Origin of the sequence: Acholeplasma granularum ATCC 19168, from assembly GCF_000526235.1 — a bacterium.
GTDB classification, from domain to species: Bacteria; Bacillota_I; Bacilli_A; order Acholeplasmatales; family Acholeplasmataceae; genus Acholeplasma; species Acholeplasma granularum.
In genome coordinates this window covers 57,672-115,342 of record NZ_JAFR01000009.1, presented here as the reverse complement: position 1 = coordinate 115,342, position 57,671 = coordinate 57,672, and the positions used below count along the sequence as shown (strand labels likewise).

Here is a 57,671-nt window from a genome sequence, read left to right as displayed (position 1 = left end):
TATGCTTTATAATATGTTTTTTCATAAGGTGTTGTTGATTCAAAGTCATTTATATCTTTATAACTACCTTTAAGTTTTTCAGTTTCATAAACGAGTTCTTGATTAGATAGTATATTTAAAGACTTACCACCAAAAATAATTTCATTTTTACTTATTAGGTCAACATCAGTTAAATTATAAATGGTTGTATGAACATTTAAGTTGCTATTTACATTACTTACAATTTGAAGAAGTCCTTGTTCAAATAAGAGGTAGGATTTGTTTGCCTTTGTTTGATCAAATGGTGAATTTAGGTCAAAATGAATCCATGTTTGATTAGAAAGTGTTAAACCAAATGTCATTTGATTTAAGTGAAGAAGTCCTTCTTCGTCTAATGATATTTCTTTATTAGAATTTGTTACCCCACTTAAGTAATATGGATTTATTGTTGGGTAATACCCTTTTTCGTAGATTGATTTAGGTCCAATATAAAGTGGCGTATAACCTAAGTTAAAATACCAACCTTTTTTATTTTCACCATTCATATATTCATGAGTTAATATGTTTTTACTAGATAGTGATACACCAAAAAAATGATTTTTCGATTGATATACATATTGATTCATTTGATTATAACTTCTTGTAAGGGATGTTTTTTTAAGTTCTTTGTTTAATAATATTATATCTTTTAAATCATCATCAATTTGAAACTCTTGATGTATGTTTTCTGAAATTAATCTTATGATAATATTTTTTCTTTTATTATCAAATAATAAAGATAGTCGAAGTATTGCATTAATTATGCGGCTTGCTGTAGAAAAATCAGTGTTATTTGATCTGGAGATACTTCTTCCTCTTAAAGTATCTAAAAAATATCCATTAAATATAAATGGTAAAAAGTGTTTTTTAATTAAAGTAAATATTTTATCTAATACTTTATTAATCTTTATGTTTGACTTTAAAAATGTAGTCATTAAGTAACTGATGTTTGTTAATAAAACTTCACCGTAAGCACCATTATATGCAACATAATCATGTTGTATAAATGAACCGTCTTTATAAAATCCATCACCTGTTTTTACATAGTCAAATACTTTAATAAGTAATTTAAAGTTGTTTTTTAATAGTTTGTAGTCTTCATGAAAAATATAACGCCAGTTGGTTATTTCAATTAAATCTGTAAGGTTTGCACCTGTTGATTTAAGTTGTTTTCTTTCATCCCATCTATAATGCATGATGTCAGCTTTAGGGCTAAATCTATAAATTATGTCTAGATAATATAGTATATTGTTAATTTCTAGATGATCATAAATTAGTACGAGTATACGCATAATTGCTTTAGGTATACCTATTTCATAATCCCACCAATTTTGTGGATAGTTTATATTGATGTTATAAGCTTTATTTATAAGTGTATCGATATTTAGAATATCTTCTATGAAGTCATTATTTGATTTTTTAATCTTGTTTTGAATGTTTTCCAAGACTAATCTAAAGGCATTCGTGATTTGTCTAGAATGTCTAAATTCTATATTTTTTATGTAGGTATTAATATCATCCGGTAAGTAGTTTATTATTGGTTTTTGAACTAAATATATATTTTTATAGTAATCAATAATCTTTAGATTTGAATCATCTTTTTCTAAATATTCAAATTGTGTAAATAATTGAGGTGTATGATGCTCAAGGTATATTTTTGTACTAAAAGGTATATATATTTGGTATGTGCCTTGATTTGATATATGTACATCATATGTATGGTTATTTGAATGTATTTTTAATATTGATGGGTTGATATCTTTAGATAAAACAAAACGAAAGAATACAAAGTTATCCTTCGTATCCTTTCGTATGTTTTTAATATTTTTGATGTCTTTTTCTATTAGTTTTCTCATTAATATTTATTGGTTGATGTGTTGTTGATAAATGTCGATGATTTTTTGTGCACCTGATTGATTCATTAAATTCACAAATTGATCCCAATCTGTTTGTGAAATACCTTTAGATGCTTGTTTATTAACAATCCATTGGTAGAGTTGTTGATTTAATTCGTTTGTTATTTGAGTACGTGCTGCGTTAACATCAGCATATTCTTGACGGCTTAATTTAATGTTTGGATAAATTAGTTTTGTGTATCCATAATCTAGGTAGCCATTGTCAACATATAATTCCATTGCAGCAACTGCTTCTGGGCTTAACCATGCAGCTTCATAAGCAAAGTTTTGTATACCAGGGCTTTGAAGTTGTGCACCATATTTATAAAGGTTTGCTGTAGCTGTTGCGTTATCATTTAGAATTTTATCAGTATATGTGAAGTTTTCTCCATCTTTAGTATATGTTTCATTTAATATACCAAAGTTTAGAAGTTCTTGACCAGCCTCAGAAAAATAATAATCCATCCACTTAATTAATTTGATTTGGTCAGCCTCAGTTGTGCCACTATAAATTGCACCAACTTTACCAATTTCTTTTCTAATTGTTGGTTCTAATTTTGTATCATCACTGCGTGTTGGTGGAGCGATTGCTACAACTTCAAATCCATCAACCATGATATCTGAATAAACATCATCATTAAATGAATATGTTGTACCTATCCAACCACGTGTAGCACCACCTACGTTTCTAGCAAAATATGTTTGTCTATCATCATTTTTTGAACCATCTAAAATGTTTGGATCAATTAAACCAAGTTCCATCCAGCGTGCAATATTTTCAACAGCTGTTTTAAATTCTGGTTGGATTGGACCAAATTCAACTTCGTTTTCACTACTTACATAAAACTCTCCTGTAGCATGCCATAAACTAGCTAATTCTGAAATCCAGAAATCTTCATCTTGATCAAAGAATGGGTAGATGTTTGCTTGAGTTGTTAGTAATTGACGATTATCTTTGAATGCTTTTAGTAAGTTTTCAAAGTCAAGTACGGTAAGAGTGTTTAAGTCCTCAGGTATGTTTGTTAATTTGTTCGCTGCTCTTAATGTGTCAACCCAGTCTTTTCTTACAAAGTAAGCTTTTGCTGTACTTCCATCTGTATAAAATGGAACACCATAGATTTTACCATCAGATGCAGTTGCCCATGCTTTTTGTTCAGGGTTTGCATCAAAAAATGATTTAATGTTTGGAGCGTGTGTATCAATTAAGTCAGTTAAGTCAATATATGTTCCATTAAATCCATAAGATTCAATGGTATCTTGATCATAAATTACTAAGTTAGAACGGAATCCACCTGTTGTAAATCTATTACGGTAGTCACTATCATAACGTTGTAGATAACCTCTTAAGTTGATACCTAACTGATCATTTACTGTTTTAAACACTGGCATGTCTTTGTTATAAACCACTTGTTCTTGGTATAAGAAGATTGTTAAATCTCCTTTTTTATTGCCACCACCACAAGCTACTAAAATGAAAGCTAAGATGATAACTGAGATTAAACTAAATATTTTTTTCATATATTTGACCTCTACTTAATCTTTTTTCTTTTTGTAATTAACACTACAGCTAAAGCTGAAATACCAATTAAACTTACAGATCCTAATGAAATATAAATCCAAAGGTTATTATTTGAAACTGTTACTTCTTCTGTATATTCTAAGTTGTTATCATAGAAGTTAACTCTTGAGATTGCGGATTCATAGTTGTCATTATTGCCGTTAAATACAATTTTTACATATCTTGCATTTACTTCACCTAATGAAAACATTTCATCACCGATGGCATTTGTACTATACCCTGCATAATATACTGGCTCTAAATTATCTAGACTATCACCTGCATAAATATCAAAGTAGTATGTATATATAATACCACTTGTAAAACGCATTGATATATTTGAAACGCGTTTTGTTTGTCCTAAATCAAAAATTACTTCGCTACGATCTATGTTTCTCCATATTGTTTGTCTATCATCATCAATTAAATAGTTAACATTTTCAGAATCACTTTGTGCGACAACATTTTCATGCCTGGTAAATGTATCGTATCCATCAACAAATATATCAACCATGAATCTATATTTATATGTTCTTGTTTGATTTGTTGATTTATCCTTTACATGTACGTATGATAATTGACCAAATGTTTTTGCATTGATAATTTCTACTTCATATAAATCTTTATCATATGCAACATTTAGTTTTGGTACAAATTGTTCTGTTTGACTTAATTTTACTAAGTAACTATATTGGTATGGAATAAATTCATATTTAAATTGATTACCGGTAACCCCATCAAAACTAATATCTTCTACTTGGATGTCATTTTCAAAGTTTGTATCGGTAATTGTCCAATCATTTAAGTTTGTAACTTCTTTATCTAATGAATTACTATCTAAATCATTCATTGATGGTATAAATGATACTGAAATTTGTCCCTGTGTAATGTTTTTACCATGAATGATGAGTTTGTTGATACCTTCATTATCTAAATTAAAGAATCTTGCAGAAGTACCAGGTAATGGTGTATTTGCAGACATTTTTTCAAATGTGCCTAAATCACTATTGATTTTTACATATACTTTTTTACCATTTAATGATAGTGCTGCTAATTTATCATTGATAATTTCAATGTTTGCTTTTGTATGTGCTGACCAGTAGAATTCAGATTCTTTACGTAATGTAAATTCATCTTGAATTGTCACTACTGAGCGGTTTTCATCAAGTTTTAGTCCGCGTTCATATGTTAATACGTTTTGTTTATAAACATCTGATAAATTTAATATTGCATAACCACCTGATGCTTCAGTAACAAATTTTGTAATTGGAGCATGTTCATATGGATCTTGTTGTAATACTGGATTATCTAGTGGGTTAAATATAACTGTATTGTGCCCTTGTGGTTGTTTTTTATAGTATGTCCAGCGGCCATAATCATAATCCCAGAAACCTGGTGGAACGGATACTTGATAGTCTTCATGACTAAAGTTTTCAATAAATTTTTCACCGTATGCAACCAGTTCAAAAGTTCCTGAGTCTAATGATTTATGTGTAAATAGATTAGATGTTGGATCAAATCCTTTAAGTGCTGCATAAATTCCAAAATTATCTCCAAAGCCATTTCTAAATGATGCAAATTCGTGTACTTCAAGTAGTGCATCTAAAGGTCTTACTTTAGATACATCTAAATTATCAAATGAACCTGGTTTATACCATAGAAGTCCTAAAATTGAGTTTGTACCTTGTTCAAAAATAATTTTGTTAATTAATGTATATGGAATGTATTTTTCATCCATACGCGCATACCATAATAATCCTGGTTGATTAATACTTGCTCCACCTTCATTATAGTAGAACATATCATTGTTTGGTGTTGATGCATATAATGTGTATTCAGGATATTTTAAAATACCGTCTAGGTTCGTTAATCCAAATGTATATAGTTCATCAAATGAATTACCACCATAAATATTTTTTAGGGTTGCTAATAAAGAAATAATATTACGGTGTGCATAATAACTATAACCAGGTCCTTCTGGGAAACCTCCACTTGGACTGTAGTGTACTAATGCTACTTGTAAAAGTTCATATGCATATGAAACTACTTCAGATGCCATTTCTTTAACATTAATTGTTTTTTCAATACCATCAACTTTAACATCAATTTCACCTTCATAGCTCATAACAGCTAATGCTGCAATCGCAAGGTTACCGTTGATTAGCATGTTGTGGTTATTACCATGAAGCAGTACATTCGGGTTTTGAATGGTTTCAAACCAGTAGAATCCTTCTTCATATAATGCACGAACAACTTGTAGTTTCTGTGCATCATCTAGTGTTTCATAAATTAAATTATAAGTAAATGCTACGGAATATGTAACCATGGCAGCATCTAAGAATCCATTACTTGCACCACCCCATGATGAACGTTTTGTACCATCACCACCACTAAAGGTGTTGTCTTTAGTAATTTCATTTAATTGATTCCATGCCATAGTCGCAAATTTAGGATCTTTAGTTGTTTGATATAAAACACCTAAATGTTCTAATCCTGAACGTGCATTTGCAGGTACACCTGTTGGATTGTATACTGCAAATTGGTCTTTATATTCATCAATCCAACGTGTAATATATGGATCATTATTTGTATAAGCTTGTCTTGTTTCTTCTAACCATTCATCATTACCTAATACATAAACACCACTAAAATCAGTTTCGTCAAATTTAAAATCAACTGCATCTGGTGCTACATAAACGGTTACTTTAAATATAGTTTTTTTAGTTCCATTAGTAATTTCAATATTAAAATAGTCATAACCAAAGAAATCAACTGCTGGTGTAAATTCATAGGTCACACCATAAATGAGTTTTGATAGTGCTGGGAAATATCTGTCTTGAATTGGTAGTGTTTTACCATCTTCAAGAATTTGAATTGTTCCACCATTTAAAGACTCACCAGTTAATGTTCCATTTTCTAGTTTAGTTGTTATTTTTTCATAAGCATTAGATTTTAAGGCTAATTTACCATCTTTATTTAAATCTGCCATTTTAACTTCTGGGATTTCGGTTTCAATATCTTTAGATATAATTTGAACATACCCATTACTTAATTTAGTGTTTTTCTGAGTACTTTGCCAGAATTCTACAACAGTTGCAGGATCATCTTTTGCTTCAACTAAAACTGATACATCAACAAATTTATAACCAACATTTTCTTCATATAATACAACTTTAAATGTATCATATGATGTGCCTTTTAAACTGTGAAGTTGTTCGGAATTAAAGTTTTTGTTTGGTGAATATACGATAGTATTATTATCTTTTATATAGTAATTACCAAATTCTGGATTTGTGTATTTATAAGCAACAACATTATTTGTATTACCTGTAATTGTTATTTCATGTACTTTAGTTTCATCTTCACCCATAACAATATCTATTGCAGGTGCTTGAAGTGGAGATTCTTCTCCTACAAGTACATAAACACTTTTTTCAATTCCTAATTCTTTGTCTCTTACAATTAACTTTGTTATACCATTAGAGATTGCTGTAACTTGACCAAAACGGTCAACTGTTGCAATTTCAGGATTAAGTGTTTCATAGTAGAATACAAAATCTATTTGTGATTCTGGATTCACAGAAGGTACAACATTAAAAGTATTACCTACAGTTAAGTTAATTAAATTTGTATTCAGTTCGTAACCAAAATAATCTTTTTTAACTGTTCTATAAATTGCAACATTATCATACCAAGTTTTACCAATATAGTTTGCACCATAAAGTTCGACTTGTAAGGTTTGACCTGTCACTTCAACAACATCTGATCTAAATGATTGCCAATCAAATGTTCCATTCATTCCAATTGTTTGAGTTGCTGTTGGTTGATTGACATTGAAACGCCCAAATACTCTTTGGTTTCTAATATCTTCACCCTTCATATCAAACTCTACATAATAATATCCTGGTCCAGGTAGTTCTACATGACTATAAATTGTACTATAAGCAATTTCTTTATGTTCAGCATGTACTGTTTTAGTTAATAAACCATCACGCATGACCTCATCAATTTTAACAATTTGGTTTTCTGTAACCGGTGCATTACCTGTATATAATCTCCAATCATTAATTGATTGGTTACTTGCAGTCCATTGTGAGTTTGAAGCGAAATGTTCAAAATCACCTTGTGGATATAAATTAACTTTTTTGACAACAATAGTGAATTCTGATGATAGTAAATTATCTGCTGATTTTACAGAAATAACTGCCTCACCTGCACTTAAAGCATATATTTTAAATGTTTCTTCAACAAAATATATTGCATCATTATCAATAACATTCCAAATCAGGTTTTCTTTATCTGAAACATAACCAAAAAACTTATCTTCAAGTATATAAGTATCTGCGACATCTAGTTCGATGGTTTGACCATCTATAACCAGGATAGGGGCAACTTCCGTTACCCCATATACTAGATTATTTCCAAATATCAAAAAACTTATAATAAATAGATTTAGAATTATTAAAATTTTACTTGATATTTTTATCATAATTTTTAAACAACTCTTTTCTTTTTAACGATTATAAACGCTGTAGCTCCTGCTAGTAGTATGACTGCACCGATTGAAGAAAGTATTACAATTAATGAATTATTTGAACTTGTTGATTCTTGTTCAACTACTACATCAACTGTTTGACTTAAAACACCACTTGTAATAATAATTTGTGCCTCACCACTTGAAATTGCAGTAACATTACCTGCTTCATCAACTGTTACAACAGATGGGTTTGATGATGTAAAACTTATTGTGCCTGATGCGTTTGTTGGATTTAATGTAGCATTAATTTTTCCTTTTCCATCAACTTTTAATGTAAGTGATTCCACATCAACAATGATGTCAGTTGCAAGTACTTGCTCTGCTGTAACTGTAACTTCTACTACTTTTTCAAAGTCACCAGCTTTTACTGTAAGTTCTGCAGTTCCTGGTGCTAGAAGTGTAATAACACCTGATGCTGATACTGTAAATACAGATTCATTAGATGATTGATAAGTAACTGTTTTATCTACTCTTGTTACAGGTGATACAACAGCTTGTAATGTGATTGATGATGTTTCCACACCATTTAGGGATGTAACTTCTTCACCATCTACACGTAATGTGATATTTGTAACAGGTACGTCTAATACTGTAACATCAATAACTTGTTCGATTGCTTTACCTTGAACTTTTACAGTTATTTTTGAACTACCTATTGATTTACCTGTAATTGTAAGTTGACCTTCAACAAATGTATATGAAATAACTGCATCATTTTCAACAATCACTTCAATAACATCTGTATAATCTGCTGGATTGATTGTTACATTTACAACTCCATTTTGACCAGCAATGATGTCTAATTCATTTTTATCAACAACAATTGAGTTTACAGGATTTTGTACAGTAATTGTTATAGTACTTGTTACTGTGTTTACAGTTGAAGAAATTTCTACTGTACCGTAACCTACAATTTTAACTAGTCCGTTTGCATCTACTGTTGCAACTTCTTCGTTTGATGTTTGATATAAAACATCTGATGTTGCTTTACTTGGAACATATTTAATACCAAATTGTAATTCATCATTTAAATTAGCTGTCATATCTGTTGCCAGTTCGTTATTGTAAACAAATTGTGAACTGATCATTTGAACTGTATCTTGTTCTACAAATCCAAAGTTAGCAAATGATACATTCGCTCCATCATTGCTATTCCAAGAAATAGCTTCTATTTGGAAACCAATTGCACCTGCTAATATGTCAGCATTAATTGGTGATGTTTCAAAGTATACCCATCTGTCTTGATTACCTGCATTGTTTGCAAGTTGGAAAGCTGTTGTATAAGGAAGTGCACTACCAAGTGCAGTATTACCTTCTTTTAGTACTAAGATTTTTACTTCACCACGGTGACTACCTAAGTTTGTACCTTCAACTTTTATATATCCTCTTAAGATATAATCTTTATCAGCAACAAATGGTGTTTCTTCATTAAATAATATTCTGTTAAATATTGTTGTTGCACCAGCATTTGCTGCTAGTCCTGCACCATTAATTCTAGGTACAACTCCAAATACTGGATCTAAATACATATCAACAAGGCCATAAGTTTTTGAACCTGAACCACGTGATGCCCATCCATCAATAAAGTTTGTTGGATTAGATTCTGGGTATGTTGTTGCAATATTAAAGTCATTTAATCCTTCAATAATTGCATTTTTTACTTCTATATTTACTGTGATTGTTTTAGTTGGATCTGCAACTGATGTAACAGTTAATTGTTTACTTCCTGCTGATACCCCAACAAGTTCATTTCCTTGAACACTAACAACATCATTTGATAAGTCAGTGATTGTATATGTTAATGTTTTATTTGTAGTTGTTTCAGGGCTTACACTAAATAATCCATTTAAATTTAGTCTTTCACCAACTACTAATTTTAAATCACCTAATAAATTTTCTTGATTTACAGATGTAGGTAAGATATCCTCAGTTGTTGGTTCAACTGTAACACTTACTGTTTTTGCAATTGCAGGTTCTTCATCTTTAGTAGATGTTAATGTAAATGTTACATTTGTTGAAGTTGCCTCTTCTACATTAAGTGCTAAGAATTTGTTTGATTGTGCATCATATGTAAGAATTGATTCATTTTCAATTTGAACATCATATTGATCAAATGTTACTCTATTATCTACATTTGGGCCAACAAGGTCTAATTCGTATTGAAACTCTTCTCCTGTTGTTACTGTTTTATTTGCTGCATTAATTTGTGTTGCACGGTTTAACTTTGTTGTATAAATATGTGCAAATTTGATTTGATTTGATTTTGCACCTGATGCTTGTTGAGTAATTGTTAAGTCTTCGATATTTTGATTAAAATCAACAGCTAAACCCACTTTAGTAAACATGTGTTTACCATCAACAAAATAATCAATTGAATCTTGTTCTTTAGCACCATTGTCATTTAATACGATGACTAATTTATACCATTTATTAATAGAGAAATCTTCCCATAATTTAAAGTTTGTATTTGGAAGGTTATAGTTTGTTGCATTTGCTGAATCGGCATTACCAAAATATAGATTTGTTCCTGGTCCACTAATCCAACGCATATGCATAATTTTACCTAATACATTTGTGTTTGCTCCACCAATTTTACCACCATTTCTAGCGAATAATTGGAACCAGCTTACTTCGTATGTTACATAATTAATATCTAAATGTAGTGCAGTTGAATTACCAGTTGAATTATCATCAGCTGCAACTACATTTGCTAATCTACCCATTTTCATCTCTGAAATTGCGTTGCCACTTGTTACACCACTTATATTGCTTGTATTTAAACTATAAACATTTTGATTAAGTTGTGTATCATTTTCGATTGTAAGATTTGCAAGTACTGCATTTGGTGATGAAGTTGTTTTTGTAATACTAGTTAATGCACTCTCACCTGTAAATGTAACAGGTGTCGTTGTAGTTAATTCTGCGTTATAAACAGTTTTAGCTTCTTTGGTGCCAAATTCATGGTTAACACCATTATATAAGTAAGTTTTTTCTAATGCGAATGATTGATTCGTTACTAGAACTAGTGCAAATAATGCTACTAACATGATTGATAGTAATTTTTTCATATTTTTTTATCCTTTTTTAGTGTGAACTTAAGTTTTATTTTAAATCCGTTGTTTTAATTGCATCCATATCATCATATGTTTGGTTTTCACCAACCATGCCCCAAATAAATGTATAGGATGCCGTTGCAAATCCTGAGTGAATACTCCATGATGGTGATACAACAGCTTGTTCATTTTTCATAACAATATGTCTAGTTTCTTCTGGTTTACCCATTAAATGGAATACGATACCGTCTTGTGGTAGATTGAAGTAGAAATAAACTTCCATTCTTCTATCATGTGTATGTGCAGGCATTGTGTTCCATGCATTACCATCTTCTAACTGTGTTAATCCCATTTGTAGTTGACATGTTTCAAGTACTGCTGGATTTAAGTATTTGTAAATAATTCTTTTGTTTAATGATTGATCATTACCCATTGGTGTAGGTACTGCATCTTTAAATGGAATATGAACATTTGGTAATTCTTTATGAGCTGGTGCTGAGTTAATCCAGTATTTAGCTGGATTTGATTTATCTAGTGAATGGAAGACTACATCTTTTGTTCCTTTTGATAAATATAATCCATCTTGTGTAACCATATCATAACGTTTACCATCAACTTCAATAAAACCGTCGCCACCTACATTAATAATTCCCATTTCACGGCGCTCTAGGAAGTAGTTAGTTCCTAAGTCTTTGGTTACAGGTAAGACAACCGGTCCATCAACAGGTAATACACCACCGAATATAAAACGGTCATGGTGAGAATAAGAAAAGCTTACCTCATCTTTAACAAATATTTGTTCAACTAAGAATCTATCTCTTAGCGTTTGAGTGTCATATTTTTTTACATCCTCTGGATGATTATTGTATAATACGTTTAATTTCATTTTTTTACCTCTTCTTTTATTATTTTTTATTATTTTACTGAACCTTCCATGATTCCTTTTTTAAAGTATTTTTGAATGAATGGGAAGACAATTAATACAGGAACTACTGCAATAACAATTAATGCATAAGCTGAGACCAATCCTTCAAATAGTGATGCGGAGTCTCCACCGGAGTTTAACATCTTTTTTACCAACACTTGGAGTGGATAAAGTGTATCATCTAAAAGTACTACCTCTGCCCAGAAATAACCATTCCAGCGTTCAATTGCATAGAATAATGCAACAGTTGTAATAGATGGTAATGCATTTGGTATGACTACATGCCATAGTTTTTGGAAATGATTTGCACCATCAATTTCTGCAGCTTCTAAGATATCTTGATGTATACCTTTAAAGCCCATAGTTAATAAGATGACATTAAATCCTGAGAAAGCAAATGGTAATATTAATCCCCAACGGCTGCCCATTAAACCAAGGTTATCTATATTAATGTATGTAGCAATCATACCCGGTCTAAACCAGATTGTAAGTGTTACGATTATACTTATTAATTTATTTCCTTTAAATTTAATGCTCATCACATAAGCTGCTAAGATTGATAAAACCATACTCAGTCCAACACCACCAAATGTATAGATAAATGTGTTACCGTAGGCTCTCCATATATCTGAATTTTGAAAATGCTCTACAATATAATCTAATGTAAATCCTTGTGGAATTAAAATTAATGGATTTTTAGTAGATGCAATATCAAATAATACAGGTTGACTAATAGAACTTATAATGATGTACCAAATTGGATAGATCACCAGTAATGCAAGTATAATTAGTAAAACTCCATTACCAATTTTAAAGATTTTTTCTGATAGATCTAATCTAGCAAATGAACTTTTATTTTTACGTTTTACCATAGTTTTGTACCTGACAATTTCTTAGCGATTTTATTAGATGCAAATATTAATGCTACTGCAATGACTGCATCAAATATACCTACTGCTGCCGCAACACCATAGTTTGGAAATCCAACTCGTGGTGCAAGGCCGATGTTATAGACATATGTACTAATAATTTCTGATACTGGCAAGTTACCATTGTTTTGTAGAAGTAAAACTTTTTCATAACCAAGCTGCATAATACGACCAATTTTTAGTAAAAGAGTGGTAATAATTAAAGGCATAATGCTTGGAATTGTAATATGAATAATTTGTTTAAATTTATTAGCACCATCAATTCTTGCAGCTTCATATAATGTTGAGTCGATCATAATTAATGCTGCATAATAAATTAACGTGTTATAACCTAATGTTTGCCATAAATCCATTAATGCATATATCAGTCTAAAATAATTTGGATTTGAAAGGTGCGCTTCCCTTGGAACTCCAAACACCTCTAAAATACTTGTAATTACACCAGTATCAGCTTTTAAAAACTCAACCACTATTCCTGAAACAACAACAGCAGAGATGAAAAACGGTAAGAATAGAGCTGTTTGTGTAATATTTCTAAGCCATTTAGATTCACTTTCATAAAGCATTATTGCAACAAAGATTGCTGCAGGAAACCCAATTAATAAGGTTAGGATATTAATGGATAGTGTATTAGAAAGTAATTTCCAAAAGTTACCTCCACTAAAGAATGTGGCATAATTGCTAAATCCTACAAATGTACTTCCAGTAATATTTAAGTCCGGTTGATAATCTTGTAGCGAAATAATGATATTTAAGAAGAATGGTTGTAGTACGAATATTCCAATCCAAATAAATACAGGAAGAATCATCAAATATATTTGCCAATTATTTTTAAAATTTCGTTTTATCTTTGACATGTTTCTATTTGTATTCAACTTATTTTTTAATGCTGAATACTTTTTCCTTTCTAAAGTTTAAACTAGATTATATTATCTTTATTTCCAGAAAGATTTTATATCTTGATGAAGCATTAGTAATAGTTCCATGAAAAAGTAATCGCCATAAACTAAATATTCATTAATGCCTAGATTTCCATGATAGTGATAGACGCCTGACTTAACTAATCCTTCTAAATCACTACCCATATAATGCTTAATTAATGCATGTGTAATACTAACTGCTGCATCTTTATATATTGGATCACTAGCATATTTAGATAATTCTAATAATCCAATCGCTGCAATTGCTGCTGCAGATGTATCTCTTTGACCATTATCTTCTAAGAAAATCAAGTCCCAGTTACATACTAAATCGTTAGGTAAACGATTTAGAAAGTAGTGTGCTGTTTGTTTTGATCTTTCTAAGAATATTTGCTCTTTGTTATATCCATAAGCTAATGCAAATCCTAAGATTCCCCAAGCCTGACCTCTTGCCCAAGATGAATCATCGCTATAACCTTGGAATGTGTTTCCATATTTAGGTTCTCCTGTTTCTGTATCAAAGAAGAATGTATGGTATGTACTTGCATCGCTTCTAACTAATGTTTTAGCTGCTTGATTTAAGTGGTTTGTTGCAGCATTTGCATATTTTGGATCATTTTTATGCTTGCTTGCAAAATATAGAAGTGGTGTGTTCATATTACAGTCAATAATGATTCTTCCACGTTGTAGCGGGTTATTCATATCACCCCAAGCTTGTAATATACCCGCTTTATCAACATAACGGTTCATTAATAATTCAGATGCTTGAAGCGTTGTTTCAAGTGCCTTAAGGGATCCTGTTAATTGATAATCAGCCTTTGTTGATAGTAAGTATAAGAATCCAATGTCATGATGATCTAGGTCTGATAATTTTCTGTGTCCATTATAGTAATTATCCATTCTTTCTTTAAATATTTCCGAATGTCTTTGACCAATTTTTTTGTATTTATTATCTTGAGTGTATTGATATGCTAACCAAATTTGCCCACTCCAGAAACCAGTTGTCCAGTTATCAGGATTTTTTTCTGCTGGGAAAAATAGGTTATCTATTGGTTTATATTTGTTATTTCTACTGTTTGCTGTTGGAAATAAATCTGATCCATAAGTTTCTAATCTATGATCAATTGATTTAATACTATAATCCAGTGCTTCTTTAATTAATTGTGAATCTAATTTTTGATTAAAACGTTCTTTGTTTTTAATTACTTCTAATGTGACTGCCATATGTCCTCCTAGTCAAATAACGATTGAGTTGTCTTTCTAATATTTTCTAATGATTTTTCTTCATTTAATAAACTACAACGTGTGATTAATACATCTGATATAAATAATTGTGAAATTTTTGAACTTAATACACCACCTTGTAGATTTTGTTCATAACCACTCGTGTATAATGTAACATCTGATAAATTTGAAATTGCAGATTTCTCATAGTTTGTAATACCTATAACTTTACATCCGGATTTTTTAGCAAGCTCAGAGGCTTTAACAATTTCTTTTGTTTCACCTGAGAAGGTGTAACTAATTACTACTGTATCTGGATTTAGAATTGATGTATACATATACAGTAAATGCGTATCATGTACGACGACTGCATCAATTCCAATGCGTATTAATCTTGAAAAAGTGTCTTGAGCACTAATATGTGATGCACCTTGGCCGATCACTAATACTTTTTTACTATTCAGTATAAGATGTGCCGCTTTATCAATTTCTTTTTCATTAATACGTGCCTTAGTTTCTTGAATGGTTGTTTCCATGTTTGAAGCAATTTGTTCTATATAAGGTTTATTAGTTATTTCTTTAGTTGCATCAAACTCTTTAAATAGTTCAAGTTTAAATGATGCATAACCATCAAACCCCATCTTCTTTACATAGCGTAAAATAGTTGCTTCTCCCACTTCAAGTAAGTTTGATAATTGACTGATTGCTGAGTAAATTACTTGTTCTGGATTTCCAACAACATAATTGTGAATAATTAGTTCTGTTTTTGACAATTTATCAATGTAAGGTTGATAACGTTTAAACAGTGCATTTCTACGTTCATCCATTTGCTTTTTCCACCTTTGGAGCATATTTTCAACATCTTGTTTAATTTTGGAGTTTTATTTCACCTAAAGTTTATCATATGTTGAAAACGATTACAAGCAAATTTATTATTTTTTATAGTTTTTTGGAGTTTTCCTTCAATTGTTGTAAAAATACGTAAAAAAATAGACACGAATAATCATCATGTCTATTGTCTGTATAATATTTATATTTTTATTTTACTTAATATTTCTCCAACATTACCTTGTAGAAAGTTTTTAAAATTCATAGGCATTCGATCAATTACTACAATATTTTCACCCTTGAAATATTGAATATAACTTGCTGCTGGATAAACCGTTAGAGAAGTTCCTGCAATAATTAAAAGATCTGCTTTATTAATTTCCATAATAGCATTTGAAACTACTTTAGTATCAAGCGGTTCTTCATATAATGTAACATCTGGTTTAATAATGTCACCATCAGTATCCTTAGGTATGCCCTCTGTTTTTATAATAATAGGGAGTCCATCAATTGGTTGATTCTTTTTAACAGTATAATACCGGTGAACTGATCCATGTAATTCAATTACATTTTTAGAGCCAGCCATTTGATGAAGTCCATCTATATTTTGTGTAATTACAGATTTTATTTTGCCCTTTAGTTCAGCTTTAGCTAACCAGTCATGTGCTTTATTAGGTTTGATATTGGGATTTAAAAAATGTGTTTTATAGTATTCATAAAAATCTTTTGTATGATTAAAGAAAAATGATTTAGATAAAATGTCTTCAGGTCTATAGTTTTTAAACTTCTCCTTATATAAACCATTTTCACCTCTAAAGTCTTTGATACCTGATTCAGTTGAAACTCCGGCACCACCAAAAAAGACAATATAGTTAGATGAATTATATAATTTTTGTAAGTCATCTATGGTAAACATTTTTTATCCTTTAAACATTATTTTTTTATAGGTTAATACTTATAACATTTTTCTAATTTTATTTTCTACATCTAATTTAAAACGGTCAATTGCTTCTAGTATAAATGTAACCATGTCAATGGAATCATCTAAAATTAATGGTGTTAAGTCCATTCCATTAACTACTTGATCTGATTGATCAACTGCATGCGCATTTGAGAATGTTGCATTAGCTAATCTTCTACCAATTGCTGCTAGATCATAGCGTTTAGCTCCGTCTATTTGTGAATCAAACACTTCAACTAAACTATTTGTTAAGTTTGGTCTACCGCCTACACTAAATGCAACCTTTTCTTCATCATTTAGCCAGTCAAGGTCACGCCACACTTCTACAGCATATAATTTTTTAGGACGCAGTTCCATTGGGATTTCACGAATTGCACGAATTGTTTTTGTTACAACACCGATATGTGTATCATGTTTATCCGCTAAGTTATGAGTATAGATAACTTCTGGATTTGCATCTAGAATCATTTGTTTGATTTCTTTAATGACTTCTTTATCATTTGGATCTTTTGTTTGGCTTGATGGGGAGTTAATAAATGCTTGAAGACCATATTCACCTAAATAAGCTGCCTTTTTTTGTTCAAGGTTACGAACTTTCATCATCTCTTCATTTGTATAGTGTGCATAATTACCACCACGAGATGAACCTGAACCATCAGTTACAACCACACCAAAAAACCATTTATCAGGTTTTTGAAATGTTTGTAAAACACCATCAATTGCACCAATTTCAATATCATCATGGTGAGCTAGTACTGCCATATGAGTTGTTCTTTTAATTGCTGTTTCAAAATCTACGTTATCTGGAATATAAAATTCAGTATTTTTATTATATTTATTCATTGTTTTATCCTCTTATAATTTTACTAAGCTTGCTGCTGCAACAGACTGTCCAACACGGCGCGCTTTTTCATCTGGTAATGAAATATTTATTTGTTTACTTAATGTTTTAAATTCTTTATCAAGTACTTCTTTTGCTACTTCAACAATTATTTGTCCACCAAGTCCTGATGTTACTCTACCTAATAGTAACACTTCTTCAATGAAGTAGAATTCTGAGTAATATGCAAGTGTGTATCCTAAGTATGTACCGATTGTCTTGTAAATGTTTTGGTAAGTTGAACTTTGTTCATCTAAATTTTGAACAACCTTTAATCTTTCAGCAAGTGGCATTTCATTATCGAATGTTATACCTGATTTCTCAGCTAAACGAATAACTGCATCTTGACTAAAATATTTATTACCTGTACCAAAATCTAAACTCCATTCATCTTGTGGTCCATTTTCTTGAAAATCAACCGGAACAAACGCTAACTCATTTAACCAACCAGTAACATTTCCATTTTTATTAATATAACCAACTGCTTCAGATGTACCCATAGCAATTCCAAGTAAGTTATTTTTCCCTAAACTCATTGACCCTGCAAGTGCAGTAACATCTCCATCGTTTGCAACCTCAAGAGGAACATTTAATTCTTTTGCTATATCAATATAAATATTTTTTACGTATTTATCAAAATCATCATCGTTAACTTCAATAAATAAGCTCGCTACTCTTGCTTCATTATGAATGTAGACACCTGCACTTGAAACACCTAATGCATCTACACTTGGAAGTTTATCGACAGCAAGTTGAATAACTTTTCTAATATGTTCTTTATGATACTCAGGATTACTATTTAGTTTTGGAAACCAAACAACTTCTGTACTAAATATTGGAGTCCCATCAACAACAGCTGATACTTTCATATCAGAACCCCCTGCATCAAACCCGATACGGTTCCCTTTTAAATGTTTACCGATTGCTTGATCTAAGGTTTTAATTTCAGGTAATGTTTGACTATGTAATACCTCAAAGTCTTTTCCATATATACGACTCATAAATTTTGAGTCGAATAATCTATCACCTTCAAGATATGTTTTTTTAACTGCTTTAAATATTTTTTCATTACCTACGATGGTTACTTTATATCCACCATAAATCCAAAGTAGTGCTTTGACTAATCGATTAACAAAAATTAAGTTTTCATTAAATTTGTCTTCACTTTTAAAAATGTTTGCACTATAACTTTCACTTAAACCGTCCATACGCTCTACAACAACCGTTAGAGGTTCATAGTTATTTGATGCTTTTACACTTTCCTTGAATCCATTGATGTAATGTATTGCTGGTTCATATGTTGGATCTAGTACTAATTTTTTATTTAATGTCATTTTTATTATTCTCCTATTTAGTTAACTTGCTAGCAGCTTCTTTATCTAAGAATACTAGTACATTTGAGTGTTTTTGTAAAATTGAAGCAGGTAGGGATTCATTTACTGGACCTTCAATCATTTTTAAAACTGCATCTGCTTTATTTAACCCTGTTGCAATTACAATAATTTGGTTTGCCATCATAATATCTTTAATACCCATTGTAATTGACTTTGTAGGAACTTCTTCAATAGAATCAAACATTCTTGAATTATCTTTAATTGTTGATTCAGCAAGTTGAGTGATTTGAGTTGTAGATTCAAATGAGGTACCTGGCTCATTAAATCCGATATGACCATTTGAACCAATCCCTAATAATTGAACATCTATTTGATGTTTACTTAATTGACTTTGGTATACTTTGATTGCTTCATTTGGTTCTAATATTCCACTTGGAATATGTGTGTTATTTAGATTTATATCGATATGATTGAATAATTGATGTCTCATGAAACTGTAATATGATTCTTTATGCGTTTGAGGTAGCCCAATATATTCATCTAAATTAAATGTCGTAATATCTTTAAAACTTACTCTTCCATTCTTATATGCTTGAATTAGATTTTTATATAATGGAATTGGTGTTGTTCCAGTTGCTAGTCCCAATATAGCGTTTGGTTTTTGATTGATATAGTTTATATAATATTCAGCAACTGTGCTGTATAATTCGTTTTTATCTTCAAATACTTGAATATTCATCTTATTTACCTCTTATAAGTCTTTCATATATATTTTTATTTCTATCTATTTTAATCGCATGAACACTTTTTTCATAAAATGGTTGAACACTTTCACCAACACTTCCAATGATTGCATAACCATAACCATCATGATACATCGCTTCTAATGTATGTATAATTAAGGACTTGCCAATATTCTTTCTTTGGTATAGTGGATCAACACCAATTGGTCCGAAATATCCTTTAGCTGTTGCATCATATAGAGAAAAACCAACAATTTTATTACCACTTATAGCAACAAAACACGTTGGCTGATTTTTATACACCGCAGCCTTAGCCTCAGATGCCCAGTTTTTAGTAAAATTAGTTTCTATAAATGAAATTAATTGATCACTATTTGGTGATAATAGACGTTTAATTTCAATGTTTTCTTCTAATTGTACTTTCTTATAATCTAGATTGTATAATGATACAAGCATGTCATTCATGATAATTTATACCTCCAAATAAGGTTCATACCTAAAATTTATATTACCACGACATTTGAAAAAATCCCAATTTTATTATAAAAACTTCTGATTTATATTAATTATGGGATATTTAACTTGTCTATACTACTATTATAACTTTTTTAGGTTTTTTTTCAATGGATACATATTTTTATAGTTTATTTTAGATTTTATCTATATGTTTAAGAACTTTATTAATTGAAAATGTATTAATTTTGTTTTTAACTGTATTTAGGTGCGTATCAACAATTACTCTAACACTTGAAGAAATTGAATTTGCACTTGAAATAATTGTTTCTGTTTTCTTTTGTATATCCAGAACTTGAGTTTCAATATGTTTTAATGAACGATCTAATATTTCAGATTTAAAATTTTCAAACTCTTCTAAAATTAAGAGTGATTCTTTAAACTCAATTCTTTGAGCTTCTTTTTCTGTAATAATATCTGCATATTTCATACCAATAGATTCAATAACGCCAAGGAGCGTGATGAAAAAGTGAGGTCTAACAACATACATTTTTTCATAACCATCTACAACATATATAGGTGCATCAGACTCTAAATTATATTCTAACTCACTTACTAATATGGCATATTCTAATCCTTTTTTCATACGGTCATCATTTAATTTTTTATAGTGATCACTATTTTTCTTTTTTGTTTCAGATTCAAGTGCTTCACTTTTCATTTCAACCATGGCGCTTGTTAATAAAATGTCATGTTTATTATTGTTAAATACTTTAAATATATAGTCCCCTTTGGTACCTTTTGTTTCACCATCATATCGAATAGATGTATTATCTTTTTCAAAAGTAGATGTTTTAAATCCATAAAGTGAAATTGATTTAAATTGTTCATTACACCAATTTTCTAAGTCTTCGCCTATTTGTTTAATATTTCTTAATGAACGTTCACGTTTTAAATTTTCTATTTCTTTTTGTTGGTTAAATATTTGTTCTTCATATTTTTGCTTTGTCTCAGATATTGATAATTGATGTTTTGTGAGATTAGATTCTAATTTTAGGCGTTGTTCTTGTATCATTAAATCTTTTTCATTTAGTTTATCTTTATATATTGATTCAAGATTTTGTCTTGTCATGAGTTCAATGTTTTTAACTTTTTGCTCATGTGTTTCCTTTAAACTATTTATCTCGTTTAATAATCTTTGTTTTTCAAGCTCAAAACTAGCATTTAGTTCTTTTCTCAAAAATTCATTGGCTTGATTATGTGTTTTATTTTGATTTTCTAATTGATTCTTTAGTTCTATTAATTTGTTATTTAGTAAGTTTTTTTCTTGTTCGAAAAGTTGTTTTTCTTTTGCTAATGAAAGTTCTATTGCAGTTTCATTTTCTTTTCTTACATTAGAAAGTAATTGCTTATAGACCTCATCCTTTTTTTGATTAATTGCATTAATTATAAACGTATCATCTACAGAATGAAGTGATTTAAGATCAATTGTATCCCCTATTTTTGCATTTTCTTCGAGTCTTAATGTATTTATGTCTTTAATTGTTACTTTAATATTTGACATATGAACCCCCTATTTTACTTATTTTCTAAAACTTTAATAATCTCTTCACTAATAAATAAATGTCCTGCAACATTTGGATGCATGCGATCTTTTGATAAAGTGTAAGAATTGGCATCTACTAGTAATTTATCAAAAGCTTTTTGCATATGTATAAATGGTATGTTGTGTTTAATAGAAAGTTCTTCCATAATTTTAGCATAACGGTTAATAATTATTTTAAGTGGATCTAAATCGTTTTTTTCTATCATAAAAGGACTTATAAGTATTTGATTGATATTGTTTGATTTTAATGTAACAATAAGTTCTTCAATATTATTTGAAAACATTTCATCAGTTATCCAAAACTTAGGATTTTGAGGAAAATCTACTTGGCGCCAAGCATCATTAGCACCAATCATTGTTATAACCCAGTTGGGATTAAAGGCTAGAAGATCATCATCAATTCGTTGAATTAAATCAGGCGTTTTATTTCCACTTATACCTTGATTTATTATTCTAATATTTAATTTCGGATGATGTATTAATAGATAAGCATTAATAAAACTGACAAAACCATTACCAATTGTTTCGTTTTTTGGTGCATCCTCTATTTTCGTTTTACCCTTAGCGGTAATTGAATCTCCAAAAAATATAACTGTATCGTTTTTTCTAAATAACATGACTAAAATAATCTCCTTATGAAGTTTAAAATATTTTATACGAATACGTATAATGTTATTTTACCATAAATGACATGTGCAGTTTATATTTCAAGGTAGATTAATAAAAAAAACACCCTATAGGCGTTTTTTTGTTAGTTTTGGTGCTCGGGAAGGGATTTGAACCCTCACAGGATTTCTCCCACTACCACCTCAAGGTAGCGTGTATACCGTTTCACCACCCGAGCATATCTATATAAAGACAGAAAAACTTGGAAGCCAATCTAAAAAAGATATAGCTTCCAAATCATTCTTATATTTAATTTTAGTATTAATTATTCTACTGCAATGATGTATGCGTAAATATCTTGTTTTCCTTCAATTGTTTCAACTTCGCAATCTTCATTAATAGATGCGATGAACTCAACAACTTGATCAACTTCATTTTCACTAACATCGTTACCTACGAACAGTGTTACTATTTCAGATTCTTCAGAAATCATAAATTCCAAGAGTTTGTTAACTGTATTTAATCGATCATTTGAAGATACAATAATTTTAGATTTTGAAATACCAATGTAGTCGCCATTTTTAACTTGGACACCATGCATTTCAGTATCTCTAACAGCATATGTAACCTCACCAGATTTCATATTATTTACAACATCTAGCATAGTTTCAGTATTCTCTTCAATTGTAGCAGTTGGATCAAATGAGATTAAAGCAGTATATCCTTGTGCAACAGTTTTTGTTTTTAAAACAGAAATTGTTTGGTTTTCAGTTAAACTAGCTGCTTGTTCTGCAGTTAATATAATATTAGAGTTATTTGGGAAGATAATTACATTATCAGCATTTACTGCTTCAATTGCTTTAATAAAATCTTCTGTTGGTGGATTCATTGTTTGACCACCATCAATAATATAATCAACACCTAATTCTTTAAACGCAGCTTTAATACCTTCACCTTGCCCTACAGCAATTAATCCATATTTAGATCTTGCTTTTTTGACCTTTGGTGAATGGGGTGTTTCATGTTTGTGGCCTTCATGTAGATTTTCTGTTCCCATAATAGTACCATGCTGTGTACGCATATTTTCTACTTTAATAGTTTTTAATTCACCAAATTTTTGAGCAAGTGTTAATGCAACACCTGGTTGATTTGTATGAACATGAACTTTAAGTAAATCTTCATCCGTAACAACAACTAAAGAATCACCCATTTGTTCAAGTGGTTCTCTAACACTGTTTTGGTCAAAATTTTCCCAATCAAATAGTTGAACAATAAATTCAGTACAGTAACCAAACTTAATATCAACCTCACCTAAATTATGAGCACCTACATATTCTGGGTTTCCACCTATAGTAACTGCTGCCGCATCTTGTTCAGTTAAGATTTGACCTTCAAGTGCCATTAGCATACCCTCAATAATCTTAATGAACCCTGCACCACCAGAGTCAACTACACCTGCTTCTTTTAATACAGGTAATAATTCTGGTGTTTTAATTAATGTTTCTTTTGCTTGTAACAAATATGCTTTTAATACCTCTTCGATTGTTGTAAATTTCTTTTGGTCTTTTAATACTCTTTCAGCAGATTCTCTAACCACAGTTAAAATAGTTCCTTCAACAGGATCCATAACAGCACGGTATGCCATTTGATAACCACCCACTAAAGCTTGAATGAATTCTTTAATAGTAAGTGATCCATTATTAATTTTAGAGATTTCAGAGTAAAGCCCTCTGAAGAATTGTGAAAGGATTACGCCAGAGTTACCTCTTGCGCCCATTAATAAACCTCTGGATAAAATCTTTGAAACATCTACAATCGAATTTGATTGATCAGCCGATACCTCTTTGATACCTGCCATCATTGTCATTTGCATATTTGTCCCCGTGTCACCATCTGGTACAGGAAACACGTTAAGGTGGTCCACTTCTTTGTGATTATTTTTTAAGTGGATAGCCCCATTAGTGACCATCTTTTTAAAGAGATCACCACTAATTTTTTTATTAGACATATTTTTCCTCCGATTCACCATTTTTATATAGTGAATGTTTGATTAAGTTAGTTTTATTTTTATTTTATGTTTGGTGTGGTTCCAGTTTCGAACGTTTATAAGTATATCATATTTTTTTAAAAATGCAATATGTGTTATATACATGATACGGCTACATTATACCACATATTTGAAAATGCAAGTTATCACATAAAATGGGGGTATTTTTACATTATTAATTCTTTCGAAAATTAATTAAAAATTTTATTGCAATTTAATTTATATTATGTTAAACTTAATAAGGCAATAAAGGAGTGATACTATGGCAAAATGCTACGTAACTGGTAAAACTACATCATTTGGTAATAAACGCAGTCATGCGTTAAACGCAAGCCGTCGTACATGGAAGGCAAACTTACAGACTGTCCGTATCAAAGATGAGAATGGAAATGTCAAGAAAGTTAAAATTTCAGCAAAGGCTCTAAAAAAATTAGAGTTAGAGCGCGTTTAATTAATCAAGTAGAGTAGATAAACTAAGGCACAATGTGCCTTTTTTTATTGGTCTTTTTTGGACTCAATTACAATAACTTCACCACTAAGTACTTCAATTACCCCAACCTCATCTATTAGTTCATTAGAAATACCAATTCTTGATATTGGTTGAAGTTTATAGTTTTTGAGTGGATACTTAAAACCTTTTAAATTAATTTTTGAAACCCTATTGGTAAAGATATTAATATAGCCTTTAAAATCAGTTATATGAACACCTTTACCAACTTTATATATTTTAGATTCATTTGTTATCAATGTAAGCTTTTCATATGCATCAACCAGTAGAAAATTTGCATAACTATGCTCAAATCTTAATCCACCTATACCCCCTAAAATATAGATATGGTCTGGATTTAAAGTTTTAGCGTGCATAATAGCATTTTCTGTATCAGTTTCATCTTTTACAGAATTTAGTTTAATAGTATTTAAATTGTTTAATAAATCTGTATTCATTAAAGAATCAAAATCACCAATTGCTAAATCCACTTTAATATTTTGACTTAATGCATCTTCTAAACCTCTATCAACTGCAATTACATAGTCATCTTCATTAATAAATTGATTTAAATTGTTTACTGTAGGATATACAACAATAAAAATATTCATCTTATTTTAAAGACTGAATTCTTTCTTCACGGTCTTGATAATTAAAAATATATGTACCTGCTACAACTATAGTAGCACCAGCATCTTTAACTTGCTTTGCTGTGGACTGGTTGATACCACCATCAACTTGAATTTCATAACGGTAGTTGTTTTCTTTTTTAAGCTCTGCTAATTCTCTAATTTTATCTAATTGACTTTGAATAAAAACTTGTCCGCCATAACCTGGTTCAACACCCATGACTAAAACTAGATCAAGTTGATCTAAATATGGTTTGATTACATCAACTGGCGTATTTGGTTTAATAGCAATCCCTGCTTTTTTTCCTAAATATAAAATTCTGCGAATACTTTCTTTGAAACGATTGCATTCGGCATGAATTGTAATAAATTCAGTTGTAGGAAAAATTACTTTATCAATCCAGTCTAGTGGAAATTCAACCATTAAATGAATATCCATTGGTAATGAGGTTAAATCACCTATTTGTGAGACGATTGCAGGACCAAAACTAATGTTTGGTACAAAGTGGCCATCCATGACATCCACATGAATATAATCTGATCCTTTTTCTACTGATTTTAATTCATCTTCTAGACGAATAAAATTTGCAGTTAATATAGACGGTGCGACTTTCATGTTTTACCTATCCTCCTAGTACTTTTCTTTTTTATTTTTTAATTGTTCTACGAAGTTTAAATAACTTTCATATCTTGAACTTAATATCTTACCATATTTTATTTGGTTTTTAACCATACAATCAGGTTCACTAATGTGTAAACAATTTTGACCAAATCGACACTGTTCACTAAATGATCTAAAATCTACAAAATAATCTTTTAAAATTTGATAATCATAAAACTCAAAATCTAGTTTACTAAAACCTGGTGTATCTGCAATATATCCCCCACCAAATTCAAACAACTCTAAATGTCGGGTCGTATGTTTACCTCTGCCTAATGCAAATGAGATTTCTTGAGTTTTAAGTTTTAAATCAGGTTTTAACGCATTTAGTAGTGTAGACTTGCCAACACCTGTTTGACCAGCTAAAACCGTTATTTTATCTAAAAATACGTTTTGTAGAGCGTCAAATCCAATACGGGCTTTACTGTTTACATAGTGTATGGTATAAAACGCTTCGTAAAATTTTAAATTTGCTTTTAATTGATCTAAACTATCATCTTCCATCAGATCAATTTTAGTAACAATAATAATTGGTTTGAGTTCATGATACTCTAAAATAACCAGAAATTTATCTAGTAAATTAAAACTAAAATCAGGTCTTGTTGCTGCAAATATTAACAAAACTTGATCGATATTTGCAACATCAGGTCTAATAAGTTCGTTTTTTCTTTCTAAAACTTCTGTAATCATATATTGATCAGATTCAAAACTATATTCAATAATATCGCCAACTTTGGGACTTAAAACGATATCTTTCGTATCTTTTTTTGTTTTTTGTGTGACGTTTTTATTGAAACTTGAGTCTTTATCAACTCTTATTTTTCTAAACTTACCCTTAGCATAACCTTCAAATGTTTCATGTGTTGATAAGTCTTTAAATGTGTATAGTCCACCGATTAATTTAATAACTAAAGCTTTATTCAAAAAATAACTCCTTATAAGTTTTGACTACGTAGTTGCCCACAAGCTGCATTAATATCATGACCTTGTTCTTTACGTAATACTGCGGTAATTTTATGTTCCTTTAACACTTTATAAAAGGCTTGTCTTCTTTCTAGACTTGAACGTTCATAAGGTGCTTCTTTAACTGTATTATAAGGTATTAAGTTTACATAAACATTCATACCTTTTAGTAGTTTAGCTAGTTCATGTGCGGTTTCAACACTATCGTTTAATTCTTGAATCATTATATATTCAATTGTTACTCTACGATTTGTTACATGAATATAATATTTGATTGCATCTACAACTTCTTCAACTTTGAAACGATCATTAATTTTCATTAATTTAGAACGAATTTCATTTGTTGGAGCATGTAGTGATACAGCTAAGTTTACCTGTACTCCTAGATGAGCAAACTCTTTAATTTTTGGTACAAGTCCAGAGGTTGAAACTGTAATATGTCTTGCTCCAATTGCTAATCCTTTAGGATGATTCACTATTTGAACAAATTTAACAAAGTTCTTATAGTTATCAAATGGTTCACCAATACCCATAATTACAATACTTGATACACGTACACCTGATTCTTTTTCCGCTTTAATAATTTGTGCAACAATTTCACCAGCAGTTAAGTCTCTTTTCTTTTTTAATACACCAGATGCACAAAAACTACAACCTATGTTACAACCAACTTGAGTTGTAACACAAGCACTCATACCGTAATTGTGGTTCATGAGTACTGTTTCAATTAAATTACTATCTTTTAAATCAAATAAAAATTTGATTGTACCATCTTGACTCGTGTTTTTTATGACAAGTTCTAATACATCAAATGTAAAAGAACTTGTTAGTAATTCAATCAAGTCATCTGGTAAATTCAGCATTTCTTTAAAACTATCTACTTTTTGTTTATAAACCCAATTCCAAATTTGCTCGGCTCTAAACTTTTTATAGCCGTGCTCTAAGATAAATTCTTCTAATTCATCATATGTAAAGTCATATATTAGCATATTTTTATTACTTCCTTCATAGTCATTATACTAGAAATGCTTAATTTTTGGTTACTTTTAGTTGTTTTGAAATTATGCTCTAAACACTGCCTTAAAGTTAAACTCCAAACGGTTTTGAACAGATTTTAATATCTTTTCAATATCTTGTTTTTCTAATGTCTTAACAGGGTCATTAAATGTCATTGATATAGCAACTGAGTGACTTCCAGTTTCAACATTTTCACCTTCATAAACATCAAAAACTTCAATATTTGTTAAATATTTTCTCGCTGTTTGCTTAATAATTGCTAGTATATCACTTACTGGATAAGTTTTTGATACGACAAAAGATATATCTCTTTGTAAAGAAGGATATTTAGAAATTTGTTCAAATGTTAATTCATTATAATTTTCATTTAAAAAATCTAAATTTATTTCTAATACATAGCAATCTTTAATATCAAATGTTTGATCTGTTAATGGATGTGTTTTACCAATTATACCTATAACTTGATTTCTTAAATAGATTGTTCCTTGGATACCCGGGTGTAAAGCAGCACTTTCGTTTGATTTTTTAACTTCAAACTCTAAATTAAAGATTGCACCTATTTTATCTAAAAGACCTTTTAGAACATAAAAGTCATTTTGAATGTCTTGTTTTAAGTAGCTTGAATCTAGTAATTTTGACTGTAGTAAGATTGCTAAATTGTTTTGCTCTATACCTTCTGCAAAAACATGCCCTGTTTCAAATATAGCTAAATCTGTAATTTGACGAGATAAGTGATAATTTAAGGTTTTTAATAATCCCGGTATAAGTGATTGTCTTAATATATGACGATCATCACTTAAAGGCATAAGTATTTCAACATTCTTGCCAATTTGTGGGAATCCTTTAATTTCTTTTTGAGAGACTAAACTGTAGTTTATTACTTCGTTTAATCCAAAACCTGAAAGCATATTTTTAAGTTTTCTAATGTTTTTTTGTTTAGTTGATAGTTCACCAATAGATGTTGGTTGAACTTTTTTATTTTCGATATGATGGTAACCATAAACACGTAATATTTCTTCAATAACATCAGCTTCAATTTCAATATCTTTACGATAATCTGGCGCTTGCACTTCTATGTTATTGTCATTTTTATTTACTTTATAGTTTAATCTTGTTAAGTAATTAATGATTTCTTGTAATGTTAACTCTGTACCAAGTAATCGATTAACATTTTTTGGATTTACCTCAATTGTCGGATTAACTGGTAATATCGTTTGATTAGATGTAATGTTTTTATAAACCATAGCATCAGCTAATTCTACAAGCATTTGAGTTGCTGCTTCAAGCCCCATTAAAACACGTGAAGACTCAACACCACGCTCAAATCTTAATGAAGAATCACTTCTTAAGTTTAATCTCTTAGATGTTTGAGCAATCGAATTTTTATTAAAAAGTGCTGCTTCTAACATTATTTTAGTTGTATTGTTATCAATTGAGGAGTTATTAAGACCCATCACACCACCTAGTGCAATCGGTTTTTCACCATTTGTAATGACGATATCTGTAGTTTGAAGATTTCTAGTAACTTCATCTAGGGTTTCAACTACTTCATTATCAAGTGCATTTCTTACAACAATTTTAGAACTATTTACTTTGTTAAAATCAAATGCATGAAGTGGAGTACCATAAGTAATTAGTATGTAGTTTGTGATGTCAACAACATTATTAATTGGACGAATATCACTTTGAATTAAAGCATTTTTTAACCAAATTGGTGATTCTTTAACTGTTACATCCATCACTCTTAAATTGTATAAGTGACAATCATTAGTATCAAGTACTACATCAATATTATTAACTTGATTAGATTCTTTAAAATTGGTTTTAGGTATTGTTACAGGAATATTTAACATGGATGCTAAATCGTATGCAAAACCTAGATGTGATAATAAATCGCCTCTATTTGGAGTTAAACCTAATAATAATTTATTTAAATGAAGTCCTAATGCTTCAAGACCATTCGTTCCTGGTGTAACTTCGTGATCAAAATAAAAGATACCATTCTTAAATTCTTCTTGTATATATTTTTCATCAAAGCCTAATTCAGTAAGAGAACAAATCATTCCAAGTGATTTTTCGCCACGAACAGTTGCTTCTTTTATTTCAAAGTTACCAGGAAGTACCGACCCTACTTGAGCAACAATTACATATTGACCTTTATCAACGTTTTTAGCACCACAAACAATGCTTAAAACTTCAGAACCGATATTAACTTTAGTTAGACTTAAATGGTCTGAATTCGGGTGTTTTACGCATTCTAAAACATGTCCAACAACAAGTTTTGTTGATGAATTTAGTGTCTCATATGCATCAACTTCTATAATTTGTTGATTCGTAACTTCATATAAATTACTTGGAACCTTTATAAAGTTTTTTAATATATTTTCTAGAATAAACATTATAATACTCCTTTAAATTGATTTAAAAAGCGTAAATCATTGGTATAAAATTGACGAATATCATCAATTTTATATTTTAATATAGCAATTCTTTCAATTCCTATACCAAAAGCAAATCCACTATATATTTTCGGATCATATCCACCCATTTGTAATACATTAGGATGAACCATTCCAGCACCTAATACTTCAATCCAACCTATATTTCCATCACTATCAACATATGAAACATCGACCTCAACAGATGGTTCTGTAAAAGGAAAATAAGATGGTCTTAATCTGATTGTTCTTTCTGGACCAAAAAGATGTTTAGCAAGACTTAATAACGTATCTTTTAAGTTTGCAAATGAAATGTTTTTATCAATCACTAAACCTTCACATTGCATAAATTGGTGGCTATGTGTACGGTCATCTGGATCTCTTCTATATGTTTTACCTGGTGCGATAATAGCAATCGGATCACCCTTGGATTTTTCCATATATCGTGCTTGGATTGGTGATGTATGTGTTCTTAATAATGTATTAGATGTCACATAAAATGAATCATGCATTTCACGTGCCGGATGATTTACTCCTAAATTCATCATTTCAAAGTTGTAATAATCAAGTTCTAATTCAGGACCTTCAGCAACTTTATAACCTTGTCCAACAAAGTAATCTTCTAAGTCGTTAGTTACTAATGTTAAAGGATGAAGTGAGCCTTTTTTAAAGTTCATACCTGGAAGTGAAACATCAATGCTTTCATTAGCTAGTTTTTCGTTCATTTGCTGTGTTAATAATACGTTTTTTTTGTGTGCTATTAATGATTCCATTTCTGCTTTTGCTTCATTAATCCATTTACCAAATTGTGGTTTTTCATCATTTGGTAAGGTTTTTATCAATGGCATTAACTCAGTTAATTTCCCGTTTTTACCTAAATATGAAACTCTTAAAGCTTCTAAATCGACTAAATTTAAGTCTTTTTCAAGTTCATTTTTGAGTTGTGAAACGATTGATTCTATTTTTTCTTTCATTATTTTTACCCTCTTTTTTTATTAAAATAAAAGTCCTTAAAGTATAAATATACTCTAAGGACGAAGTTAAATCGCGGTACCACCTTAGTTCTAAAAGTAATCACCTTTAGCACTTGATTTATCTTGTAACGTAAGAATGACGGAAAGTTTTTTAAGCCTTCACTCCATAACCGAATTCAAATACGTATTCATACATGGCTTTCACCTTTCCATGCATCGCTTTTGATGAATAACTCTTATTTTACTAGTGTTATATCTTCGTTTTAATTATTATTTCTACCCATAACTGTAACTGCTAATCTTAAGATATTATAGTATATCCATATTAATGTTACCATAAAACCTAAAGCAGCGGTCCATTCATAGTTTTTTGGTAATCCCATACGAACAATATTATCAGCTCTATCAAAGTCTAATGTAAGCATTAAAGCACCCATTACAATTAAAATTAAACTAATTCCAACTGTTACTTGGTAAGAGAAGAATCCTTCAATAAAACCTGGGTTTACTAATCCAATAATTGAGATTACAAGTGAACCAATAAGTACTGTTAATAATGTACCAAATACTACGGATCTCAATAGGTTAGAACCTCTTAATAAACCTGTTTGATATAAGGTAAACATTACAGCAAATACAATTCCTGTTCCAAGTAAGGCAATTGATGCAACGCCTGGATAATAAATTTCTAAAATCCAACTAACTAAGCCATATGTAAAACCTTGAAACACTGCATATAATATACTTGCAGGTGCTGCAATTTTAGGAATAAGCATTGCTAGTAATACACTTAAGAATGTAAAAATTCCTGAAGAAATTAATATACCAATGAGTAAACCTTCTGGCATTGCTTGTGCTATAAATACAGATGAAAATCCTGTGATCAATGTAATAACGACAAGTAATACCGTTTTTATACTGATGCCTGAAACAGTTGCGGCTACAGTATTAGATTGAAATGTTTGTTTTTCTAAATTAGAAAATACTGGGTTTGAACTACGCATATTCTTTTCACCTCTTGTTTCTTGTAGGTTTATTATACATTGTTTTTAAATATTATCTAAGTAAACTATCTAATATGTAAAAATTTATACAATTAATATTTATAGGCAAACAAGCCATGTTCAAGTTCTGAACTCACTTCATTTAAGTCATCAAATGAGCCAGCAATATCTAATTTTTCAAATACTGTTTTATTTAATTTACCACGTTTTCTAGCATCTTCTTTTGAGGTAAACGGCTTTTCATTTCTTGCTTCTACAATACCTATGGCCGCTTGCATACCTAAGCCATCAATGGATACAAAAGGCATTCTAAGACCATCTTTTTCCATTATAAATTCAGATGCTGCTGATTTTTTGATATGAACTGGAAGGAATTTAAATCCTCTTTTGGTCATTTCTAAAGCAATCATTAATGTAACTAAAACATCTTGGTCTTTGGCAGTTAAATTAGGTTCTTTTCTTAACTGATTAATTCTATTTCTTATAGCGTTATAACCCGCAGTCATAATATCATGTTCAAATTGAACCGCACGTTTAGAAAAATAACCTGAATAAAATAGTAATGGACTATAAACTTTAAACCAAGCAATTCGCATTGCCATAATCACATAGGCAGTGGCATGAGCTTTAGGAAACATATATTTAATTAATGAAGCACTCCAAATATACCAATCTGGAATTTTACTTGCTTTCATTTCGGCTTCATATTCAGCCCATTTTTTAGGATTTGAAGAAGGTCTACCTTTTCTAACAAACTCCATAATTTCAAATGCTTTACTCTCAGACATTCCTAAATCAGAAAGTCCTACCATAATATCATCGCGACAACCAATAATATCATCAAATGATATTTTACCAAACTGAGTATTGCCTAAAATCAGTTCTTGCGAGTTTTTTAACCAAACATCGGTTCCATGTGATAACCCAGAAATTTTAACTAATCCAGCAAAAGTATTTGGTCTAGTATCTTGTAACATTTGTCTTGTAAATGGTGTACCAAACTCAGGTATACCATAACTAGCAATATCTCCATATACCTCATCTGATTTGATGCCAATTACCTCTGGAGATTGGAATAATTTATATACTTTTGGATCATCTAGTGGTATATCTTGTGCTCTTTTAAATGGAAAGTCGTTTGGATGTTCTTTAACATAATCCATTAAAAATTTAATTAATGTGGGGTCATCGTGACCCAATATATCTAGTTTTAATAAGTTATCTTCAAATGCATGATAGTCAAAATGTGTTGTTTTCCATAGAGAATTTATATCGTCTGCAGGATATTGAATCGGTGTCACATCATAAATTGATTTTGTTTTTGGTACTACAATAATTCCACCGGGATGTTGTCCTGTTGATCTTTTTACACCTTCAATACCTTTAGCTAACTTTTCAATATAAGCACCACGAGCTTCTTTTCCTAAATACTCTAGGTAACCCTTTACATATCCATATGCATTTCGCTCTGCAACCGTTTGAATTGTTCCAGCTCTAAAAGTATAATCCTCACCTAATAATTCTCTAACATAATCATGCGCCTTTGCTTGATAATCACCACTAAAGTTTAAATCAATATCTGGTGTTTTATCCCCATCAATACCTAAGAAGGTTTCAAATGGAATATCATGACCATCTTTTAATAATTTCTTTTGACAATGCGGGCAATTCATATCAGGTAAATCATAGCCTGATTTAACATGTTTTAAATGTTCAATATATGGTTTATCAATTTCTTTAAATCCAATTTCATATATTTCTTCTTCTGTCATTTTAAAAACTGAATAATCACCCGATTCACAACGGTAATGTGGTCTTAATGGATTTACTTCTGTAATATCCATTAAAGTTGCCACTAAAGATGAACCAACAGATCCTCTAGAACCAACCAAATAACCATCTTCTAATGATTTTTTAACAAGTAGATGTGAAATATAGTAAATTGGTGCAAACTTATTATCTATAATTTTATCTAGTTCTTTATCCACTCTAGCTTTTACATATGGATGCATTGGATTACCATATAGTGCAGTGGCTTTTTCATTGACCATTAATTTTACATGATCAGCAATCGATTTAATACCTAAGGTATCTTTAAATGCATCATCAGGTATTGAAAATAATTCCTTTGGAAATGCAACTACATTTTCAAATTTTTCATTTAATTTTTGAGTGTTTGTTACAACTATTTCATATGCCAGCTTTTCATCTAAAAATGAAAATGATTCTAGCATTTCGTTTGTTGTTAGTAGATGTTGATCTGGGGAAACTTCATAGTTTGCTAGTGGATGTAATCCTCCACCAACAGATTTTGTTTGAATATATATTTCTCTATACTTTTTATCTTCTGGGTTTAAATAGTGGGCATTGGATGTTGCAATTACAATTTTGTTTAATTCTTTAGCAACTGTAATAATCTTTTTTATTGTTGCCTGAATGATTTCTCTACCTAGTTGTCCTAAATCTTTTTCTAAATGAAGATACGCATTTAATGGGTGCACTTCTATATAGTCATAAAATTCAATAGTTTTTCTTAAATCATCATCATTTCTATTTAAAGCCATTTCAAAGACTTCACCATTTTCAGAACCACTTCCAATTAATAGTCCTTGTCTATATTTTAAGAAAGTAGACTTTAATAATCTTGGGCCACCATCAAAGTGTGTCGTTAGTGCATCAGATACAACTTTAAATAAGTTTTTGTAACCTTCTTGGTTCATTGCAAGCACATTTGCATATTTTGGAATTGGATGACGCCAAGCCTCATCCGGATCAATTGCTGTTTGAAGTTCATAATATGAAAAAATATCTTCTTTGTAAAAATCTTGTAACATGTGAATGAATACTTCAGCAGTTGCATAAGCATCATAAATCGCTCTATGGTGTGCCTCTAAATTTACTTTAAAAAACTTTGTTACAGCTTTTAAATTAAATCTTTTTAAATCCGGAATATTTCCTGCATCATTCACATAATATCTTGCATGGTTTTTATCTTTATTGGTTGCATTATAAAAATATCTTGCAATATTTAATGTATCAATTACAGCAAATTCTTCATGTTTTATATTTAATTTTTTTGCATGTTCAAAAAGCATACCAGAATCAAATGATGCATTATGTGCAACAAGTACTGTATCTTTTATAAATTCAAAAAATTGAGGTAGTACTTCTTCAATTTTAGGTTGCCCATGAACCATGTCATCTGTGATGTTTGTAATTCTAATTGTTATATCACTTAATTTCTCTTCTGGATCAATTAACATCTCAAAACGATCAGAGATCATTCCTGACCGTATTTTATATGCCGCAATTTCTATAATTTTATCTCTAGTGTTAGATAATCCAGTTGTTTCAATATCTATAACTGTGTAGGTTGCTTCTTTAAGTAAAAAGTCAGTATGATAATCTGATGCTACAATAAAAGATTCATCATCAACAAAATCTAGTTGAACACCATAAATCGGTTTAATCTTTTTACCCTTAATTGCCTTATGCAAATCGGGGAAAGCATATAAACCGTTTCTATCTGTAATTGCAAAAGCTTTATGCCCCCACTTTTCAAGTGTTTCAACATAATCACCAATTGATGTAATAGCATCCATTGGTGAAGCTTTTGTATGCAAATGAAATTCAACGCGTTTTTCTTTTGCTTTATCAATTCTTTCTTGCTTTTTAGGTCGGTCTATTTGATATAAAGCACGTGCCATTAGTACAACTTCTTTTTGGAAGGTGTCATACTGAGCATTACCAGAAACTTGGATAATATCGCCAACTTTTACCTCTTTTGCAAGTGCAATATCTTTAGGCGTTTTAACAAATCTTTTAATGGTGATTGCATCTGTTTCATCAAAGATTGAAATTGTTAGTAAATTCGTATTTCTAAGTTCTCTAAACTCAGTTTTAAATACTTCGCCTTCAACCAAAAAGTTTACATCGCCTTTTTCGTTTTGATATTTGTCGAGTTCATAAGCGCTCATTGGAATTTCTTTGATATCTACAGCAGACGGGGATGATTTTCTTTGAAAAGTTGTCTTTTTATCTAGAATAATGGTATCTTGTGTTTTAACTAAACTTTCTAATATTTCTTGTTGTGATTCGATATTTTGCATCACTTGATCTGTAACAGATTCTAAATCTTCATTTAATTTAAGTTCAAATTCAACATCAATACCATGTTTTATAAAATATTTTTTTAATGCGGGTAAATATTTTTTAATAGTTTTACTATCTTTATCTACTAAAATAAAATATGTATTGTCTTTAAACTCAATACTATAGTTTTTAAATATTGCAAATGGTTGAAATATTTCTGAACCTCTATGCACTAATGCCTCAAAATGTTCTGTGCATGAAGAGGTTAACTCGCATGTTTTAAATTGAAATTGGTAATCAATTTCATTTACCACATTTGGTTTTTGAAAAAAAGTTTGCAGTTGTGTAATAAATAAACTCATTTGAGTTGATGACATTAAAGCGTCAAATGTAATATCAAACTTTAAAATTTTCTTTTTTTCTATTACTTTTACTTCATTTAGTTTTGCAGTAGAAAGCGGAAATGTATTTAGTTGTGCTTGTTGTAAAAATAAATCAAATTTGGTTGACATAATAACTCCTAAAGTAATGTTATTTTAGATAATGCTTTACGCATGTAAACCATTAACAAAATAATCCCTGCAAAAATAAAGATACCATTATTTGTAAATAATGCAAATAGTGATAATAAAACATAAATTGTAGATACATATACTGCCACTTTAAATTTTAATTTAAATGGTAGTGGATGTCTGCTAAATATGACTGTCAATAAAATAAAGAACAATAGCTCGATCATTGTTGATGTAATAATTACTAGTGATTGTACTGTTTGATTGACTTCTTTATTTATAATTAAAACTTTATCAATCGCACCAATAAATTTATCAATATTTGATGATGAGTAATCACTAAAATCATAATTAAGTAAGTTCATTGATTCATAGCTATAAAGTGTTGAATCAACTCCAGCTACTGAAAATCTAATTCCATCTTTTACAAAAATAATTCGAATCATATTATATTCTGGAGAATCTGGAGTATTAATAATACCAATCGTATAACTATCAATTTTTAAATATACTTCTTGACTCATCATGGATTGATCAATTATCAGATTTCCGTCTTCTATTTTATAATTACCACTAATATTTTCATTAAATGATTCTTTTATTAGCATCTTTTCTAAATCTGTTAGTCCATTGGTTGCAAAACGTACCATTAGAAATGGTAGACTTGCAAGAACTAACAATAAAAAAAAGTAAACCCAAACACAAGTCCATGAGTCTTTTATATATTGGAATAATTGAGTTGGAGCAAATAAACTTTGTTTAAATCTCTGGTACATTTAAGCACTTCCTTTAACTTTCATTATAACATATAGACCGCATTATGATAAAATATAAATTGGTGAAAGTATGAACTTAATAACAAGAGAAAAACATTATAATACATTAAATAATTATTATCGTAAAAATTATAATCAAAAGGTATTCAAGGTATCTTTAAATGGTGGCTTTACATGCCCAAATATTGATGGTACAGTAGCTTCAGGTGGCTGCACTTTTTGTTCATGGATGGGCTCAGGAGATTTTGCAGGAGATAAAAGAGATCCATTAAAGGTACAGTTTGAAAACATAAAAGCTCAAATGCATAAAAAATGGAAAGATGGTCTTTATATTGCTTATTTTCAAGCAAATACAAATACACATGCACCACTACCTAGATTAAAAGAACTTTATGAAGAAGCAATCTCATTAGATCCTAAAATAGTGATGTTATCTTTAGGTACAAGACCCGATTCTTTACCTGAAGATGTTTTAGATTATTTAGAAGAATTAAATCAAAGAATGCCCGTTCAAGTCGAACTTGGACTGCAAACAATTCATCAATCAACCAGTGATTTAATAAATCGTGCACATGACTTAAAAACCTTTGATGACGCCGTTTTAAGACTAAATTCCAGAGGTATTGAAGTTGTTGTTCATATAATTAATGGTCTACCTACAGAAACTAAAGAGATGATGCTAGATACTGTTAAACATCTAAATACACTGCCAATTCAAGGCATTAAAATACATATGTTACACTTAATGGAAAAAACAAAAATGGGATATGATTATTTAAAAAATCCATGGCCACTTCTAACCCTTGAAGAGTATGTGGATATTACAGTTGATCAACTTCTTTGGTTAAGAAAAGATATCATTGTACATAGAGTTACAGGTGATTCACCTGATGAGATGTTAATAGCTCCTTTATGGACAAAGAAAAAGTTTGTAGTAGCAAATGAAATAGATAAACGTTTACGTAAACTTAATTTATTTCAGGGTGATTATTATGAAAAAGACAAACATCATCACAATCGCACATAGTTTATTAGAAAAATTAATTAACGAAAATTCTGTAGTTATAGATGCTACTTGTGGTAATGGACATGACACTTTATTTTTAGCTAGTAAAGTTAAACATGTTCACGCATTTGATATTCAAGAAATCGCACTAAATAACACGAAATTATTAACTAAAGATTATAACAACATTACTTATCATTTATCTAGTTTTGAAAATATAACGAAAGTAATAAATTATTATGATGGTGTTGTATTTAATTTGGGTTATTTACCTAATGGTGATCAATCAATTACGACACAACATGAAAAAACCGTTCAAACATTGAAACAACTTTATAAAAATAGATTAGGGTTTGTCTTATTAGTTGCATATCCAGGTCATAAAGAAGGATTACTTGAACAAGTAGCCATCCAATCATTTTTAGATAAGACCAATATTAAATATGAAGTCATTCGATTACCTTACTTTACTAAAAATGAAGCACCTATTATTTATTATTGGCACAACAACTAAACTCTTAAAACAAAAATACAACTTTATAATCAAGTTGTATTTTTTTATTTAAGCGATAATATCAAATAAATATTTTGGCATCTCGCCATCATAATCAAATAAATGAGGATCTACTTCTAACCATTTAATAATTTGCTTTTTAAGATCTTTTGCATTCATCATTAAAACATCCGCATCACCAAACTTGTGTTTTGTAATAATTCCTAATTCAATTAATCTTTGTTCAGTTTTTTTATAGTGCATAGAAAGATGTGCTGTTGTAGATGAATAATGTTTATAGAAATCTTTTTTAATGATGCCTTCATCTGTTACAAGTTCAAATGTGATTGGTTCTTTAGTTAATCTATCGGGTATATTTAACACCTCTTCAATAGCATGTACATATGTATTTCTTGTCATGTCGCAACCAATAAGTAATATTTTCGCATCAATCGTATCTAAATTTCCCCATGTGCCTAAAGGACTTCCTGGCGTATTTGATTTTAAGTCTAAGTCTATAAATTCCTTTACATTTTTTCCATATCCGGCCATCGAGTGTGTTGGTTGTAGACTTCTTAATACACCTGGATAATTTCTAAATTTTTCTGTTAACAATCCCACACAAGATGGTTCTTTCTTAGGATTAAATCTATTGTTTTCTTTATTCATTTGAGCCCAAGTATGCGTAGGTAGTAAAACCATACCTTCATCAAAATAATTGATTAAAGTTTTAATTACTAGATCTGGATCTCTATTTATTTTCTTAACTGAACTGTGGATAAGTATATTATCATTTGGTTTTAAGTTCATTTGTATTAATTGTTTAATAAGTTCTTCCATATTCACCTTCCAAGTCATTTTAATCTATTATAACATTTAGAAGATGCTTTTAAAGGTTTAGATTTTTTAGTTACTTTTTTGTGTGAATATATGACCAAAATAAGCATTTTTTAGAATTTCTTTCATATCTTCTACAAGCGGTAATTTCGGATTCGCTGTTGAACATTGGTCTTCATATGCTAAGTATGCAAGGTTTTCTACATTTTTCATATAATCTACTTCATCCGTATTTTGTTTATTAAAACTCATTTCAATTCCTAAAGATTGTCCTAAATCGTAACATGCTTTTGCAAACATAGTAACACCTTCTTTAGCATTTTTTGGATCAAGTCCAATCGCACGTGCTAAATTCATATATTTTTCATCTGCTATGTAATGGTTATATTTTGGCCAAGTTGAAAGTTTTGAAGGTGTTGTGCCATTATATAAGATAACATGTGGTAAGAGTATCGCATTAATTCTACCGTGTGGAATATGGTATCTACCACCTACTTTGTGCGCCATAGAATGTGAAATTCCTAAGAAGGCATTTCCAAATGCCATACCTGCCATAGTTGATGCATTATGCATTTTTTCTCTAGCTTCAAAATCATTACCATTATCATATGCACGTTTTAAGTATTCAAATACCATTTTAACTGCTTGAATAGCTAGTGCATCCGTATAGTCATTTGCAAGTACTGAAACATATGCTTCAACTGCATGGGTTAGTACATCCATTCCAGTATCTGCTGTAACACCTTTAGGTTGAGTAAGTGTAAGTGCTGGGTCAATAATTGCAACAGTTGGAGTTAGTGAGTAATCAGCTAGTGGATATTTTTTACTTTCTTTTGTATCTGTAATGACAGCAAAAGGTGTAACCTCACTACCGGTTCCCGATGTCGTAGGTATACAAACAAGCTTTGTTTTTCTACCTAAATCTGGATATCTAAATGCGCGTTTTCTAATATCCATAAACTTTTGTTTTAAGTCATTAAAGTCCACATCTGGATTTTCATAAAATAACCACATTGCTTTTGCAGCATCCATTGGTGAACCACCACCGATTGCTATAATTGTATCTGGTTGGAATGATTTCATCAGTTTATAACCTTTAATTACGGTATCTAAGGATGGATCTGCTTCAACATCGGTAAATAATTGATAAACTACATGATTTCTTCTTAAACTTAATTGATCTGTTATTTTTTTAACATATCCTAAATCAACCATAACGCGATCTGTAACAATGACAACCTTATTTACATCACGCATTTGTCTTAGATACTCAATAGAATCTTTTTCAAAGTATATTTTTGAAGGCACTTTAAACCATTGCATATTATTCTTCCTTTCACCAATACGCTTAATATTAAGTAGATGTATTGCACTAACATTATCTGATATAGAGTTCTTACCATAAGATCCACAACCTAATGTTAAAGAAGGAATAAAGCGGTTATATATATTTCCTATGCCCCCAAATGTTGCAGGAGAGTTTACAATAATTCTTACAGTTTTTAGAGCTAGTCCAAATTCTTTTTTAATTTCATCAACATTTGTATGGATAACTGCAGAATGCCCAAGTCCGTCAAGTTCAACCATATTTGTAGCTAACTTAATACCGTCATTACTATCTTTTGATTTAATCATTGCAAGAACAGGTGATAGTTTTTCACGCGTTAATGGTTCATTAGCCCCTACATTTTTGCATTCAACTAATAAAATATTAGTATTATCAGGTACATTAAATCCAGATTTTAAAGCAATATGATGTGCACTTTTTCCAACAACATATGGGTTCAATTTATCCTTATTAGGAAACATGAATTGTTCTAATTTTTCTTTTTCTTCTTTACTACAAAGATGTACATGATACTTTTTAAATAAACATAATGCCTCATCATATATTTCTTTATCAATAATAACTGCTTGTTCAGAGGCACAAACCATACCATTATCAAATGCCTTAGACATTACAATATCATTAATAGCTTGTTTAAGGTTTGCAGACTTTTCAATATATGCCGGCACATTACCTGCGCCTACACCAAGTGCTGGTTTGCCACATGAATAAGCAGCCTTAACCATTGCATTACCGCCTGTTGCTAAAATGGTTGCAACACCTTCATGATTCATTAATTTATTCGTATTTTCAAGACTTGGATTTTCTATCCATGAAATACAATTTCTAGGTGCCCCAGCCTTTACTGCTGCATCACGAATAATTTTTGCTGCTTCTAAACTGCTTTTTTGTGCATTAGGATGAAATGCAAATATAATCGGATTTCTAGTTTTAAGTGCAATAAGTGATTTAAAAATTGTTGTTGATGTAGGGTTAGTTACTGGTGTGATTGCACACACAACACCAACCGGATCAGCTATTTCTGTTATACCTGTAACTTTATCTTCAGAGATTATGCCAACCGTCTTTAAGTGTCTCATATGATTAATAACATATTCAACAGCAAATAAGTTCTTAGTGGCTTTATCTTCAAAAATCCCTCTATTTGTTTCCTCTACTGCAAGTTTAGCTAGTAGGCCATGTGCATCAATTGCTTCAACTGATACTTTTGCTACAATCTCGTCAATTTTTTCTTGAGTGTAGCCCATATATTCATCTAATGCTCCTAAAGCATGCGTGACTAAAAAGTCTACCTCGTTAGAGATAAGTTTATCTTTTTCCATATTAATTTACTCCTATTTATTTTTTGAATTGTTTGGATAGTTTCATTTTACTAAATATTATTTTAAAATAAAGTAAAGTTATAATGAACACGTTTTCATACAATTTTCAAATAAAAATAAGCGATTAAATCGCTTATTTAGTGTAAATATTTAGTCTAGAAGTTTCTTTATTTGATTTATTATGAAAATATTTGGTGAAAGATTTTCATTAATAAAATCAATAATAAATCCAGCTGATTCTTTATTTTTTAAATATCCTTGCTTCATATTTGATAATATCTGAAAAATATTACTATGTCTAAATTCTATTCTTCTTTCATTTACATATAAATCTTTAAATCCTTCTTCTTTAGGAAAAATTGTATCAATAATTTCTAATATATTATTATAAGCATATGTTTGAATAAACGTAGTTGCAGATGATACCTCACCTCTTTTTAATCTCGTTAATCCTACATAAATATTGGTTAATGCCTCATTCATATTATAATCAATATAAACTGTTTTAGGTTTTGGTTCATTTTCTGTTTTCAACAAAATCGGATCATATCCTTCTTTTAGATAAAATATTTTACCTTTGTTGTAATGTGCCTTAGATATTTCTTCTTCCGAAAATACTGCAAACTCACCATATATTCCATCTTCATAAAAGAATTTATAGCCATCTGGAGTATTTTTAAAAAGGTAAGTTACAGGTATATTAGATAGCCAACTTAAGTCTTTAATAAATTTATCTTTACAACCATTTTTAACTATCAAGAAAAAATCAAGATCCGAGTAGTCATCAAGTCTATCTGTTTCATATAAACTGCCTAGACCTAAAAGACAAATAACATCTTCAAATTTATTTAACCCGTCTGCAATCAATTGCATCCTATCTAACAATTTACTCAATTTTATTTCCCCCGATTATATTAATATTTGATAAGGATATTTTACTACATTCTTTATTTATAAGTAAAAAATCAACCTCAATTTGAGGTTGATTTCATAACTTTTTTTACTTTACTACTATATTTACGATCTTATTAGGTATAACAATAACTTTAACCACATTTAAGCCTTCAATATGTTTGACCACATTTTCATGTTTTAAGGCTTCAGTTTTTACATCTACTTCAGGTAAATCTTTAAGCATTTTTAAACGTCCTCTTAATTTACCATTAACTTGAATAACAATTTCAACCTCAGTTTCAATTAAATGTATAGGATCATATGTTGGCCATTCAGAATATATTAATTCTTCATGATGATTTAATATTGTTTGATTAATCTCTTCTGTAATGTGTGGGACAATTGGATTTAATAACTTAATAAATGTTCTTGCTTGTTTTGATCCAATTGATTTAACTTTATACACTTCATTTACAAATATCATCATTTGAGCAATTGCAGTGTTAAATGCTAATTTTTCATAATCTTCTGTAACTTTTTTAATTGTTTGGTGAAGTATTGTATCAAGTGATGTAACATCATCTTTTGTAATTTCAAAATCAAACATACGCCATACACGGTCTAAGAATCTTTTAGCGCCATCTAATCCATCGTTACTCCATGGTTTCTCAGCTTCTAAAGGTCCCATAAACATTTCAAATAAACGTAATGCATCTGCACCATGTGTATCATAGAATTCATCAGGGGATACGCTATTTCCTTTAGATTTACTCATCTTAGAATGATCTTCACCTAATATCATACCTTGATTTACTAATTTCATAAATGGTTCTTTTGTACTTACAAAGCCTAAGTCATAGAAGAATTTATGCCAAAATCTAGTATAAAGTAAATGACCTACAGCGTGTTCTGTCCCACCTACATATAAATCAACTGGTAGAAATTGGTCTAAGATTGTTTTTGCTTCATTACTATCAAAAGGTATATACCCTAGATTATTTTTTAGAATATAAGCAATATAATACCAGCTTGATCCTGCAAGTTGTGGCATTGTATTGGTATCTCTTCTACCTTTTTTACCATTAAGGTCTACATATAACCAATCGTGTGCATTTGCAAGTGGTGATTCACCTGTACCACTTGGTTTAATGTATTCTAAGTAAGGTAGTTCTAAAGGTAATTCGTCATCAGGAACTAAATGAATGTTTCCTTCTTCATCATATATTACAGGAAATGGTTCGCCCCAATAACGTTGACGACTAAAAACCCAGTCTCTTAATTTATATGTGTGATGTGTATATCCAATATTTCTTTTTTCTAGATGTTCGTTTATCTTTTTTATTGCATCAAGATTGTATAAGCCATCTAAAATACCTGAATGATGATGTATACCATCACCTGTGAAAGCACCATCTGTTCCACCTTTTATAACTTCAATAATGTTTAGTCCATATTGCATAGCAAACTCATAGTCACGTTCATCATGTGCTGGTACTGCCATTACTGCACCTTTTCCATAATTTGGTAATACGTAATCACCAATCCATATAGGAATTAATTGGTTTGTCATTGGATGTCTTGCAAATGCACCAGTAAAGACACCAGTTTTAGATTTATCTGAAATTCTATCTAAATCTGATTTCATTTTAGTTTGCTCAATATATTTTAATACGTCTTTTCTTTCATCTTCATTGATTATTTCTTCAACTAATGGATGTTCTGGAGCTAATACCAAATAGGTTACACCATAAATTGTATCTGGTCTGGTTGTAAATACTTCAAAAGTATGATTAGTGCCTGATACTTCAAATGTAATAACTGTTCCACTGGATTTACCAATCCAGTTTCTTTGCATTTCTTTTAAGTTTTCCGGCCAGTCAACTAAATCTAAATCATCTAATAGGCGATCAGCATATTCTGTTATTTTTAAAACCCATTGACGCATTGGTTTTTTAATAACTGGATAATGCCCACGTTCAGATACCATTTGTCCATCAATAATTTCAATTTCATCATTTGCTAATACTGTACCTAATCCTTCACACCAGTTAACTTCAACATCTTTTAAAACAGCTAATCCTTTTTCATATAGGCGCTTAAAAATCCACTGAGTCCATTTAAAATACTCAGGGTCTGTTGTTGCTAGTTCTTTATCCCAGTCAACACCTTTTCCCATTTCAATGATTTGTCTTTTGAAATTTTTAATGTTTTGGTATGTAAATGATTTTGGATCTTTTCCGGTTGCAAGTGCATATTGTTCGCTAGGCAAACCAAAAGCATCCCAACCCATAGGATGTAGAACATTATAACCTTGCATACGTTTAAAACGAGAAACGATATCCGTTGCTGTATATCCTTCAATATGCCCAACATGTAAACCTGATGCTGATGGATATGGAAACATATCTAATACATAGTATTTGGGGTGAAAACGGTCATTTTTAGTTTTAAATAATTTCAAATTTAACCAATGCTCTTGCCATTTATCTTCAATTTCTCTAAAATCATAATTTTGCATAGGGTATTACCTCATTTCAATACATTCTATTATATAGAATTATAGACTACATTTCAATCAAAAAAAAATCTCCTAAACTAGAGGAGATGTTTTTACTATTGATTGTCTTTGATATATGATACCAAATCATTCACAGTTTTAATGTTTTGTAGAACTTCATCAGAAATTTCAATAGAAAATTCATCTTCTACAGTCATGATTAATTCCACAGCATCAATTGAATCTGCTCCTAAATCTTCTACTAATCTTGAGTCTAGATTTACTAAAGCTTCATCTACTGCTAACTCATCAACGATAAGTGCTTTGACTTTGTCAAAAATATCTGCCATTATAAAACCTCCTACAGTTTTCCTGTTATGTACAAATCATTATATCATAATTTTATTATTGTCTACAGTTTTAAATACAGAAAGTTTGTAGTTCAAAGTATTTTTTATTTTTTTACATTATTTAATGATATTCTTATGTTTATTGAAAGTCAGTAAAATGATATAATAGTAAAGAAAGTCGAGGAATTTATATGAAATACTTAGTTGGTACATATACTAAAAATACATCTGAAGGAATTTATTTAGTCGATGAAGAAAAAGTTTCGTTACATATGAGGCTATTTAATCCCACTTATTTTACGATTGAAGATGGTCATTTATTTACAATTGCTAGAGGTGGAATAGAAGTTTATCAAAATGATACATTAGTTTATGAAGATCACTCTGAAACAAGTGCACCTTCTCATATTTTTTATGAACCATCATTGGAAATGATATTTACAGCAAATTATCATGCAGGTCAAATATCCACTTATAAATTTGATGGAACTTTAACTAAAAAGATTCAAACCTATATCTATCCTACAGGTTCACATGCACATCAAGTGGTTTATGATGTCAATAGCCAAACACTGTTTGTTTGTGATTTAGGTTTAGATACAATCTTTACATATACGTTTGATAAAGATTTAAAATTAGTACCTAAAAAGGACTTAACACTTCATAAAGGTGTTGGACCAAGACATTTAGTTATATCAGAAAAAGGTTTTGTTTATTGCTTAACTGAATATTCAAGAGAAGTTTATGTTTTCAATGAAAAGTTAGAATTTACTAAAAAATATAAAACATTAGATAAAAACTTTAATGGAATTACATCTGCTGCAATTCGCTTAACTACTAATCAAAAACATCTTTATGTTTCAAATAGAGGTTTTGATGCAATTACTCATTTTGAAGTTTTAGATGATGGCGGTCTTAAGTTAAAGAAAATATACAATTCACATGGTAAACACCCAAGAGACTTTAATCTTTCACTAGATGAGTCACATTTAGTTGTAGGCAACTTACAATCAAATAATGTTGCTATCTTTGAGCGTAATACGGAAACTGGCGCCTTAAAGTTTTTAAAAACAATTAATGTACCAGAACCTACATCTATCTTTTTTATTCCATAAAAATATAAAGGTCACCGAAAGGTGACCTTATTTTTTTAATTATTTAATTTGACCATCTCTTAAAGCTTTTAATGCTTTAGACCAGCCTAATAATTGTGTAAACAATGTGTTTAATTCTTGATCGTGCCATGCACCTGGTTTAAATGCTTGTTGCGGAGTCATGACATTTTCAAAATCTGTTGGGAATGATAAGTTGATTTGTTGTTGAGTCATTGCAATTTGTTGATATGCTAAATGTGCTCTAAATCCAACAATTCCACGAGCAGCTCCTAACCATCCATAACCTACAAATGCTAATGCTTTATTAGCAACTTCTGGTTGTAAGAATTGGAAAGCATTTTGTAATGCACCTGGTACTACGTGGTTGTATTCTGGTGTTACTAATACATAACCATCAAATGAAGCCATTGTTTCACTCCATTTTTTGATTGCTGCACCTTGGCTTTCGTTTGGTGCTAACCCTAAAAATGGTAAATCAAAAGATTTTAAATCTACTATTTCATATGTAACATTTTCATCATTTCTATTTTGAGCGTTTTCTAAAACCCATTTAGCTACCGCTTCTCCTGCTCTACCTTCACGAATAGATCCAAGAACAATTCCTATTTTAACTGACATATTTTATAATCTCCTTGTTTAATATATTTTTTATTCATCCTTATAATATTACGAATTCGAAATATACACAAGTTATTTGCTTTAGTAGATCTTTAATTGTGGTTTAAATTACAAAATTTCCATTTTCAAACACTAATACTTTTGAACCATCTTGTTTTGTTCCAACAATTTTCATATCTTTTGAGCCAAACATGAAGTCAACGTGTGTCATTGAATTGTTATAGCCTTTTTTCTCTAGTTCGTTAATTGGTGTTTCATTACCATTTTTAACATTCATTGGGTATGCTCTACCTAATGCCATATGGCAACTTGCATTTTCATCAAATAGTGTGTTTAAAAATAAAATATTTGTATTAGAAATTGGTGAATCATGAGAAATTAATGCAATTTCACCAATATATCTTGAGTTTGCATCAAAATCTAAAATGTTTTGAAGTGCTTCTTTTTCAACTTTTGCATCAAAATCAACAACTTTACCATCTTTAAACTCTAACCAGAAATCTTCAATAATACGTCCTGCATTATTAAGTGGTTTAGTTGCAACTACACGACCTTGTGTACCAAATTTAAATGGCATAGTAAATGACTCTTCTGTTGGTATATTTGGATTAAAAATGACACCATTTCCGGCTTTTTCAGAACCACCTGCCCAAATATGATCCTCAATTAATTCAACGACTAAATCTGTTCCTAAACTGTTTGTAAAGTGTAGTGATTTAAAGTTTGAATCGTTTAGTACTTTATTATTTCTTCTTAAGTACTCATTATGAGCTTTCCATGCTTCAACCGGATCATTGTCAATTAATACTCTACATGCTCCAAAAATTGCATCCCATAATTTTTCTACTGCTACATCAACTTGTAATTCAGGGAATAATTTTTTAGCCCATGATGGATTAGATGCTGCAACAATAGTCCATTGTGACTTATTACCCATTGTATGTTCTCTAAAGAAATTGATTTTTTTCATATTTTCAACCATAACTTCTTGCATTTTTTGGCTGTCTACACCAGCAAGTGCATTAGGTATTGGTGAAACAATTGAAATGAATGCCGCATTATTGTCAACAAAGTATTTGTATTGATCAATTGACCATTGTGGCATTTCCTTTAAATCTTCTGTTAATGCAAATTCATAACCTGACTTTGAGATTGGTTCATCATTCCAAATTACATGTACTTTTTTTGCACCTGCAATATAAGCTTGTCTTGCAACTTCTCTTGTTAATTCAACAGCTTCTGTTGATGTTCTTAAGACAACAATTTGTCCTTTTTGTACATTAGCACCTGTAACAACTGCTAGTCTTGCATATTTTTCTAATAATATTTTATTAGGCATATTTTTATTCCTTTACTTTCTTTAATTTTTGTAAGATATAACTGTTTTCATTATTATCTTTTTTATTTTTGGTTGCTTCAATATAGATATATGGTTCATTTAATAAATTTTTATATTCTTTATATACATTAGGAAAGCATATAAGATCTAAAACCTCATTAGAATTAAACTTAATAAAAGCCATATCATCGCCATTTTTGGTTTTAATAACTCTTATATCCTCGATATAACCAATTGTTTTTATAACATTCATATTAAGATTAATTGGCTTTATCTTATATTTTAACATGATTTTTCTTAAGCTATTATCAAGCGTATAGTTTAAATTAAATCCTAGTACTTCTAATTCTTTTTCTTTAAGTATATTAAATGGTAATTCATCTAATTCTATATGTTTATAATCATCTAAAAAGTTTTCAAAGCCTGACTGATTTAAATTGTTTTGATCAAGCAGAGTTGCTTTATTTAAACCAAATATATCTAGTGCCCCACCATATATTAAAACTTCAATATATTTTTCATTTAAAACCTGAGCAACTTTTGATTTGAAATCATTATAATCCTTAAATGGTCTAAGTTCAATTATTTTTTGTGTAATTGTATTACCAATTCCCTTTATTAAACTTAAAGGTGCTAAAATACCGTCTTTATAGGGTATAAATTCAGTTGTACTCACATTAATGTCTGGTCCATATACTTTAATATTTCTATTACTCATTTCATTTATTGAACTTTTTATCGAAGAGGTATTAGATACATTTTGAGACATTAATACGCTCATAAAGGATATGTAGTAATGAGTTTTTAAGTAAGCCATTTGATAGGCAACTAAAGCATAAGAGACACTATGGCTTCTATTAAATCCGTAGTCAGCAAACTTTTCTATATAATTATATATTTTAAGAGCTTGATCTTTATTTTTACCTAATTGACTTGATTTTTCTATAAATAATAGTTTTTCTTTTTCTATAATATCTCTGTTCTTTTTAGATATTGCCCGCCTTATTATATCTGCCTCGCTTAGACTATATCCTGCATAGAGTTGTAGAATATTCATGATTTGTTCTTGATAGACAATAATTCCGTATGTTGGTTCTAATATATGATCAATACTAGAATCTAGTAACTCATATTTTTTTCCATGTCTTCTTTCAATATAATCATCAATAAACTGCATAGGTCCAGGTCTATATAGCGCTAATATAGCAACTATATCTTCAAAATTAGAAGGTTTCAACTTCCTTAAGGTATTTTTCATACCTTGTGATTCTAATTGGAATACACCATCAACATCAACATTAGATAATAATTGATATGTTTTAGAATCATTTAAAGGAATCTCACTTAATTTAATTTTGTTATTTTCAAGTTTTAGTACTTGATCAATGATACTTAGATTTTTTAAACCTAGAAAATCTATTTTTAAGAAACCTAGTGATTCTAAGTCACTTGCTTCAAACTGCGATTGAAATATTGATTTTGGTCCGTTTGTTAACGGAATAAGGGTTGTTAAGTCATTTTTAGAAATAATAATACCTGCCGGATGTGTGCCTGTTTGTCTTGGTATACCTTCAATTAATTGTGCAATTCTTACAAGTTCCATTGCTTCAAGGTCACTTTCATCAAGTATTCCTTTTGAATGACTTGCAACAATTGCATTAATCCTTGATTGACTCATACCCATTTGTCTAGCAATATCTCGCATGGATGTTTTTGTTGTTAGATTTGTAAATGTGGATATAGTTACTACATGGTTTTTCCCGTATTTATTCTTTACATATTCAATAACTAAGTCTCTTTTATCATCTGGAAAGTCTAGATCTATATCGGGCATTGTTTTACGATCAATATTTAAAAATCTTTCAAACAAGAGATTATATTCTAAAGGATCAACTTCTGTAATTCCTAAACAGTATGCAACTAAACTACCTGCAGCACTACCTCGTCCTGGACCCACTAAAACATCATTTGTTTTTGCATATCTTACAAAATCATAAACTATTAAAAAATAGTCATCATAACCCATTTGATGAATTACATTTAGTTCATGATTTAATCGTTCTAAATATGCATGATATACTTTATTACTAACATTTTTTAATCTTTTTTTAAGTCCTAGTGTAGATAATGCATTTAAATATATATGGCTTTCAACATTATCTTTTGTAGGAAACTTTGGTAGTTCTTGTTGATTATTTAAATAGTTGTATTTGGTATTTGAAAAAACTTGTTTTAAATTATCAAATACAAAATTATAGTCTCTATAATGTTCTAACAATTCATCTTTTGATAAAAAATTTAAGTTGGTATGATCATCGGTATATGAACTATTATCTATTTTTCTAATTATTTCATATGATTTTTTATCATTTTTTTTAAAATAACTATTTTGATAAGTCGGTAGTAATTTTATTTTTAAGTTTTTAGCTATTTTAAATGTCAGTGGAGTAATATTAAATTCATATAATTCTGATTGGTTAGATATGCCTAAAAATAAATTATTTATTATATTCTTTAATTTAATCATCATATTTTCTATGATGGTCACATCATTGTAATTATGAGTAAATAGCACTTGTGTATTTGGAATAACTACAACCAAATGATTTAACTCATCTATAATATCCATTAACTTTAATTTTGGTTCCATTGAGATATAACTAGAAAGTTTAATTAAATATTCTAGTTCTTTGTCGTTTCTTGCATAAACTAATAGTTTAATTTTTGAATCCTCAAAGATTAAATTCATTTCAATGCCTAAAATTATTTTCATTTGATAGTCTTTACTTAAAACTAAAATCTTATATAGTGCATGTAGGTTATGATAATCAGTGATTGCTACAAAATCATGGTTACTATTTTTAGCATTATCAAAAATCACTTCTAAAGAAAGTGTGGATTTTAATATTGAATATGCACTTTGAGTATATAATGTACCAACCAAATTTATTAAACTACCTTTCTATATCATTATACATCAACTAGTAAAAAAGGATTTTTTAGATCCTTTTTAATCTACATTTCTGCAAATCTTTTTGCTTTTAATTTAATTTCTTCTGATTCTTTTCTAGAAGGCATTGAAGCTATTTTAATTCCCTCTTCAAAAAGGTTTAAACCTAAATCATTAACTCTATCTTGCCAATAATCCATCCATTCACCCTCACCCCAACCATAAGAGCCAAAGAGTAATAATGGTTTATCACCTAAAAGTGGTTCAACATCTTCATACCAAGGTAAAAATTCTTCTGGTTCTAATTCTTCAATACCCATGGATGGGCATCCAATAGCAATTTTATCATAATCTAAAATGTCATCTGGTAGGACTTCATCAATTTGTTTTAAGTCGCATTCAACACCAGCTTCTATAATGCCATCATAAATATTTTGAGCCATAACTTCGGTATTTCCTGTGCCACTCCAATAAACAACTAATATAGCCATTTTTTCATTCTCATTTCTAAAATATTTTATATTGTATTTATTATACTAAAAATATTAGAATTTTTCATGTTTTTTCCGGTAAATGTAATAGCTTAAGACAATAAGTATTATTCCAATTGCTCCACTGATATAAAATATATAATCTATTACATATTTGGAATCATTAATAGTTATTAAAACTTTCAATTCACTATAATTGCCAGAACTATCATGTACATAAAATATGACTTCATAATGTCCATTTATATTTGTAGGTAAATATGTTGGATTCATTTTTACATGATTAATTAAATCCTTATCATAATTATCAGAAACATCAACATATTTTTTATAATCAAATGCATCTCCTTTATTTAAAATAATTGTTTGGACATTTATATTAGGTGGTTCATAATCATTTAAATAAACATAAAGGATTTCAGATGTCTCGTTATTTGAACTATCTTTTAATTTATAAATAACTTTATAAAGTCCTATCTTAGAAAAGTTAATTTGGGATTCAATTCTAAGATTATCAAGTGTTAAAGTTTTATCATAGTAATCATATATTTTTTCAACATAATCCAGATAATTAATTTCTTCTGTGCCATATGGTACATATATTTGTCTTGTAGTTAAAAAGATTTCAGGATAGTCCTGGTCAATTATTTTTAGTGTTAAATATTTATTTGTTTGATTATTTTGTTGATCGATTGCTGTCACTTTAATTTGGTGTTGTCCTGTTAAGCTATAATCAATATGACTATCGTCTATAATTAAGTTTAAAGTTTTATCATAGTTATCAGATACTTTAATGAGTTCATTATAATTAGGTCTAGAATAATTTGTTATGACTTCCACTTCTTTAAACTCTAGTATGGGTGGTATAGTATCAACTACATCGACTAATATTGGATATTCAATTTCGTTTTTTGCCTGATCTTTTACTTTAATTATTATTCTATAAGTATCCACAACCTTCATATTAATAGTGCCTGTTTTAGTAATTGTTAAATGATTATAATCATCATAATTATCCGTTATTAATAAGTAATCATATATATAAGGTTCCAGTGTGTTTACATCTACTTTAATTGGTTTAATCAACTCAATCTTAGGTGGTTCTAAATCAAGTACTTTAACATTTAATTTTGCAGTTCCTTTTAATCCGTTTGAATCAGTTACTGAATATATAACCTCATAATTTCCTAAAAAATCAGACTCTATAAAACTTTCTATTTTAACATCATCTATACTTATATTATCTATATTGTCTTCGACTCTAGAAATGTAACCCTTTAGTGTTTCAATTGATATTTCATCTTTATAGTTTATATTAATTAAATTAATTTTTAAGTGAATGATGGGTGCATTATTATCTTTAATTATGACATTAAATGTTTTAATTGTCTCATTTCCTGATTGATCGCTTGCTATGATTTGTGCACTATAAGTTCCTTCAACATCATAATTTATTAAATGATCATCTATTTTAATATTTAATACTTTATCATAATTATCTGTTACTGTAAAATATTTATCTATATCAATTTTTTCACCCATATTCAGTTCTATTTGCATCTTTTGATTAATTATTGGTTTTTGTTTATCCACAACCTGTATTTTTTGAATAAATTTCGCCTGATTTAAACTCAAATCTGTTACTGTATATAAAACCTCATATTCTCCAACACTAGATAATTGAACGTTGGATGAATGAATTGATAGATTTAAATCCTTAAAACTATCATAATTATCTTTATAAGTAATGAGTGATTTATAATCTAATTGTTTAGTTCCTACATCAACTTCTATCATAGGTTCACCTATTATTTCAGGAGCTAAATTGTCATATACAACAAATGAAATGGGCACATCACTTTCAAATCCTAAACTTGGAAAATGAGCCCTGTACCAAACAGTATATGTTCCTATCACATTCGTTCTTATGACACTAAACGATGTATAATTAATTTCATATTCATAGAACATTAATCTATCATTTGCTAACTTATTATCTAGATAAATACTTGCCTGTGGTAGGTTCTTATAATCTTCTAAAGATTCCCCTAAGGGAATATTTACTACTTCGTTTGTCCATATGATTGCAACATTCATTAATAAATTTAAAAAAGACAACATCTTATCACCTCATACATATAGTAGGTTTGATGTTGTCTTTTAACTTTTATTTTATATTAAAAATTAAATTCTTTAGATTTTTCTTCTAGGAACTGATTTTTATAGAGTTCAAAATATGCGCCACGCTTTTCTAATAACTCTTTATGCGTTCCCATTTCAGTGATTTTACCGCCATCTAACATGACAATTAAATCTGATTCAACGATCGTTGATAAACGGTGAGCAACTATTAAGCTTGTACGTCCATTTAGTAAAGATTTGGTAGCATTTTGAATAAGTGATTCAGCCTCACTATCAATTGATGATGTTGCCTCATCTAAAATAAGTATTTTAGGTTGTGCAAGAATTGCACGAGCAAAAGATATCAGTTGTTTTTGTCCCATGGATAATAAATTACCACCTTCACCAACATTTGTTAAATAACCATTTTCTAGCTTCTCAACAAATGGGTGTAGGCCGATTGCTTTACTTGCATTTATGACTTCTTCATCTGTAGCATCTAATCTACCATATCTAATATTTTCTAATATGTTTGTAGAAAATAGATGTGGAGATTGTAGTACATATCCTAGTTTTTCATGAAGCCATGAGATACTTCTTGTTCTGTAATCTTTACCATCAAGTAATATATTTCCTGAAATGGGTTCATAAAATCTTGATGTTAGGTTTACAATTGTTGTTTTACCACTTCCTGTATGCCCTACTAGTGCTACACTCATACCTGCTTTAATTTTTAAATTGAAATTATCTAAAATTATTTCGTTTTCATTATAGTAGAATGTCACATCTTTAAACTCTATATCACCTTTTAAATCTTCCCAGTTTTCTTTCTTTTTATTAAACCAGTCTCCGTATATTTTAGTTACTTCTTCATTATCTTTAATCGTTGATTCTGTTTCTATTAATTCGATTATACGTTCAGCACTTGCTTGTGCTTGTTGAAGTTGTGATATGAAATTTGAAAGGTTAATAATTGGATCAAAGAAACTTATAGTTGAACGTATAAATAAATATAATACACCAATCGCAATTGCACCACTTAGTGTAAAGTGTGTTCCAGTATACATAACAACCGCAACAAATATGTAACATGCAAGTAATAAAACTGCAGAATACATTGCTGATAAGCCGTTTGCTCTTACACTTGCTTTATACATTTTATCTGCAACCTGATTAAATTCATATAAGTTTTCAGTTTCAATTACAAGGGATTTAGAGGTTTTAGCTCCGTGGAAACTTTCAGAATATTTTGCTGTAATCTCGCTGTTATAGTGTCTTGCTTGACGATGTCTAAGTAATACTTTTTTTCTAAATAATACAGTAACTAATAACATCATAGGTATTGCAAGTGTAACAATTATAGCTAATTTCCAATAGTAAAAGTATAGGACAATTAATGTGAAGATCATTAATAAAACAGACCAAATTACATCAACAATACCCCAAGAAATAATATTGGCAAGTCTTTTGGAGTCACTAGTCATACGTGCCATAATCCAGCCTTGAGGGGTTTTATCATAATATGAAAATGGTAGTCTTTGTAGTGTTTTGAATGCTTCTTTCCTTAAATTATAGTTTACATTCGCCTCAATTTTTCCACCATGATATATAAAGCCCCACACACCAATACCAAAACCTAGTGCAATTAAAACATTTAATATTGTGTAAATTGTAAAATGCTCATAATTATTATTTGTAATAAATTCATCAAGTGCATATTGTTGTACAACAATAGTTAGTGCATCAAGTGCTGCTACAAATACACCAAATCCTATCATTGTGTAAAAAGATTTTTTATTTTTTAAAATTACTTTAAAGAGTTTTCCCCAAACCGGAAGTGAAACTTTCTTTAACTCATTTTCTTGATCTTGATCATGCATGGTGTTTCTCCTCCTTTACTAAGTTTAGGAATTCTTCTTCTAGTTTTCCTTGTATACCCCATAACTTTTTATATAGCCCATCTTTAGTAGATAATTCCTTATGTGTTCCAATTGCTTCAATCATACCATTATTAATTACAATAATACGGTCAGCTTCTTTAGCTGTTGTTATTCTGTGTGTAACAATAATATTAGTTGATTGGTTTGACTTTTCATATAAAGCACTTCGAATCATCATATCTGTTTTATTGTCAACTGCTGATAGTGCATCATCAAAAATAAGAATTGGTTTTTCACTAATTAACACACGAGCAATAGCAACCCTTTGCTTTTGTCCGCC

General features: G+C 29.8%; 42 protein-coding genes, 1 tRNA gene and 1 other annotated feature (2 of these 44 cut by a window edge). Of the genes, 4 read left to right on the top strand and 39 right to left on the bottom strand.

What is annotated here, in order from left to right; translation table 11 throughout:
- The 18 genes from G324_RS0104210 to G324_RS0104125 all read right to left on the bottom strand — a co-directional run.
- On the bottom strand, window positions 1-1,874 hold the 5' portion of the coding sequence (locus G324_RS0104210) for a polysaccharide lyase family 8 super-sandwich domain-containing protein (RefSeq protein WP_025725151.1). It extends 358 nt beyond the left edge of the window; the window shows 1,874 of its 2,232 coding nt (coding positions 1-1,874); the start codon lies at window positions 1,872-1,874; the stop codon falls past the left edge of the window.
- A 6-nt stretch (window positions 1,875-1,880) separates the two neighbouring features.
- On the bottom strand, window positions 1,881-3,431 hold the full coding sequence (locus tag G324_RS0104205) for a type 2 periplasmic-binding domain-containing protein (RefSeq protein ID WP_025725150.1): 1,551 nt from the start codon (window positions 3,429-3,431) through the stop codon (window positions 1,881-1,883).
- An 11-nt stretch (window positions 3,432-3,442) separates the two neighbouring features.
- Window positions 3,443-7,960, bottom strand: a complete 4,518-nt coding sequence (locus tag G324_RS0104200; protein ID WP_025725149.1) for a heparinase II/III domain-containing protein — start codon at window positions 7,958-7,960, stop codon at window positions 3,443-3,445.
- A gap of 5 nt (window positions 7,961-7,965) precedes the next feature.
- Window positions 7,966-11,076, bottom strand: a complete 3,111-nt coding sequence (locus G324_RS0104195) for an Ig-like domain-containing protein (RefSeq protein WP_025725148.1) — start codon at window positions 11,074-11,076, stop codon at window positions 7,966-7,968.
- 34 nt (window positions 11,077-11,110) lie between these two features.
- Window positions 11,111-11,947: a 5-dehydro-4-deoxy-D-glucuronate isomerase gene (gene kduI / locus G324_RS0104190; protein WP_035357351.1), complete on the bottom strand. Its 837-nt coding sequence runs from the start codon at window positions 11,945-11,947 to the stop codon at window positions 11,111-11,113.
- A 29-nt stretch (window positions 11,948-11,976) separates the two neighbouring features.
- Entirely contained in the window at window positions 11,977-12,858 is an 882-nt protein-coding gene (locus G324_RS0104185; protein WP_025725146.1) for a carbohydrate ABC transporter permease, read from the bottom strand.
- Entirely contained in the window at window positions 12,852-13,772 is a 921-nt protein-coding gene (locus tag G324_RS0104180; protein WP_084027130.1) for an ABC transporter permease, read from the bottom strand. The genes G324_RS0104185 and G324_RS0104180 overlap by 7 nt, the downstream gene beginning before the upstream one ends.
- 78 nt (window positions 13,773-13,850) lie before the next feature.
- On the bottom strand, window positions 13,851-15,059 hold the full coding sequence (locus G324_RS0104175; RefSeq protein ID WP_025725144.1) for a glycoside hydrolase family 88 protein: 1,209 nt from the start codon (window positions 15,057-15,059) through the stop codon (window positions 13,851-13,853).
- An 8-nt stretch (window positions 15,060-15,067) separates the two neighbouring features.
- On the bottom strand, window positions 15,068-15,886 hold the full coding sequence (locus tag G324_RS0104170) for a MurR/RpiR family transcriptional regulator (RefSeq protein ID WP_025725143.1): 819 nt from the start codon (window positions 15,884-15,886) through the stop codon (window positions 15,068-15,070).
- Between the two features lie 203 nt (window positions 15,887-16,089).
- The gene (locus G324_RS0104165) at window positions 16,090-16,803 is read right to left on the bottom strand and encodes an NAD-dependent protein deacylase (RefSeq protein ID WP_025725142.1); all 714 of its coding nucleotides are present in this window, start codon (window positions 16,801-16,803) and stop codon (window positions 16,090-16,092) included.
- 39 nt (window positions 16,804-16,842) lie between these two features.
- A complete protein-coding gene (locus G324_RS0104160; protein ID WP_025725141.1) occupies window positions 16,843-17,691 on the bottom strand; it encodes a PIG-L deacetylase family protein in 849 nt (282 codons plus the stop codon).
- Between the two features lie 12 nt (window positions 17,692-17,703).
- Complete coding sequence (locus G324_RS0104155) at window positions 17,704-19,062, bottom strand: ROK family protein (RefSeq protein WP_025725140.1); 1,359 nt, start codon at window positions 19,060-19,062, stop codon at window positions 17,704-17,706.
- Between the two features lie 13 nt (window positions 19,063-19,075).
- Window positions 19,076-19,801 carry a glucosamine-6-phosphate deaminase gene (gene nagB / locus G324_RS0104150; RefSeq protein WP_025725139.1) on the bottom strand — a complete coding sequence of 242 codons (726 nt, stop codon included), beginning with the start codon at window positions 19,799-19,801 and terminating at the stop codon, window positions 19,076-19,078.
- Between the two features lies 1 nt (window position 19,802).
- Window positions 19,803-20,270, bottom strand: coding sequence for a GNAT family N-acetyltransferase (locus G324_RS0104145; RefSeq protein WP_025725138.1), 468 nt, complete (start codon window positions 20,268-20,270; stop codon window positions 19,803-19,805).
- Window positions 20,271-20,454: 184 nt separating this feature from the next.
- Window positions 20,455-21,822, bottom strand: a complete 1,368-nt coding sequence (locus G324_RS0104140) for a DUF2130 domain-containing protein (RefSeq protein ID WP_025725137.1) — start codon at window positions 21,820-21,822, stop codon at window positions 20,455-20,457.
- A gap of 14 nt (window positions 21,823-21,836) precedes the next feature.
- Window positions 21,837-22,481, bottom strand: coding sequence for an SGNH/GDSL hydrolase family protein (locus G324_RS0104135; RefSeq protein ID WP_025725136.1), 645 nt, complete (start codon window positions 22,479-22,481; stop codon window positions 21,837-21,839).
- A 141-nt stretch (window positions 22,482-22,622) separates the two neighbouring features.
- Window positions 22,623-22,708, bottom strand: a tRNA-Leu gene (locus tag G324_RS0104130).
- An 87-nt stretch (window positions 22,709-22,795) separates the two neighbouring features.
- Entirely contained in the window at window positions 22,796-24,478 is a 1,683-nt protein-coding gene (locus tag G324_RS0104125; RefSeq protein WP_025725135.1) for a DAK2 domain-containing protein, read from the bottom strand.
- A gap of 301 nt (window positions 24,479-24,779) precedes the next feature.
- Here G324_RS0104125 and rpmB point away from each other — a divergent pair, with 301 nt between their 5' ends.
- The gene (gene rpmB / locus G324_RS0104120; protein ID WP_025725134.1) at window positions 24,780-24,968 is read left to right on the top strand and encodes a 50S ribosomal protein L28; all 189 of its coding nucleotides are present in this window, start codon (window positions 24,780-24,782) and stop codon (window positions 24,966-24,968) included.
- Between the two features lie 44 nt (window positions 24,969-25,012).
- On the opposite strand, the gene G324_RS0104115 is transcribed toward rpmB, so the two are convergent.
- The 9 genes from G324_RS0104115 to G324_RS0104075 form a co-directional block, all read right to left on the bottom strand.
- Window positions 25,013-25,615, bottom strand: coding sequence for a thiamine diphosphokinase (locus G324_RS0104115; protein ID WP_025725133.1), 603 nt, complete (start codon window positions 25,613-25,615; stop codon window positions 25,013-25,015).
- 1 nt (window position 25,616) lies between these two features.
- A complete protein-coding gene (rpe, locus tag G324_RS0104110; RefSeq protein ID WP_025725132.1) occupies window positions 25,617-26,249 on the bottom strand; it encodes a ribulose-phosphate 3-epimerase in 633 nt (210 codons plus the stop codon).
- A gap of 15 nt (window positions 26,250-26,264) precedes the next feature.
- Window positions 26,265-27,218, bottom strand: a complete 954-nt coding sequence (rsgA, locus tag G324_RS0104105) for a ribosome small subunit-dependent GTPase A (RefSeq protein WP_025725131.1) — start codon at window positions 27,216-27,218, stop codon at window positions 26,265-26,267.
- An 11-nt stretch (window positions 27,219-27,229) separates the two neighbouring features.
- Window positions 27,230-28,246 (bottom strand): dual-specificity RNA methyltransferase RlmN, encoded by a 1,017-nt coding sequence (rlmN, locus tag G324_RS0104100; RefSeq protein ID WP_025725130.1) that lies wholly within the window; start codon window positions 28,244-28,246, stop codon window positions 27,230-27,232.
- A gap of 72 nt (window positions 28,247-28,318) precedes the next feature.
- Window positions 28,319-30,673, bottom strand: coding sequence for a phenylalanine--tRNA ligase subunit beta (gene pheT / locus G324_RS0104095; RefSeq protein WP_025725129.1), 2,355 nt, complete (start codon window positions 30,671-30,673; stop codon window positions 28,319-28,321).
- Window positions 30,673-31,686 (bottom strand): phenylalanine--tRNA ligase subunit alpha, encoded by a 1,014-nt coding sequence (pheS, locus tag G324_RS0104090; RefSeq protein WP_025725128.1) that lies wholly within the window; start codon window positions 31,684-31,686, stop codon window positions 30,673-30,675. The genes pheT and pheS overlap by 1 nt, the downstream gene beginning before the upstream one ends.
- A gap of 53 nt (window positions 31,687-31,739) precedes the next feature.
- Window positions 31,740-31,954: a binding site (T-box leader), on the bottom strand.
- Window positions 31,950-32,690, bottom strand: coding sequence for a Bax inhibitor-1/YccA family protein (locus tag G324_RS0104085; RefSeq protein ID WP_025725127.1), 741 nt, complete (start codon window positions 32,688-32,690; stop codon window positions 31,950-31,952). It overlaps the preceding feature by 5 nt.
- A 92-nt stretch (window positions 32,691-32,782) precedes the next feature.
- Window positions 32,783-37,294 carry a PolC-type DNA polymerase III gene (locus tag G324_RS0104080; protein WP_025725126.1) on the bottom strand — a complete coding sequence of 1,504 codons (4,512 nt, stop codon included), beginning with the start codon at window positions 37,292-37,294 and terminating at the stop codon, window positions 32,783-32,785.
- An 8-nt stretch (window positions 37,295-37,302) separates the two neighbouring features.
- Window positions 37,303-38,070, bottom strand: coding sequence for a DUF1189 family protein (locus G324_RS0104075; RefSeq protein WP_025725125.1), 768 nt, complete (start codon window positions 38,068-38,070; stop codon window positions 37,303-37,305).
- 58 nt (window positions 38,071-38,128) lie between these two features.
- Here G324_RS0104075 and mnmL point away from each other — a divergent pair, with 58 nt between their 5' ends.
- Window positions 38,129-39,097, top strand: coding sequence for a tRNA modification radical SAM protein MnmL/YtqA (gene mnmL, locus G324_RS0104070; protein ID WP_425393918.1), 969 nt, complete (start codon window positions 38,129-38,131; stop codon window positions 39,095-39,097).
- Window positions 39,063-39,590 (top strand): tRNA 5-(aminomethyl)-2-thiouridylate-methyltransferase MnmM, encoded by a 528-nt coding sequence (gene mnmM / locus G324_RS0104065; protein WP_025725123.1) that lies wholly within the window; start codon window positions 39,063-39,065, stop codon window positions 39,588-39,590. Before mnmL ends, mnmM begins: the two co-directional genes overlap by 35 nt.
- 48 nt (window positions 39,591-39,638) lie before the next feature.
- Here the strand turns inward: mnmM and G324_RS0104060 are convergent, their stop codons facing one another.
- From G324_RS0104060 to acpP, 5 genes are all read right to left on the bottom strand, one after another.
- Entirely contained in the window at window positions 39,639-40,409 is a 771-nt protein-coding gene (locus G324_RS0104060) for an AAC(3) family N-acetyltransferase (protein WP_025725122.1), read from the bottom strand.
- 66 nt (window positions 40,410-40,475) lie between these two features.
- Entirely contained in the window at window positions 40,476-43,076 is a 2,601-nt protein-coding gene (adhE, locus tag G324_RS0104055) for a bifunctional acetaldehyde-CoA/alcohol dehydrogenase (RefSeq protein WP_025725121.1), read from the bottom strand.
- Between the two features lie 150 nt (window positions 43,077-43,226).
- Window positions 43,227-43,970 (bottom strand): hypothetical protein, encoded by a 744-nt coding sequence (locus G324_RS0104050; protein WP_051457525.1) that lies wholly within the window; start codon window positions 43,968-43,970, stop codon window positions 43,227-43,229.
- Between the two features lie 106 nt (window positions 43,971-44,076).
- A complete protein-coding gene (leuS, locus tag G324_RS0104045) occupies window positions 44,077-46,488 on the bottom strand; it encodes a leucine--tRNA ligase (protein WP_025725119.1) in 2,412 nt (803 codons plus the stop codon).
- A gap of 95 nt (window positions 46,489-46,583) precedes the next feature.
- On the bottom strand, window positions 46,584-46,817 hold the full coding sequence (gene acpP / locus G324_RS0104040) for an acyl carrier protein (protein ID WP_025725118.1): 234 nt from the start codon (window positions 46,815-46,817) through the stop codon (window positions 46,584-46,586).
- 191 nt (window positions 46,818-47,008) lie between these two features.
- On the opposite strand from acpP, the gene G324_RS0104035 reads away from it, so the two are divergent.
- On the top strand, window positions 47,009-47,932 hold the full coding sequence (locus tag G324_RS0104035; RefSeq protein WP_025725117.1) for a lactonase family protein: 924 nt from the start codon (window positions 47,009-47,011) through the stop codon (window positions 47,930-47,932).
- 39 nt (window positions 47,933-47,971) lie between these two features.
- On the opposite strand, the gene G324_RS0104030 is transcribed toward G324_RS0104035, so the two are convergent.
- The 7 genes from G324_RS0104030 to G324_RS07975 all read right to left on the bottom strand — a co-directional run.
- Window positions 47,972-48,550 (bottom strand): NADPH-dependent FMN reductase, encoded by a 579-nt coding sequence (locus tag G324_RS0104030; protein ID WP_025725116.1) that lies wholly within the window; start codon window positions 48,548-48,550, stop codon window positions 47,972-47,974.
- Between the two features lie 103 nt (window positions 48,551-48,653).
- Window positions 48,654-49,889 carry an aminopeptidase gene (locus G324_RS0104025; protein ID WP_025725115.1) on the bottom strand — a complete coding sequence of 412 codons (1,236 nt, stop codon included), beginning with the start codon at window positions 49,887-49,889 and terminating at the stop codon, window positions 48,654-48,656.
- A 4-nt stretch (window positions 49,890-49,893) separates the two neighbouring features.
- Window positions 49,894-52,833: a DNA polymerase III subunit alpha gene (gene dnaE, locus G324_RS0104020; protein ID WP_025725114.1), complete on the bottom strand. Its 2,940-nt coding sequence runs from the start codon at window positions 52,831-52,833 to the stop codon at window positions 49,894-49,896.
- 71 nt (window positions 52,834-52,904) lie between these two features.
- Entirely contained in the window at window positions 52,905-53,330 is a 426-nt protein-coding gene (locus G324_RS0104015) for a flavodoxin (protein ID WP_025725113.1), read from the bottom strand.
- Window positions 53,331-53,384: 54 nt separating this feature from the next.
- The gene (locus G324_RS0104010) at window positions 53,385-55,451 is read right to left on the bottom strand and encodes a DUF5011/hyalin repeat domain-containing protein (protein WP_025725112.1); all 2,067 of its coding nucleotides are present in this window, start codon (window positions 55,449-55,451) and stop codon (window positions 53,385-53,387) included.
- A 56-nt stretch (window positions 55,452-55,507) separates the two neighbouring features.
- Window positions 55,508-57,331, bottom strand: a complete 1,824-nt coding sequence (locus G324_RS0104005; RefSeq protein ID WP_025725111.1) for an ABC transporter ATP-binding protein — start codon at window positions 57,329-57,331, stop codon at window positions 55,508-55,510.
- A protein-coding gene (locus tag G324_RS07975) for an ABC transporter ATP-binding protein (RefSeq protein WP_162146888.1) crosses the window boundary here: on the bottom strand, window positions 57,324-57,671 show its final stretch. Its footprint extends 1,485 nt past the window's final position; only the last 348 of its 1,833 coding nucleotides appear in the window; its start codon lies off the right edge, out of view — the gene reads right to left on this strand; its stop codon occupies window positions 57,324-57,326. The genes G324_RS0104005 and G324_RS07975 overlap by 8 nt, the downstream gene beginning before the upstream one ends.

Excerpts from the sequence above, each read along its gene's own strand:
- G324_RS0104205 (WP_025725150.1), bottom strand. The coding sequence starts at position 3,431 with ATGAAAAAAATATTTAGTTTAATCTCAGTTATCATCTTAGCTTTCATT.
- G324_RS0104005 (WP_025725111.1), bottom strand. The coding sequence starts at position 57,331 with ATGCATGATCAAGATCAAGAAAATGAGTTAAAGAAAGTTTCACTTCCG.
- G324_RS0104030 (WP_025725116.1), bottom strand. The coding sequence starts at position 48,550 with ATGTCAGTTAAAATAGGAATTGTTCTTGGATCTATTCGTGAAGGTAGA.
- G324_RS0104035 (WP_025725117.1), top strand. The coding sequence starts at position 47,009 with ATGAAATACTTAGTTGGTACATATACTAAAAATACATCTGAAGGAATT.
- G324_RS0104195 (WP_025725148.1), bottom strand. The coding sequence starts at position 11,076 with ATGAAAAAATTACTATCAATCATGTTAGTAGCATTATTTGCACTAGTT.
- G324_RS0104060 (WP_025725122.1), bottom strand. The coding sequence starts at position 40,409 with ATGGAAGAACTTATTAAACAATTAATACAAATGAACTTAAAACCAAAT.
- nagB (WP_025725139.1), bottom strand. The coding sequence starts at position 19,801 with ATGAATATTCAAGTATTTGAAGATAAAAACGAATTATACAGCACAGTT.
- G324_RS0104165 (WP_025725142.1), bottom strand. The coding sequence starts at position 16,803 with ATGTTTACCATAGATGACTTACAAAAATTATATAATTCATCTAACTAT.
- G324_RS0104170 (WP_025725143.1), bottom strand. The coding sequence starts at position 15,886 with ATGGATGAACGTAGAAATGCACTGTTTAAACGTTATCAACCTTACATT.
- rpe (WP_025725132.1), bottom strand. The coding sequence starts at position 26,249 with ATGAAAGTCGCACCGTCTATATTAACTGCAAATTTTATTCGTCTAGAA.
- acpP (WP_025725118.1), bottom strand. The coding sequence starts at position 46,817 with ATGGCAGATATTTTTGACAAAGTCAAAGCACTTATCGTTGATGAGTTA.
- G324_RS0104180 (WP_084027130.1), bottom strand. The coding sequence starts at position 13,772 with ATGTCAAAGATAAAACGAAATTTTAAAAATAATTGGCAAATATATTTG.
- G324_RS0104075 (WP_025725125.1), bottom strand. The coding sequence starts at position 38,070 with ATGTACCAGAGATTTAAACAAAGTTTATTTGCTCCAACTCAATTATTC.
- G324_RS0104175 (WP_025725144.1), bottom strand. The coding sequence starts at position 15,059 with ATGGCAGTCACATTAGAAGTAATTAAAAACAAAGAACGTTTTAATCAA.
- G324_RS0104200 (WP_025725149.1), bottom strand. The coding sequence starts at position 7,960 with ATGATAAAAATATCAAGTAAAATTTTAATAATTCTAAATCTATTTATT.
- kduI (WP_035357351.1), bottom strand. The coding sequence starts at position 11,947 with ATGAAATTAAACGTATTATACAATAATCATCCAGAGGATGTAAAAAAA.
- G324_RS0104010 (WP_025725112.1), bottom strand. The coding sequence starts at position 55,451 with ATGTTGTCTTTTTTAAATTTATTAATGAATGTTGCAATCATATGGACA.
- G324_RS0104135 (WP_025725136.1), bottom strand. The coding sequence starts at position 22,481 with ATGTTATTTAGAAAAAACGATACAGTTATATTTTTTGGAGATTCAATT.
- G324_RS0104160 (WP_025725141.1), bottom strand. The coding sequence starts at position 17,691 with ATGAATAAATATAATAAAAATACTGAATTTTATATTCCAGATAACGTA.
- G324_RS0104015 (WP_025725113.1), bottom strand. The coding sequence starts at position 53,330 with ATGGCTATATTAGTTGTTTATTGGAGTGGCACAGGAAATACCGAAGTT.
- G324_RS0104125 (WP_025725135.1), bottom strand. The coding sequence starts at position 24,478 with ATGTCTAATAAAAAAATTAGTGGTGATCTCTTTAAAAAGATGGTCACT.
- G324_RS0104145 (WP_025725138.1), bottom strand. The coding sequence starts at position 20,270 with ATGAATGACATGCTTGTATCATTATACAATCTAGATTATAAGAAAGTA.
- G324_RS0104080 (WP_025725126.1), bottom strand. The coding sequence starts at position 37,294 with ATGTCAACCAAATTTGATTTATTTTTACAACAAGCACAACTAAATACA.
- G324_RS0104115 (WP_025725133.1), bottom strand. The coding sequence starts at position 25,615 with ATGAATATTTTTATTGTTGTATATCCTACAGTAAACAATTTAAATCAA.
- G324_RS0104140 (WP_025725137.1), bottom strand. The coding sequence starts at position 21,822 with ATGTCAAATATTAAAGTAACAATTAAAGACATAAATACATTAAGACTC.
- rpmB (WP_025725134.1), top strand. The coding sequence starts at position 24,780 with ATGGCAAAATGCTACGTAACTGGTAAAACTACATCATTTGGTAATAAA.
- G324_RS0104155 (WP_025725140.1), bottom strand. The coding sequence starts at position 19,062 with ATGACATTAAATAAAAAATTAGTACTAGATCCAACATATGAACCAGCA.
- G324_RS0104185 (WP_025725146.1), bottom strand. The coding sequence starts at position 12,858 with ATGGTAAAACGTAAAAATAAAAGTTCATTTGCTAGATTAGATCTATCA.
- G324_RS0104025 (WP_025725115.1), bottom strand. The coding sequence starts at position 49,889 with ATGCCTAATAAAATATTATTAGAAAAATATGCAAGACTAGCAGTTGTT.
- leuS (WP_025725119.1), bottom strand. The coding sequence starts at position 46,488 with ATGCAAAATTATGATTTTAGAGAAATTGAAGATAAATGGCAAGAGCAT.
- pheS (WP_025725128.1), bottom strand. The coding sequence starts at position 31,686 with ATGAAAGAAAAAATAGAATCAATCGTTTCACAACTCAAAAATGAACTT.
- mnmM (WP_025725123.1), top strand. The coding sequence starts at position 39,063 with ATGAAAAAGACAAACATCATCACAATCGCACATAGTTTATTAGAAAAA.
- G324_RS0104085 (WP_025725127.1), bottom strand. The coding sequence starts at position 32,690 with ATGCGTAGTTCAAACCCAGTATTTTCTAATTTAGAAAAACAAACATTT.
- adhE (WP_025725121.1), bottom strand. The coding sequence starts at position 43,076 with ATGGAAAAAGATAAACTTATCTCTAACGAGGTAGACTTTTTAGTCACG.
- rlmN (WP_025725130.1), bottom strand. The coding sequence starts at position 28,246 with ATGCTAATATATGACTTTACATATGATGAATTAGAAGAATTTATCTTA.
- pheT (WP_025725129.1), bottom strand. The coding sequence starts at position 30,673 with ATGTTTATTCTAGAAAATATATTAAAAAACTTTATAAAGGTTCCAAGT.